The organism is Rhodococcus sp. B50, from assembly GCF_013602415.1.
Lineage (GTDB): Bacteria > Actinomycetota > Actinomycetes > Mycobacteriales > Mycobacteriaceae > Rhodococcus.
Window position 1 is genome coordinate 516,252 of sequence record NZ_WPAG02000002.1, and the last position, 57,268, is coordinate 573,519.

Below are 57,268 nucleotides of genomic sequence, written 5' to 3' on the forward strand. Positions count from 1 at the left end.
CGTCGCCGAGCCACAAGATCTGGGCGGCCGAGCAGGGCTACACCTTCCCGCTGCTGTCCGATTTCTGGCCGCACGGCGAGGTCGCGCAGGCCTACGGTGTGTTCAACGACAAGTTCGGGTTCGCCAACCGTGGCACGTTCGTCATCGACAAGGACGGCATCGTGCAGTTCGCGGAGGAGAACCAGCCCGGAGAGCCCCGTGACCAGGGAGCTTGGGCCAGAGCGCTCGCCGCGCTAAAGTCCTGATGCGAAGTCGGCGGCATCTACCGCCGTCTTTCGGGCGTGTAGCTCAGTGGTAGAGCTCTGGTTTTACACACCAGCGGTCGGGGGTTCGAAACCCTCCGCGCCCACAATCCTGTTTTCGCGATTCTGGTGGATCGAGCCCCGCCCAGCGGGGTCGGCTCCACACAACTCCAGGTTCCGGCGTTTTCGTGCGGAAGGGAGTCGTGGGGCGTCAGTCGCGCGGTTCCGCCGCGGTGCGGTAGGCGACGTCCAGCAACTCCACGAAGTGGTCGTCGAGCTCGTCGACGGACGAGACGCTCAGCCGGTGCGTCGTCACCGGCCCCTTCTTCGGGAACGCCTCGCGCAGGGTCGCGTGGTGGATCCGCCGGGGGAGATCCAGGGCCACCTCGAGACGCGAGGCGTAGACGAACGCCGCCGCGAAGGGCAGAAGACCCCGCGACCAGGAGATCTCCGACGCGTGCACACGCTCGGAGACGTCGTCGCCGAGGCCGAGGATCAGGGCCCGCACGTGCCGGAACACGTCGACGGCGACCGGATCCTTGTCGGCCAGGTAGTCGTCGACGGTCGTGTACATCGGGAGCTCCTCGAATCGGGGCAGGGTGGTCGGCTCGGTCACCGCGGCCGGCCGTATCGATCGGCGAGCTTCTCGCTCGCGGTGCGTGGCACCGCTTCCACGGGAGCCCCGGCAGCGTCACCACCGGCCTCCGGGTTCTTTGCCTTCTTGCGCTCCCGCATCTCGGCCCACACGAAGTAGCCCAGACCGAGCGGAGCCATGATCCCGAACGCCAGCCACTGCAGGCCGTACGACAGGTACGGACCGGAGTCGAGCTGGGGGAGGGGGATCATCCCGAGACCACCGGCCTGGTCGGCGTCGAGCTGCAGGTAGACGTCCTCGAGGTCGAGACCCGTCACGGCAGCGACCTGCGGGGCGTCGATGTAGTAGACCTGCTGGTAGCCGGCGTCGAAGAAGGGGTCCTTGCCGTCGACTGTTCCCTCGGACATCCGGATTCGGGCGTCGAGCGTGACGGGGCCCGACGGCGCGGCCGGGATCTCGGGGATCTCGGTGCCGCGGACCGGCCGCACGTAACCGCGGTTGACGAGGATCGTTCCGCCGGAATCAAGTGCGAACGGGGTCAGCACCTCGTAGGCAGGCTGCGACTCGACGCTGCGCAACCGTACGAGCACATCCGACTCGGGCAGGTAGGAGCCCTGCGCGAGCACACGGCGCCATTCGTCCTCGATCGTCGGGCCGTCGCCGTCCAGCAGTTCGGCGACGGGAACCGGATCCTGCGCCATCGACGCAGCGATACGACCGTTGCGGTCCTCGGTGCTCGTGTTCTTGCCGAGCTGCCACGGCGCGAGGACCGTGAAGCACGCATAGGCGAAACCGACGACCACCAGCGCCAGGACCAACCAGCTGGGGCGTAGGAGAAATGTCAATCGGCGCACAGATCCACGGTAGCCGGTGAGGTGCGTCTCACCACTGTCGCACCCGCTCGAGCAGACCGGGAACCGCGGCTTCGATCTGCTCACGGACCTGCTCGAACTCGTTCAGGGAACCGTAGTACGGATCGGGCACCGAATCGTCGTCGGCGTCGGGATCGAACGATCGCAGCAGTACACGGCGATCGGAGGGGACACCCAGCCGCGCCAGCGCCCGCTCGTGTGTGGTGGTCATGGCCACGACGAGGTCGGCGGACAGGTGTTCGGCCCCGAGCTTCGCGGCTCGGTGACCGGTGGGATAGCCGTGCCGCTGCAAGACCGCGTCGGTCCGCGGATCCGCCTCGGACCCGACATGCCAGCCGTGGGTGCCGGCGCTGCTGACGCGGACCCGGTCGTCGAGTCCTTCCCGGCGCAGATGTTCGGCGAAGATCTTCTCGGCCATGGGCGACCGGCAGATGTTGCCGGTGCACACGAAGGTGACGTGGAAACGGCCGTCAGCGCTCACCGGTGAGCACCTCGCGTAACTCCTCGACCGAGGCGGTCGTCCGCGCCGCCGCGCGACCTTCGGTCGGGGTTCCGTAACCCCACTCGACGAAGACCGTGGGGATACCGAAGCGTCCCGCACCGTGGATGTCGTGCTCGCGGTCGCCCACCATCACCACTCCCGTCGTGCCGCCGGCCGCGGTCTCCCGCGGATCGATTCCGAGGGCGGCGAGGCTGTGCGCGACGACCTCCCACTTGTGTCGCCGGGAGCCGTCGTCGCTGGCACCGCCGATGAACTCGAAGTATCCGGTCAGACCGAAGTGGTCGAGGATCCGCTCGGCGAACGCCTGGGACTTCGACGTCGCGACGGCCAGTCGGCTACCGGCCCCACGTACTGCCTCGAGCGCCGATTCGATGCCGTCGAAGACCGCGTTCTCCGCCCATCCGGTGGCGGAGTAGTAATCCTTGTACGCGGCGAGCCCCGCAGCGACCTGCTCGTCGTCGAGTCCGAGCTCGTGCAGCGTGTCGCGCATGGGAGGTCCGAGCAGCCACTGCAGGTCGCCGTCGGGTGCCTCGAAACCGGTCGTCTCGGCGGCGTGGAGGAATCCGTTGATCACCCCGGTCGCGGAATCGGTGAGCGTCCCGTCCAGATCGAACAGGACGACGGGAGCGGGGAGCACGAGCGGCTGGGTGGTGGCGAGAGCGGTCACCGGCCCATTCTCCCCGTTCGTCCGGTGTCCCGCCGCGTAGGGTCGTGCGCGTAGGAGAGAGCGGATCAGCTGGAGGTGGACGTGACGGCGGCGACGCTGCGTGAGGTGATCGACGTTCTGGAGACGGCCTACCCGCCGTCCCTCGCGGAGAGCTGGGACTCGGTGGGACTGGTCGCCGGCGACCCCGACGAGCCGGTGCGCAAGGTGCTGCTGGCGGTGGACGCCACCGCGGCGGTCGTCGACGAGGCACTCGAGTGGGGTGCGCAGCTGCTGCTCGTGCACCATCCGTTGTTGCTCCGCGGCGTGGACACCGTGGGCGCACACACCCCCAAGGGCGCGTTGATCCACCGCCTCATCCGCGGCGGTTGCGCTCTGTTCACCGCGCACACCAACGCCGACCGGGCGAACCCCGGTGTCTCGGACGCGCTTGCCGGGGCGCTGGGCCTGACCGGGTTGCGACCGCTCGAGGCAAAGCCCGAACCCGCGACCGACAAGTGGGTCGTCATGGTGCCGGCCGACGCCGCCGACACGGTGCGCGCAGGCCTGTTCGCGGTGGGTGCGGGTGCCTTGGGCAACTACCGCGAATGCTGCTGGACCACCTCGGGGACCGGCCAGTTCCGTCCCGTCGACGGCGCCGACCCCGCGATCGGTTCGGTCGGCGACCTCGAACGCGTCCCCGAGGACCGGATCGAGGTGATCGCGCCGCGCCGGTCGCGGGCGGCGGTGCTCGCGGCGCTGCGCGAGGCGCACCCCTACGAGGAGCCGGCCTTCGACATTCTCGAACTCGCCGACCTGCCGAGCGATCGTGGTCTGGGGCGGGTGGGGGAGCTGCCGCAGAGCCGTACGCTCCGCGAGTTCACCGAGGATGTCGCCGCCGCGCTGCCGGCCACCGAATGGGGTGTGCGCGGAGCGGGCGATCCCGACCGGCCTGTGCGGACCGTGGCCGTGTGCGGCGGATCCGGCGACTCGTTCCTCGGTCTCGCCGCCGCACAGGGCGTCGACGTCTACGTCACTGCCGACCTGCGGCACCATCCCGCGGACGAGCATCTGCGCGCGGGAGGTCCTGCGCTGGTGGACGTCGCCCACTGGGCGAGCGAGTACCCGTGGTGCGCGCAGGCTCGCGACGTCCTGGACGGGGCGTTCGCCGGCCGGGACGGCTGGCATGCGCGGGTCAGCGAGTTGCGCACCGATCCCTGGACCACCGCGGCGGGCGCGGTACGGTAATCAGCTACGACACGTCCCGCGTGGCAGCCGACTCCCGGCCCGCCGACACACCATCGAAAGCAGGAACCACCCGAGTGAACGTCGAACCCACCGTGCAGGCCAAGCTGTTGTCTCTCGCCGCCGTGGACGCAGAGCTGAACCGCCTCGCGCATCGCCGTCGGACACTGCCCGAACAGCAGGAGGTGGACCGCCTGCAGGCCGAGCGCAACGCCCGCAAGGATGCCGCGGTGGCCGTCGAGATCATCCTCGACGACCTCGACCGGGACATCCGGAAGCTCGAGGGCGAGATCGAGGCCGTGCGCCTGCGTGCAGACCGCGACCGGTCGCTGCTCGAGAGCGGCTCGGTGGGATCGAAGCAGCTCACCGAACTGCAGCACGAACTCACCAGCCTCGAACGTCGCCAGGCGGCACTCGAGGACGATCTGCTCGACGTCATGGAGCGGCGGGAGGCGTCGAAGGCCGACCACGACCATGCCGGCGCGCAGGTGTCGCAGGTCGACGACCAGCTCGGCGACGCCGTCCGGGCCCGCGACGAGGCCATTGCCGACATCGAGGTGGCCGAGCAGCGGTGCCGCAGCGATCGTGAGGCGCTGCTCGCGGTGTTCCCCGCCGAATTGGTGACGGTCTACGAGAAGCAGCGCGAGAAGTCCGGCATCGGCGCCGCGCTGCTGCAGGGCCGCCGCTGCGGCGCGTGCCGCCTCGAGATCGACCGCGGTGAGATCGCCCGGATCGCGGCCGCTCCCGCGGATCTGCTGGTCCGGTGCCCCGAGTGCGACGCGATCATGGTCCGCACCAAGGAATCCGGCCTGTGACGACGGTCGTCGTCGAAGCGGACGGCGGTTCGCGCGGGAATCCCGGTCCTGCCGGTTACGGTGCCGTGGTCTTCGATGCCGATCACCGGACCGTCCTCGCCGAACGGCAGGCGAGCATCGGGCGCGCGACGAACAACGTCGCCGAGTACAAGGGTCTGATCGCCGGTCTCACCGCCGCCGTCGAACTCGGCGCCGACGAGGTGCACGTCCGCATGGATTCCAAGCTCGTCGTCGAGCAGATGAGCGGCCGGTGGCAGGTCAAGCATGCCGACATGATCCCGCTGGCCGCACAGGCGCGTGAGCTGGCCGGCCGCTTCCGCAGCGTCGACTTCACGTGGATCCCGCGTGCGGAGAACGCCTACGCCGACCGGTTGGCCAATGCTGCGATGGACGCGGCGGCCGAAGCGCTGCTGGATGTCGCATCCGACACCGTGGCGCGGGCGGTGCCGCCGTCGAGTGCGAAGACCGAGAACGTCACGACCCCCCCGGTCGTGCCCGTGCCCGATCCGGCTGTTCCGGCCTCACCCGGCTGGACCGGTGCGGTCGGGTCGCCGAGCCGTCTGCTGCTGTTGCGCCATGGGCAGACCTCGTTGTCGGTCGAGCGTCGCTATTCGGGGCGGGGCAACCCGGAGTTGACCGAACTCGGTCGTGGCCAGGCGGTCGCCGCGGCCCGGCGCCTCGGTGCCCGCGGGGGCATCACTGCCGTCCTGTCGTCACCGCTGGGGCGCGCGCGGGAGACGGCCGCCGCGGCCGCCGACGCCCTCGACCTCCCGGTGACGGTGCACGACGGGCTCATCGAGACGGATTTCGGCGACTGGGAGGGTCTCACCTTCGCAGAGGCTGCGCGTCGCGATCCCGAACTGCACCGGCGCTGGCTCGGCGACACCTCCGTGCGACCTCCGAACGGCGAGAGTTTCGACGAGGTGGCCAAGCGGATCGCCTCGGTGCGCGACGACCTGCTGACCGACTACGCCGGCTCGACCGTGCTGATCGTCTCGCACGTCACGCCCATCAAGACGTTCCTGCAGATGGCGCTCGAGTCGGGCCCGTCGCTGCTGTACCGCCTGCACCTGGATCTCGCGTCGCTCAGCATCGCCGAGTTCTACGCGGACGGCGGGTCGTCGGTGCGGCTCGTCAACGACACCTCGCACCTGTGAACCGGTAGCGGTCGCGAAACGAAAAGTGGCCGCGCAGACATGTCGGGGGGTTGTCTGCGCGGCCACTCACCAGGTCTATCTGTCGGCGGACCGACGGCGTTACACAGTTGTCGGGGAATCTTTCGGCGGGATGTCAGGCGGTGCAGCCGGACTGGGATTCCCGGCCGGAGAATCGCTGATCGAGCCAGTCGAGGCCTTCGACGACGGCCGGGAACATGCCGATCAGGTGGCCCGTCCCGGTCTTCGTCAGGACGGGTCCGACGTCGTAGCGGCGGTAGGTGACGTCGGCGCCGTCCGCGCACCACTTGTCGACCATCGTGTCGACACCCTGGACGAGCACGAAGTCGTCGCCCGTGCTCTGCGCGACGAAGACAGGCATCGACGGGGTGCGGTTGCCGAGTTGCTGCTCGGCGACCAGCGACGCCCACGGCTCGTCGCCGAGGTGCTCGGCGATGGGTCGTCCGTCGATCGTGTACGACGAGGTCTGCCCGAACGGATTCAGTGCGACCGCGTCGAAGACACAGGCCGTCTCGGCGCGACGCAGGACGTCGAGTCCGGCGGGATTGAACGCCGCCAGCAGTGACGGGGTGTGCTCGGGATAGGCCGCGATGAAACCGTCGACGACCCAGCCGATCCCGCTGGAGAGCAGGGAGCCGTCGCCGGCCACGGCGAGATCGCCCAGGTCGGCGGGCGGTGAGCCGGCCACGGCGCCGACCACCGACAATTCGGGTGCGTACGTCGCGGCGAGTTCGGCGGCCGATGCCGACGCCATCCCGCCTTGCGAATATCCCCAGAACGCGATCGGGCCGTCGGCGTCGAGACCGAGATCGGCGAGCGAGCGGGTGGCGCGCGCGAGGTCGAGCATCGCCCGTCCCTGCGACTCGCGGTTGAGATAGGGATGCACGCCGGGTGTGCCGAGCCCTTCGTAGTCGGTGACTGCGACGGCGTAGCCGGCCGCGAGCATCGGACCGATGTGGATGTACTCGTACTCCTGGCCGAAGGTCATGAGCTTCGACGGTGCGCACTGGTCGCCCATGCCCTGCGTACCCGGGCCCAGCACGACAGTGGGCCGGGGCCCGGGGCCGCTCCACGGTTGCGATGGGACGAGCACGGTGCCGACGGTGGCGACCGGCCCTCCGGTGGCGTTCGTGCTGCGGTACATCACGCGGGTGACGGTCGCGTCGAGGACTGCCGGGGTGTTCGGGACGACCGCCGCGACCGACGGCGCGGTGCGCAGGACGTCGCCGAGAGGAGCCGCCTCGAACGCAGGCGGGGGCGCGTAGAAGTCGGTGTCCGAGTCGGCGTTCGCCACCGTCGGTGTGGTCGCGAGGAGCGCGGCCGCGGCAATCGAGGCGAATACTCCCGTGCGTCTGCGCATCCTGGACCTTCCGAACGGAACGAACGTCGAGGAGGGACGCTACCTGCAGGCTGTACGCAGGCGCAATGGATCCGCCCGCCGAATCGGCGGGCCGGCGACCTGCCCCGTCAGATCAGTCGCCGCAGCGTGTTGAGGTTCCGGACGGTCGTCGTCGCCTTGTTGCGGGCCGAACCCGACTGCTTCCCGACGGCACTGTCGAGTGTCGAGCCCTTCACGACCTGCCAGTAGAGGACGCCTTCGCCCACCTCGATGCATTCGAGGTCCGGATCGAGATCGTCCGACAGGGCGGCGAGCGGTTCGAGTACGGCGGGATCGGAGACGAACACGGCGTACGAATGCCGGTCGGTACGTGTGTGGTCGAAGGGATACGCCTCGACGACCCGTGTGAGAGCGGACTGCTCGAGGACGAACGTGTAGGCCTCGTAACCGAACCGCTCGGTCAGCGCGGCCTCGATCCGGGCCTTCGCGGTGGCGGGGTCGTCATCGGCGTCGAAGAGAACGTTGCCGGAGGCGAGCACGGTGCGTACGTTCTCGAAGCCGAGAGCGTCGAAGACCTCCTTCAGATCGGCCATCCGGATCCGGACGCCGCCGACGTTGATTCCGCGCAGCAGGGCCACGAGTCGCGTCATAGGGGCACCGTAGTTGGCGGCGCCGACACCGCGCGGGATAGTCTGGTCGAGCGAACGAGTCGGTCGGGCGGCCGCGGCGCAGGGAACCGGTACCGGATGGTGCCAGGCCCTGGATCGAGGAAAGTCCGGACTCCACAGAGCAGGGCGGTTGTTAACGGCAACCCGAGGTGACTCGCGGGACAGTGCCACAGAAAGCAAACCGCCTGCCGGTACGGCAGGTAAGGGTGAAAGGGTGCGGTAAGAGCGCACCAGCGCCCCGGGTGACCGGGGCGGCTAGGTAAACCCCGCCCGGAGCAAGGTTGAAGGTCGCACCGCGTGCGGTGCGGCTGCGCAGGTGTTCGAGGGCTGCTCGCCCGAGCCTGCGGGTGAACCGCTCGAGGTACCCGGCGACGGTGTGCCCAGATGGATGGTCGCCACCCCGTTTCGGCGGGGGACAGGATCCGGCTTACAGGCCGGCTCGTTCGCCCGGCGGCTCCCGATCCCTCCGCGTGGCTACCGGTCGGATCAGATCGGATCGATGACCAGCAGGTGCGCCCAGTACGAGGCCGCTTCCGGACCAAGCCAGGGCAGCAACGCGTCGTAGAGGATGTAGGACATTGCGTGCTCCTTCGTTCGGACATCGAGCACATGTGCGTTCGGACATCGAGCACATGCGTGCGGCCCGACAGTACCGCGCCACGCCCGCCGACGGGTTGCCCGTACACGAGGACGTCGTTCGGGCACACTGAGACCATGAGCGACGACGGCTGGTACTACGACGTGCGCACGGGGAAGGTCTCCCAGGGCAAGGATCCGCACGCCCTCAATCGCATGGGTCCCTACCCGGATCGGGAGACCGCTCAGCGGGCGCTGGAGATCGCAGCAGAACGGAACAAGGCGGCCGACGCCGCCGACGACGACTGGAAGAACGGCTGAGTTCGACGACGAGCACCCGGAACCGCAGGAGCTCACGAGCATCGTGGTGACCACTCCCATCGTCGTCGCGCCGGCGATCGACTTCGCCGACGTGCGCGCCGAATTCGACCTCGTCGACGCTTTTTCCTCGGATGCGCTCGACGAGGCGCGCCGGGCCGAGGACCGCTTCGCGGACGTGCGCGAGGACCGCACCGACCTGCCGCTCGTGACCATCGACCCACCCGGATCGATGGATCTCGACCAGGCGCTGCACCTCCAGCGCACCGACGACGGTTTCGTGCTCCACTACGCGATCGCCGACGTGTACGCACTCGTCGAACCGGGTGGCGCGCTCGACGCCGAGACACATCGTCGTGGCCAGACCTTCTACCTGCCCGACGGCTCGGTTCCGCTGCATCCGCGCGAATTGTCCGAGGGCACCGCGAGCCTGCTGCCGGGCGCCGTCCGCCCGGCGGCGTTGTGGCGGATCGACACCGACCACCGCGGCGAGCCCGTCGCCGTGAGTGCGCGGCGCGCGCTCGTCCGGTCGGTCGCGCGCATGGACTATGCCGGAGTGCAACGCGACGCCGATGCGGGCAGGCTGCATCCGTCCGTCGAAGCGTTGCCCGACTTCGGCCGGTTGCGCGCGGCCGCGGCGCTCGCGCGCGGCGCGATCGAACTGCGCCTGCCCACGCAGGACGTCGTGCCGCACGGCGACGGTTGGAAGCTGCAGATCGAACCGCGCACCGAGGCAGACGAGTGGAACTCCGAGATCTCGCTGCTCACCGGAATGTGCGCCGCGCAGATGATGATCGACGCCCGGGTCGGTCTGCTGCGCACCCTGCCCACCGCCGATCCCGCCGCGGTCGACGGATTGCGTCGCACCGCGCGGTCGTTGAACGTGCCGTGGCCGCCGCAGATCGGTGTCGGAGCCTTCCTCGCCGGACTCGACGCCAACGATCCGCGAACGCTCGTGTTGATGAGCGAAGCGCCGACCCTGCTGCGCGGGGCGTCCTACGCCGCCTTCGACGGTGAACTGCCCGAGACGATCCTGCACGGAGCGATCGGTGCACCCTACGCGCATGTCACCGCGCCGTTGCGCCGGTTGTCCGACCGGTACGCCACCGAGGTGTGCCTCGCGGTGTCGTCGGGCCTGCCCGTCCCGGAAGCGGTGCGCGCGGAACTGTCCGCGATGCCGAAGATCATGTCGTCGACGGATTCGCTCGCCGGCAAGGTGAATCGGGCGTGTATCGACCTGACCGAGGCCGTCGTCCTCGCGCCGCGGGTGGGGGAGACCTTCGAGGCGACGGTGCTGAAGGAGGCTACCGACCGGCGCGACGCCGAGGTGTTCGTCGCCTCCGAGACCGTCATCGGCCCGTGCGGCGGGGAACCCGAGGAGGGCAGCACCGTGCGGGTGCGGCTCACCCTCGCCGACCCGCAGGCCCGCAAGATCCGCTTCGATCATGACCGGTGAGGTGGCGCGGCGGCGACGCCCGGTCGCTGCCGTCCTCGCCGTCGCGGTCGCGTTGTGTGCGGCGCTCGCGGTGCTCGTGTGGTGGATCCTGCCGAACCGGCTGTTCCCCTGGGACAGTGCGTCGTTCCCCGAGATCGACACCTCGACGTTGTCGCCGACGCAGGTGCGGATCGTCGAACTGCTCGAGGAGCAGCACGAGGCGCAACCGCCCGGCACGTTCTACTCGGAGGGCGTCCGCGAACCGTGGTGCGCCGACTTCGTCAGCTGGATCATGCGGGAAGCCGGTGTGCCGCTGTCCAATCCGCACTCGGGTCATTGGCGGATCCCGGGCGTGTACACACTCCAGGAGTACTACGAGCAGACCGACCGCTACGAACCGGCAGGAACGGAGTACCGGCCGGAGGTCGGCGATGTGGTGCTGTACCACAACAGGATCGGCGTCGGCCAGCGCGAACACACGAACATCGTTGTCGCCGTCGACGGTGATTCCGCGATCACCGTCGGCGGCAACGAGATGGGCAAGATCAGGGTCCACGAACTCGACCCGACCGGTGACGACGCCGTGATCGGCTTCGGACGGTTGCCGGCCTGAGCAGGGTCAGCGGAACCCGTCGGTGGCCTCGACGAGCCGGTGCACGATCCCCGGTTCGGTCGCCGCATGTCCCGCATCCTCGACGACGTGCAAGCGGGAGGCCGGCCACGCGTCGTGCAGATCATGGGCACTGCGCGCCGGGCACACCACGTCGTAGCGGCCCTGCACGATCACACCCGGGATGTCGCGCAGCAGATGCGCGTCGCGAAGGAGCGCCCCCTCGTCGAAGAATCCGCGGTGGTGGAAGTAGTGGTTCTCGATGCGCGCGAAGGCCAGGGCGAACCGGGGTTCGGCGGTCTCCGCGACTCGATCCGGGTTCGGCAACAGCGAGCTCGTCGCGCCCTCCCAGGTGGACCATGCGATCGCCGCGTTCAGGGCGACGTCCCGATCGGTCGAGTGCAGCAGGCGGTGGTAGACGTCCACGGGATGCTCACCCGGCTCGGCGTCGAGCGGAGCGCAGAATCCCTCCCACGCCTCGGGGAACAGTTGCCCGGCGCCGCCGTTGTAGTACCAGTCGATCTCGCTGCGGCGCAGCAGGAAGATCCCGCGCAGGACGAGTTCGGTGACGCGCTCGGGGTGCCGCTGGGCGTAGGCGAGGGCGAGCGTCGAGCCCCACGACCCGCCGAAGACCATCCACCGGTCCACACCGAGGAAGGTGCGCAGCCGCTCGATGTCGGCGATCAGATGGTCGGTGGTGTTGACCGACAGGTCGGCGCCGTCGGCCACGTGGGGCTGCGACCGGCCGCAGCCACGCTGATCGAACAACACGATCCGGTATGCGGCCGGATCGAAGAAGCGCCGGTGCAGGGGCGCGGTGCCCCCGCCCGGACCGCCGTGGAGGAAGACCACGGGCTTGCCCTGCGGATTACCGCTGACCTCCCAGTACAGCTGCTGGCCGTCGCCGACGTCGAGCATGCCCGTCGCGTGCGGCTCGATCGGCGGATACAGTTCGCGTCGCACCACAGGTCAGAATCCGACGAGGCCCGACGCGAAATCGGGAATGTCGAGGCCGCGCAGGGCCTCCTCGCGCACCTCCGGGCACTGCGCGGAGGTCGCCGCGTCGATGCGGCCCCGGTCGCCCGCGAGCACGACGAGATCGACACCGTTCGCCGCACCCCATTCACCGACGAGGATGTTGAGGCCTCCGCGGCCCACCGAGGGGGTGTAGGTGCGCCAGTTCGACAACTGGCCTTCGAGACGAGCACACAGGTCGGCGGTCTGCGCTTCGGTGAAGCCACCGGCTCCGGCCTCCGCGGGCGATCCTGCAACGGACGTCGAACCCGTAGACTCCGCCGACCGCGACGTCTCGACCGTGGCGTCGGTCGACGTTCCACTGGGTGCCGGATCCTGAGCCGGTGCGCAGCCGACGAGAACACCCGCCAGTGCGGCGGTGACGGCGGGGACGAGACTGAAGCGGAGCTGCATGGACACCTCGTGGGTCGTTGGGTCGGGTCGTCGTCGAGTCTGCCACCGATCCGGAAGGTGCCCGAAAAATGCGACGGGCACCACCGAACTCGTCGATGGTGCCCGTCGTCGCAGATTCTCAGAAGGAGTGCTCGGGCCCCGGGAAGGTGCCCTGCGCCACTTCTGCTGCGTACTGCGTTGCTGCTCGGCGTAATTCGTCGCCCACCTGCCCGAACTTCTTGACGAACTTCGCGGTCTTCCCGCTCGTGTAGCCGGCCATGTCCTGCCAGACGAGGACCTGGGCGTCGCATTCGTTGCCGGCGCCGATGCCGACGGTCGGGATGCTCAGCTTGCGGGTGACCTGCCCGGCCAGATCTGCCGGCACCATCTCCATCACGACGGAGAAGGCGCCCGCCTCCTGGACGGCGATCGCATCGGCGACGAGCTGCTCGGCGCCGTCGCCGCGCCCCTGCACCCGGAACCCGCCGAGTGTGTTCACGGACTGCGGAGTGAAGCCGATGTGGGCCTGCACGGGGATACCGGCGGCGGTGATCGCGGCGATCTGCGGAGCCATCCGCTCGCCGCCCTCGAGCTTCACCGCGTGGGCGCCGCCCTCCTTCATGAACCGCACGGCCGTCGTAAGGGCCTGCTCGGGCGAGGCCTCGTACGAGCCGAACGGCAGATCGGCGACGACGAGCGCGTGCGGAGCGCCGCGCACGACGCCGCGGACGAGCGGGAGGAGCTCATCGATCGTCACGGGCACCGTGGTGTCGTAGCCGTACACGACGTTGGCTGCGGAATCGCCCACGAGCAGGACGGGGATACCGGCCTCCTCGAAGATGCGGGCGGAGGAGTAGTCGTAGGCCGTCAACTCGGCCCAGCGGCGGCCTTCGGCCTTCATCGCCTGCAGGTGATGGACTCGTGTCTTGCGCTTGGGGGTGTCGGCAGGGGCTGCAGCGGAAGCCGCGCCACCGTATACGGACGTCACGTTGTCGGACATCACTGTCCCTTTCTTCCTCGAGGCCCTCGGGGTCCCCGGGTCGGGTGATGACCGTCTCAGTCTGCCACTCGGGCCGGAACCCGCGAAGGTCTCGACGCGGTGCGATTGGTCACATCGCAGCGCTGCCGGTCATGGGGCAGTGCCGGTCGCGAGGCAGTGCGCAGCCCTCTCCGTGGCACGATCGGATCGTGCCCCACCCCGCTCGCGTGCGCATCCGTCGTCTGTTCGTCCTGGCGCTCGTTGCCGTTGCCGTTGCGACCGCATGCGGTGACACTGCCGAGGAGGAACGGCAGCCGTCGGCAGTCGGAGTGGTTCCGGGGCTCGAACGGTTCTACGAGCAGGACCCGGAGTGGGAGTCGTGCGGGCCGTACAGCGCCGACGGGCCGATGTTGGAGCGGCAGGGCGTGGAATGCGCTCGGCTCGAGGTTCCGCTCGACTACGCGGATCCGAGCGGTGAGGTGATCACCCTTGCGGTGTCGCGACTGGCCGCCGCGGGCGACCGGATCGGTTCCCTGCTGGTCAATCCCGGCGGGCCGGGCGCCTCGGGACTGTCGACGGCGCTCGCCGCCGACGGCACCGTTCTCGCCGACCGTTTCGATGTGATCGGTTTCGACCCTCGCGGGGTCGGGTCGTCCGAACCGGCGGTCCGCTGCCTCACCGACGCCGAGTTCGACGCCGACCGCGCCCTCGACGACGGGGACACGAGCCCCGAGGGTATCGCCGAGGCGGAGAAGCGCAATCGCGAGTACGCCCAGCTGTGCGCCGAACGCAACGGCACGGACCTGCTCGCCCACGTCGGCACCCGTGAGGTCGTGCAGGACATGGACGTCCTCCGCGCCGTCCTCGGCGACGACGCGCTGACCTATCTCGGTTTCTCGTACGGAACCCGGCTCGGCACCCTCTACGCCGAGGCCTTCCCCGGTCGGGTGCGGGCCATGGTGCTCGACGGTGCGATCGACCCGGAGCAGGACCCGGTCGAGGAGATCGTGCTGCAGGCCGAGGGCTTCCAGAAGGCCTTCGACGAGTTCGCGGCGTACTGCGCGCAGTACGCCGGGTGCCCCCTCGGGGCCGAGCCGTCCCGGGCCGCCGAGCGGTTCCGTGCGCTCGTCGACCCGCTGCTCGACGCTCCCGCACCCACGACCGACCCGCGCGGGCTGAGCCACCGCGACGCGATCACCGGTGTGCAGCAGGGGTTGTACTCGCCGACCCTGTGGGGGTCGTTGCGCGGCGGGTTGGAGTCGCTCGCGAGCACCGGCACCGGCGACACCCTGTTGAGGCTCGCCGATCTCTACGAAGGGCGCGGCGAGGACGGCACCTACAGCAACATCACCGACGCCTTCAACGCCATCCGGTGCGTGGACGACCCGCCGGTGACCGACCGGGCGCTCGCCGGCGAACTCGACACGCGGTTCCGCGCGGCCGCACCCTTCCTCGACGACGGCCGCGGCACCGGATCGGCGGCCCTCGACGTCTGTGCCTTCTGGCCGGTTCCGGCCACCGGAGAACCGCACACGCCCGACGTTCGCGATCTGCCGCCCGTGCTCGTGGTCTCGACGACCGGGGATCCGGCGACTCCCTACGGCGCGGGGGTCGAACTCGCCGCCCGGCTCGATGGTGTCCTGGTGACCTTCGAGGGAACGCAGCACACCGTGGTGCTCGACGGCAACGAGTGCGTGGACACCGCTGTGACCAGCTATCTTGTGGATCTCGAGGTGCCCGCCGGCGAGCCTCACTGCTGACCGGCGGGACGTGTGAGCGACACGCCATCCGGATGCGCCTGCCGATGTAACACGGAATTAACGGATTGTGCCTAGTCTCGCGGGTATGGATCGCCAGAAGGAGTTCGTGCTCCGCACCCTCGAAGAGCGCGACATTCGGTTCGTGCGTCTGTGGTTCACCGACGTCGTCGGCACCCTCAAGTCGGTGGCGATCGCGCCGGCCGAACTCGAAGGGGCCTTCGAGGAGGGCATCGGTTTCGACGGCTCGGCCATCGAGGGCTTCTCTCGCATCTCCGAAGCCGACATGGTCGCGCGTCCCGATGCCACCACCTTCCAGGTGCTGCCCTGGACCGACGACCGGGGCCATCAGTACTCGGCCAGGATGTTCTGCGACATCACCATGCCCGGTGGCACCCCGAGCTGGGCCGATCCCCGCCATGTGCTGCGGCGTCAGCTCAACAAGGCCTCCGACCTCGGCTTCAGTTGCTACGTGCACCCCGAGATCGAGTTCTTCCTCGTCGAGGACGGCCCCGAAGGCAACGCACCCGTGCCGGCCGACATCGGCGGCTACTTCGACCAGTCGGTGCACCGTTCCGCCCCGCACTTCCGGCGCCACGCCATCGACGCGCTCGAATCCATGGGTATCTCGGTGGAGTTCAGCCACCACGAGACCGCACCCGGCCAGCAGGAGATCGACCTGCGCTACGCCGACGCGTTGTCCATGGCCGACAACGTCATGACCTTCCGCTATGTGGTCAAGGAGATCGCGATGCAGGAAGGCGTGCGGGCCACCTTCATGCCCAAGCCTTTCCGCGACCACGCAGGGTCGGCGATGCACACCCACATGTCGCTGTTCGAAGGCGAGACCAACGCCTTCCACGACCCCGACGACCCGTTGCAACTCTCGGCGACCGGTAAGGCGTTCATCGCCGGTGTCCTCGAGCACTCCAACGAGATCAGCGCCGTCACCAACCAGTGGGTCAACTCGTACAAGCGTCTCGTGCACGGGGGAGAGGCACCGACGGCCGCATGCTGGGGTCCGTCGAACCGCTCCGCGCTCGTGCGCGTCCCGATGTACACGCCGAACAAGGCGTCGTCGCGTCGTGTCGAGATCCGCACCCCCGATTCGGCATGCAACCCCTATCTGACCTTCGCGGTGTTGCTCGCGGCCGGCCTGCGCGGCATCGAGAAGGGTTACGAGCTCGCACCCGAGGCCGAGGACGACGTGTGGTCGCTGACCTCCGCCGAGCGTCGCGCCATGGGCTACCGCGAACTGCCCACCGATCTCGACATCGCGCTGCGCGAAATGGAGAAGTCCGAACTCGTCGCCGAGACCCTCGGTGAGCACGTCTTCGACTACTTCCTGCGCAACAAGTGGCGGGAGTGGGAGAACTACCGCAGCCAGGTCACTCCGTTCGAACTCGAGCAGTACCTGGGGCTGTAAGCGACGATGGAAGCGTGGTGAGACCGCCCAGCGCGCGTTCGGTAGTTCCCGGCCCCGGTCGGCTCGGCCTCGTCGAGCCGACCGCCTCCGCCGAACTCGCTCGACTCGGATGGAACGACGACGCCGGCGTCGAACTGCTGTGGTCGCTGTCCCGTGCCCCGAACGCGGATCTGGCGTTGCGCACTCTCGCGCGACTGGCCGACGCGCTCGGCGACGACTGGGCGGAACTCGACTCGGCGCTCCGCTCGGACACGCGCCTGCGCGGCCGGTTGTTCGGGCTGTTCGGTGCGTCGTCTGCGCTCGGCGACCACGTCGTCGCCAATCCCGATCGCTGGAAGATGCTCGCGGGCAGCGCGGCGCTGCCCGACAAGCACACCTTCACGGCGCGGATGCTCGACAGCGTCGACGCCGAACCCGAGCCCGACGGGCGGCCCGGTCGGTTGATCCACCGGGCCGGACTCGTCGGCCCGCAGGCGGTCGCCGCACTGCGGACGACCTACCGCGACCAGCTCATGTTGATCGCCGCCGCCGATCTTGCCGCGGTGGTCGAGAACGAACCGGTGGTGCCCTATCTCGAGGTCGGGGCGCTGCTCGCCGACCTCGCCGACGCGGCGCTGACCGCGGCGCTCGCGGTGGCCGTGTCCACGGTGATCCCGGAGGGCCCGTGCCCGATCGACCTCGCCGTCATCGCGATGGGCAAGTGCGGTGCGCGCGAACTGAACTACGTCAGCGACGTCGATGTCGTGTTCGTCGCCGAACCCGCTGATGCCCGGGCGAGCCGGATCGCCGGCGAGATGATGCGCATCGGCACGTCGGCGTTCTTCGAGGTCGATGCAGCGCTGCGCCCGGAGGGCAAGCGCGGCGAACTCGTCCGCACCCTCGAATCCCATGTCGCCTACTACAACCGGTGGGCCAAGACCTGGGAGTTCCAGGCGCTGCTCAAGGCACGGCCCATGACCGGCGATCTCGATCTCGGCCGCCGGTACATCGACGCCCTGAGCCCGATGGTGTGGACCGCCTCCGAACGCGAGGACTTCGTGCCCGACGTGCAGGCGATGCGGCGTCGGGTCGAGGAGATGGTGCCGCCCGAGCTGCGCGAGCGCGAACTCAAGCTCGGACGCGGGAGCCTCCGCGATGTCGAATTCGCCGTGCAGTTACTGCAACTCGTGCACGGTCGCGTCGACGAGTCGCTCCGTGTGCCCAACACCGTCGAAGCGCTGTGTGCGCTCGCCGACGGCGGCTATGTGGGCCGCGACGATGCGGCGAACATGCGGGCGTCCTACGAATTCCTCCGCCTGCTCGAACACCGTTTGCAGTTGCAGCGGCTCAAGCGGACCCACACGCTGCCTCCGCCGGAGGACCGCGAGGCGTTGCGCTGGCTCGCCCGTGCCGCCCACATGCGACCCGATGGACGCAAGGATGCGCTCGGCGTCCTCGAATCGGAGATCAAGCGCAACTCGTCGCGGATCCGCAAACTGCACGCGCGCCTGTTCTACCGGCCGCTGCTCGACTCGGTGAGCAAGCTCGACAAGGAAGCGCTGCGGTTGTCACCCGATGCGGCGGTCCGTCAGCTCGCGGCACTGGGATACAACGCCCCGCAGCACGCGATGGAACACCTCGCGGCGTTGTCCGGCGGGGCCTCGCGCAAGGCGCGCATTCAGGCGTTGCTGCTCCCGCAGCTGCTCGAATATCTCGGTGAGACAACCGATCCGGACGCCGGTCTGCTCGCCTATCGGCGGTTGTCCGATGCGCTCTACGACACCGTCTGGTTCCTGCGGGTGCTGCGCGACGAACCAGCAGTGGCCGAACGCCTCATGACGGTTCTCGGCTCCTCGGCCTACGTCGCCGACCTGCTGGTGAAATCTCCCGACGTCATCCGCCTGTACGCCGACGCGTCTACCGGACCGAGGTTGCTCGAGGCGAACCCGCCCGAGGTGGCGCGCGCCCTCGTCGCCTCGTCGTCGCGCTATTCCGATCCCGTACGCGCGATCGCCGCTGCCCGTTCGCTCCGGCGTGCCGAACTCGCGCGGGTCGCGAGCGCCGACATCCTCGGGATGCTCGACGTGCCGCAGGTGTGCAAGGCGTTGTCCGCAGTGTGGGCGGGCGTGCTCGAAGCCGCGCTCGACGCGGTGATCCGTGCTTCGGAACAGTCTCGCGGACCGGCCCCGGCCCGCATCGCGGTGATCGGGATGGGACGGCTCGGGGGCGGCGAACTCGGCTACGGATCCGATGCGGACGTGTTGTTCGTGTGTGATCCGCTACCGGACGCCGACGAGACGGATGCGGTCAAGTGGGCCACGAGCACCGCCGAACAGGTGCGGCGACTGCTGGGTGCGCCGAGCACCGATCCGCCTCTCGAGGTGGATCTGGATCTGCGTCCGGAAGGTCGCAGCGGTCCGATCGTGAGGACGTTCGCGTCCTACCGGGCGTACTACACGCAGTGGGCCGAAGTGTGGGAGGTGCAGGCGCTGCTGCGCGCGCATGCCGTCGCAGGGGATCGCGAACTCGGCACACGCTTCCTGCACATGATCGACGACGTGCGCTATCCCGAGGGCGGGGTGTCCCACGAGGCCGTCCGCGAGATCCGGCGGATCAAGGCCCGCGTCGACTCCGAGCGGCTGCCGCGCGGCGCCGATCCGGCGACCCACACCAAACTCGGGAGGGGTGGACTCGCCGACATCGAGTGGACCGTGCAGTTGCTGCAGCTCCAGCACGCATACGACATCCCGGCATTGCACACGACCTCGACGCTCGACGCGCTCGACGCCATCGGAGCCGCCGAACTGCTCAGCGCGACCGACGTCGAGCTCCTCCGGACGGCGTGGATCACCGCGACGGATGCGCGGAACTGTCTCGTGCTCGTGCGCGGCAAACCGACCGACCAGCTCCCCGGCCCCGGTCGATTGCTGGAAGCGGTTGCCCGCGTGACGGGTTGGCGTGGCGAGGACGCGTCGGAGTTCCTCGACTACTACCTGCGCGTGACGCGACGTGCGCGGGCGGTCGTCGAGCGGGTCTTCTGGGACTAGCGGACCTCAGTCGCAGACGATGACGAGTGCGAGTCCTCGCCAGACGTCGACCTCGGTCTTGTCCCATGTGCCGTCTTCGTGATTCCAGTCGTATTCGACCTCGACGTCGTAGCCGCGGTCGCGTTGCTCGGTCACCCGGCAGTTCTGCATGGTGCTGCCGGAACGGTTGAGGATGATGTAGGGGACTCCGGCGTCGGAGAGCACTGTCTGGGCCTGCTCCTGTGACATCCCGACGACGGAGACGTCGGTCTGTGCCACTGCGGTGCCGGCGAGTGCGACGGACAGAGGAACGGGGGACAGGAGTGCGGCGGCACAAGCCGCCGAGATGAGGGATCTACGCATGGTGGGGCCTCCCAGGGAGACGAGTCGTTCGAATACGGACCTCGTCGCATCTGCTCCCCCCGAGAGCGGAATGTGACACATATCACCAAAGTCGCACTCCAACGGTACACCTGTGTGTAGTAAGTCTGTCCAGTCCGTTTTCGCTATCCCTTGTCCGCACACGGCGGAGCCACCCGCCGAGTACGGCGGGTGGCTCCGGAGTGGTGCGTCAGGTGCGGTCGTGGACCGCCCCAGCGGTCACTTCTTCAGGTCGAAGCGATCCAGATCCATCACCTTCGTCCAGGCCGCCACGAAGTCGCGGGCGAACTTCGGGCCGGCGTCGTCGGTCGCGTAGACCTCGGCCAGTGCCCGCAGCTGGGAGTTGGCGCCGAAGACGAGGTCCACTGCGGTTGCGGTGTACTTGACCTGGTCCGATCCGCGAGCGCGACCTTCGTAGATGCCCTCGTTGTTCTGAGAGACCTTCCACTCGGTTCCCATGTCGAGCAGATTGACGAAGAAGTCGTTCGTCAGGGTCTGCGGGCGGTCGGTGAAGACCCCGTGCTTGCTACCCCCGTGGTTCGCACCGAGAGCACGCAGGCCCCCGACGAGCACCGTCATCTCGGGAGCTGTCAGCGTCAGCAGGTTCGCCCGTTCCAGGAACAACTTCTCGGGCGGGAGCTTCTCGCCGCCGCGCAGGTAGTTGCGGAAACCGTCGTGCTTCGGTTCGAGCACCGCGATCGATTCGACGTCCGTCCACTCCTGTGTGGCGTCCGTCCGACCGGGGGAAAACGGCACGGTGATGTCGTGGCCGGCATCCTCGGCGGCCTTCTCCACCGCGGCGCAACCGGCAAGCACGATCAGGTCGGCCAGAGAGACCTTCTTGTTCCCACCCGAACTGTTGAACTGTTCCTGAATGCCCTCGAGGATCTGCAGCACCTGGGAAAGCTGTTCGGGTTCGTTGGCCTCCCAGTTCTTCTGCGGTTCGAGGCGGATCCGCGCACCGTTCGCGCCACCACGCTTGTCGGTGCCGCGGAAACTCGACGCCGATGCCCACGCGGCCGCGACGAGCTGCGGGACGGTTGCTCCCGACTCGAGGATCGTGCTCTTGAGCGACGCGATGTCGCTCTCGTCGATCAGCTCGTGGTCGACGTCCGGAACCGGGTCCTGCCAGATCTGGGGTTCCGGGATCCACGGGCCGCGGTACCGCGAGACCGGACCCATGTCGCGGTGCAGCAGCTTGAACCACGCCTTGGCGAACTCGCGCTCGAGCTCCTCGGGGTGATCGAGCCAGCGGCGGGTGATCTCGCCGTAAACGGGGTCGTAGCGCAGCGCGAGATCGCTGGTAAGCATGCCGGGCGCGTGCTTCTTCGAGGGGTCGTGGGCATCCGGCACGGTATCGGCCCCCCCGCCGCCCTTCGGGGTCCACTGCCACGCTCCGGCGGGGCTCTTCGTCTTCTCCCACTCGTACGCGTAGAGCGTCTCGAGGAAGGTGTTGTCCCACTTGGTCGGGGTGGGCGTCCAGGTGACTTCGAGACCGCTGGTGATCGTGTCGCCGCCGGCACCGGTGCCGTACGAGTTCTTCCAGCCGAGGCCCTGCTGTTCGAGCGGGGCACCCTCGGGTTCGGGGCCGAGATTGTCGGCAGGTGCGGCACCGTGCGTCTTGCCGACGGTGTGGCCGCCCACGATCAACGCCGCGGTCTCGACGTCGTTCATCGCCATCCGGGCGAACGTCTCGCGGATGTCGCGTCCGGACGCGAGGATCTCCGGATTACCGTTCGGGCCTTCGGGATTGACGTAGATCAGACCCATCTGGACTGCACCCAGCGGGCCCTGGAGTTCGCGTTCGCCGGCATACCGCTCGTCGCCCAGCCAGGTGTCCTCAGGGCCCCAGAAGACCTCGTCGGGCTCCCAGATGTCCTCGCGGCCGAACGCGAAGCCGAACGTCTTGAAACCCATCGACTCGTAGGCACAGTTGCCGGCGAAGACCAGCAGGTCGGACCACGAGAGTGTGCGGCCGTACTTCTGCTTGATCGGCCACAGGAGACGACGTGCCTTGTCGAGGCTGACATTGTCGGGCCAGCTGTTGAGCGGCGCGAAGCGTTGCGCGCCCTTGCCACCGCCACCGCGGCCGTCGGCGATGCGGTAGGTGCCGGCCGAGTGCCAACTCATGCGGATGAACAGGCCGCCGTAGTGGCCGAAGTCGGCCGGCCACCAGTCCTGCGAATCCGTCATCAGGTCGATGAGATCCTGACGGAGTGCTTCGACGTCGAGTGACTCGACTTCCTTCGAATAATCGAAGTCGGGTTCCATCGGATTGGACAGGGACGAATGCTGATGCAGGACCGTCAAATCCAGCTGTTCCGGCCACCAGTCCTGATTGGTCCTGGGCCGGTGCGGTGACGGCTCGGGGGAGGGGACTGCGGGGTTTTCGCTTTCGGACACTGCGGTTTCCTTCCGGATCAGGGTGGATCGGACCGATTCAGGGCTGTGGTCGTAGGTTGTCTTTCGAGCAATCGCGGCACAGGCCCCAGAAGACGACGTCCGCCTCGTCGACGTCGAAACCTGCGTCGTCCACCGGCGCCAGGCAGCGCGAGTCGCCGAGGGTGTGGTCGACATCCGAGATCGCTGCGCAGGACCGGCAGACGAGGTGGTGATGGCGGTCGCCGACACGCACTTCGTACCGCGCGTGGAAACCTGCGGGCTGGATTCGGCGGAGCAGTCCACGTGCAGAGAGCGCGTGGAGGATGTCGTACACGGTGTGCCGGCCGATGCCGGGAACGACGGCGCCGACCGCGTCGAAGATGCGATCGGCATCGGCGTGCGGGTGCTCGTGCGCCGCATCGAGCACCGCCAGACGCTGCCGGGTCACGCGAAGACCGGCTGCGCGTAACCGCTCGGAGAAATCCCGCGTCGAGGGCACGTGCCCACTATGGACCACTTTTCTGGAATCGGTCGCGATTTCGCCGGATCTGTCCATGAACGAACAGTTCTCGCGCGCCGAACCGAGGTTTGCTACCGCTGCAGCAGGGGCGAACCTCGATTCGGCGCGCGGGGATGCCGGTGCGGAAATGGCGAGAGGCCGCCCGTCCCGAACAGGGAAGAGCGGCCTCTCGAGGAGTGCTTACCGGACTCGACTCAGCAGTCGAAGTACAGCTGGAACTCGTAGGGGTGCGGACGCAGGTTGACCGGAGCGATCTCCTGCTCGCGCTTGAGCGAGATCCAGGTCTCGATGAGGTCGGTGGTGAAGACACCACCCTCGGTGAGGTACTCGTGGTCGCGCTCGAGATTGTCGATGACAGCCGACAGGCTCGTCGGAGCCTGCGGGATGTTCTTGGCCTCCTCCGGCGGGAGCTCGTAGAGGTCCTTGTCGACCGGGGCGAGCGGCTCGATCTTGTTCTTGATGCCGTCGAGGCCGGCCATCATCTGCGCCGCGAAGTTCAGGTAGGGGTTACCCGAGGAGTCGGGAGCGCGGAACTCGAGGCGCTTGGCCTTCGGGTTGTTGCCCGTGATCGGGATACGCACGGCAGCCGAACGGTTGCGCTGGCTGTACACGAGGTTGATCGGAGCCTCGTAGCCCGGAACCAGGCGGTGGTACGAGTTGATCGTCGGGTTCGTGAAGGCGAGCAGCGACGGGGCGTGGTGCAGGATGCCACCGATGTACCAGCGGGCCACATCCGACAGGCCCGCATATCCGGCCTCGTCGTGGAACAGCGGCTTGCCGTCCTTCCACAGCGACTGGTGCACGTGCATGCCCGAACCGTTGTCGCCGAACAGCGGCTTCGGCATGAAGGTGACGGTCTTGCCGGCCTGCCACGCGGTGTTCTTGACGATGTACTTGAACAGCTGCAGGTCGTCGGCCGCGGCGAGCAGCGTGTTGAACTTGTAGTTGATCTCGGCCTGACCACCGGTGCCCACCTCGTGGTGGCCGCGCTCGAGTTCGAAGCCGGCGTTGGACAGGTTGGTGGCGATCTGATCGCGCAGGTCGACGTAGTGGTCGTACGGTGCGACGGGGAAGTAGCCGCCCTTCGCCCGGACCTTGTAGCCGCGGTTGGGGGTGCCGTCGGCGTTGTACTCGGCGCCGGTGTTCCAGGAACCGGAGATCGCGTCGATCTCGTAGAAGGCACCGTTCATCTTCGAGTCGTAGGCGATCGAGTCGAAGATGTAGAACTCGGCCTCGGCACCGAAGAAGGCGGTGTCGGCGATGCCGGTGCTGATCAGGTATTCCTCGGCCTTACGCGCGACGTTGCGAGGGTCGCGGCTGTAGGACTCGCGGGTGAAGGGGTCGTGGACGAAGAAGCTGATGTTGAGTGTCTTGGCGGCGCGGAACGGATCCAGACGCGCGGTCGTCACGTCGGGGAGCAGCAGCATGTCGGACTCGTGAATCGACTGGAACCCACGGACCGAGGAACCGTCGAATGCCAGGCCGTCCTCGAGCACGTCCTCGTTGAAGGCCTTGGCCGGGATGGAGAAGTGCTGCTCGATGCCGGGCAGGTCGGTGAAGCGGACGTCGACGTATTCGACGTTCTCTTCCGCGATGAACTTGAAGACCTCTTCGGCCGTGGTGAACGCCACGCTTGTGCTCCTTCAGTCGGTGCGCGCCATGGGTGCTGGGCGCCTGCGTCGGATCAGACGTTATGGATCTGGTGTTGCCCGTCCATCAAGCCTATGTTTCGCGGGTGTTACACATGTCTTCGTCCTGCTGTGAGGTCGAAAAGGTGGTATAAGTCACCACGGCCAACACGGGTCGACGCTGGTCCGCCCAGGAGAGCTTATCCTGGTGCCATGGCACGCATGACGGGCAGTTGGCTTTCCGGGCCTGCTGCGGCGCTCCCCAAAGGTCTCGAGCAAGAGCAGGACTATCCCGGGCAGCTGCTCGGACTCCCCGAGCACGGCCCCGGTTCCATGGTGCCCACGATCCGCAGGGTGCTCGCCCTCGTGATCGACTGGTTCATGGCCATGGCGATCGCTGCGGGTCTCGTCGGGGGCAACCCACTCGAGAGTCCGCTGTTGTCGTCGTACACCCTGATCATCTGGTTCGTGGTGGGCGTGGGATGCGTGAGCCTGTTCTCGTTCACGCCGGGGCAGTTCGTCGCCGGTCTGCAGGTGGCGCGGGTGGACGCTCCCGTGCGAGTCGGTATCGTGCGAGCGCTCGCCCGCCAGGTCCTGCTGGTGTTCATCGCTCCGGCGCTCGTCACGGACATCGACGGTCGCGGCCTCCAGGACCGCGCCACCGGCACCGCAGTCGTTCGTTCGCGCTGACCGCGGTGGTTCGCCGGCGCTGACCGCGCAACCACTTTTCCGTAGACACCGAAGGCCGCCTTCGTCCCCGGGACGAAGGCGGCCTTCGATGTAGTTCGGAAGGTCAGCGGCGACGCATGGTGCGCTGCACGCTGCGCATCTTCGCGCCGGCGGGAAGCGGGCCCTTGGGCATGGCCGGACCGGACTTCTTCGAGCTCAGCGCCGACAGGCGACCTTCGATGGTGTCCATCCGCTTGGTGTCGATGTTGCGGGGCAGCTTGTTCAGACGCTTCTGCAGCTCGGAGAGCGGGACCTGGCCCTCGTCGTTGCCGACGACGAACTCGTAGATGGGGGTGTCGCCCACCAAGCGCGCGACCCGCTTCTTCTCCTGGGCCAGCAGACCCTTCACCCGACCGGCGTTGCCCTCACCGACGAGGATCACGCCCGGGCGTCCGATCACGCGGTGCACGGCGTCGAGCTGGGTGGTGCCCGCAACCGCCTGGGTCACGCGCCACGCCCCCTGCAGGTTGTCGAGCGCCCACGCGGCCGCACCGGCCTGACCGTCGGCCTTCGCGTACACGCTCTTCTGCACCCGGCGCCCGAAGATGATGAAGGCGAGGAGGACTCCGACGAGGATGCCGACCGGCAGCAGGAACCACTGGATGCCGAAGATCAGACCGACGACGAAGAACACCACGATCGAACCGACGAGGGCACCGATCATCCACGGCAGGAGTGCCTTGTCCTCCTTGCGCTGGATCTGGAACGCCTGCCACAGCTGGGTTCGACGCTCCTTCGACGCCTGCTTGCGTGCGGCCTTCGCCGCGGCCTTCGCTTCCTTGTCGGTCTTGCTGCCCTTCGCCATGTATTCAAGGATACGGCCCCGGTGGTGGCACCTTTACCACCACCGGGGCCGTGACGAACTTGCGCGACGTCAGTTGCCGAAGCGCGCGAGAACCGCGCCGGCTTCTTGGGAAGCTGTGCCCTCCTCGGCGAGATGCGCCTGGTCGGCGGGCAGTTCGCGTCCGTGGTGAGCCATCGCCTGCGCGTACAGGCGGCCTGCGCGGTACGACGAACGCACCAGCGGCCCGGCCATCACACCGGCGAACCCGATCTCGCGGGCGGTCTCGGAGTGGTCGACGAACTCCTGCGGCTTGACCCAGCGCTCGACCGGATGGTGGAGCGGGGAGGGCCGGAGGTACTGGGTGATCGTGATGATGTCGCACCCGGCGTCGTGCAGGTCGTGCAGCGCTTCGGTGACCTCCTCGGGGGTCTCGCCCATGCCGAGGATGAGGTTGGACTTGGTGACCAGACCGAAGTCGCGGGCCTGCCGGATCACGTCGAGCGACCGCTCGTAGCGGAAGGCCGGACGGATGCGCTTGAAGATCCGCGGCACGGTCTCGACGTTGTGCGCGAGCACCTCGGGACGCGACTCGAAGACCTCGGCCAGCAGGTCGGGCTTGCCGTTGAAGTCGGGGATCAGGTTCTCGACGCCGGTGCCCGGATTGAGCGCGTGGATCTGCTTCACCGTCTCGGCGTACAGCCACGCACCGCCGTCGGGCAGATCGTCGCGGGCGACGCCGGTGATCGTGGAGTAGCGCAGACCCATGGACCGGACCGACTCGGCGACGCGGCGCGGCTCGTCGCGGTCGAGGGCGGTCGGCTTGCCGGTGTCGATCTGGCAGAAGTCGCAGCGCCGGGTGCACTGCTCGCCACCGATGAGGAAGGTCGCCTCGCGGTCTTCCCAGCACTCGTAGATGTTGGGACAACCGGCTTCCTCGCACACCGTGTGCAGACCTTCGCGTCGCACCAGGCCTTTGAGGTCGGTGTACTCCGGGCCCATCTTCGCCCGGGTCTTGATCCAGTTGGGTTTGCGTTCGATCGGCGTCTGCGCGTTTCGGGTCTCGATCCGCAGCAGCTTGCGTCCTTCTGGGGCCACAGTCACGCCCTCGATCGTACGCCGCCGGTCCTGCCCCGATCGGGCGGGTGCGACAGCCCTCAGAACCGGTGCGTCGTGAATTCCGGGGTGGTGGTGGGAATTCCGGACGCGCCGACGGCCTGCTCGAAGGTGACCCGGTCGATGTCGCAGTCGGTCACGGGGATTCGGCCGTCGAGCGCAGAGATGACGGCCTCCGTGACGGCGGGGATCACCTCGTCGACGGTGACCTCCCGGCCGAGTTCGCCGGTGAGCGACGCAACTCCGGCATCGCGGATACCGCACGGGACGATCGAGTCGAACGCGTCGAGCGCCGAATTGCAGTTGAGCGAGAAGCCGTGCATCGCGACCCCGCGTTGCACCCGGATGCCGATCGCGGCGATCTTGCGTTCGGGAAGCCAGTGCCCGTCGCGCAGTTCGGCGGGAAGCCACACGCCGGACCGTCCCTCCACGCGACCGCACGTCAGGCCCATGTCGGTGCACACTCGGATCAGGCCCTGCTCGATGCGGCGCACGTAACCCACCACGTCGATCGGTTCGGCGAGCTTGACGATGGGGTAGCCGACGAGCTGGCCCGGACCGTGCCAGGTGATCTTGCCGCCGCGGTCGACGTCGATGACGGGGGTGCCGTCGGTGGGTCGGTCACCGTCCTCGGTGCGGCGCCCGGCGGTGTAGACGGGCGGGTGTTCGAGCAGCAGCAGGGTGTCGGCGCCGATGCCGTCGGCGCGCTCGTTCGCGAGTTCGCGCTGCTTCTCCCAGGCCTCGAGATAGCCGATGGTTCCGAGACGCGCGACGGCGACGGGAGCCGAGTCGGAGCGGGCGGAAGACGAGGGATTGCTCATGTTCCTGAACTCTACGCCGCGCGGTACGGCGTGAGCACCCGCAGTGCGGGGACGCCGCGGGGGCACCACCTGATCGGTGATGCCCCCGCGGACGTTGCCCGGATCGTCGTCCGGTTCTTCGGACCTACAGTCCCAGTTCGGACTCGAACGCGCCCTCCTCGAGACGATGCTTGATCGTCTTGAGGAATCGGCCCGCGTCGGCACCGTCGATCAGGCGGTGATCGTAGGTGAGCGGCAGGTAGCACATCGACCGCACACCGATCGACTCGTTGCCGGTCTCGTCGTTCACGACGACGGGACGCTTGACGATCGCACCGGTTCCGAGCATCGCGGCCTGCGGCGGCACAAGGATCGGGGTGTCGAACAACGCGCCCTGGCTACCGATGTTGGTGATGGTGAAGGTGCCACCGGCGAGCTCGTCGGGCTTGAGACCACCCTTGCGGGCACGCTCGGCGATGTCGGCGATCGCGCGGGCGAGCTCGGCCAGCGACAGGTCGCCGGCATTGTGGATCACCGGCGAGAGCAGGCCCTGCTCGGTGTCCACGGCGATACCGAGATGCTCGGCGGCGTGGTAGGTGATCTCCTTCTTGTCCTCGTCGAAGGAGGCGTTGACGTTCGGATGCGCCCGCAGCGCCTCGACGACGGCCTTCGCGAAGAACGGCAGGAAGGTGAGGTTGACGCCCTCACGCTCGGAGAACGCCTTCTTCGCCTGCGCCCGCATCTGGGTGATCTTGGTGACGTCGACCTCGAAGGTCTGGGTGAGCTGCGCAGTGCTCTGCAGCGACTCGCGGGTCTTCTTCGCCGTGATCTGACGGATCCGGTTGACCTTCTGCGTCGTGCCGCGCAGCTTGGCGAGCTCGGGACGGACGCCCGGCGCCGGCCCGGCGGGAGCCGCGGCCTTCTGCTCGGCACCGGCCGCGGGCTTGCCGCCCTCGGCGGCGGCGAGGACGTCCTGCTTGCGGATTCGGCCACCGACACCGGTGCCCTGGACCGTGGACAGGTCGACGCCGTGCTGCGACGCGAGCTTGCGGACCAGCGGGGTGACGTACGGCGTCGCACCGCTCGGGGTGGACTCCTCCTGCGGCGCGGGCTTCGGAGTCGAGGTCGCGGTACCGACGGGCTTCGGTGCGGGTGCCGGGGTGGCCTGTTCGACCTTCGGCGCCTGCGGCTGGGCGGCGGGCTTCGGGGCCTCCTGCTTCGGGGCCTCCTGCTTCGGCGCAGGCTTTTCCTCGGCGGGAGCGGACTGCTGGGCCGGAGCCTCGCTGCCGATGACGGCGAGCTGTCCGCCGACCTCGACGGTCTCGTCCTCCTGCGCGGAGATCTCGGTGAGGATGCCGGCGACGGGGGACGGGATCTCGGTGTCGACCTTGTCGGTGGAGACCTCGAGGAGCGGCTCGTCGACGGCGACCTCGTCGCCGACTGCCTTGAGCCAGCGGGTGACGGTGCCTTCGGTGACGGACTCGCCGAGCGCCGGCATGGTGACCGGGGTGCCTTCGCCGCTACCGCCCGAGGATGCGGGCTGCGCGGGCTCGGACGGAGCCGGAGCGGCCTCCTCCGAGGGTTCGGTGGTGGGCTCGACCGCCGGAGCGGAGTCGGCGGCGGGCGCGGACTGCTCGGCGGGGGCGTCACCGCCGATGACGGCGAGCTGTCCGCCGACCTCGACGGTCTCGTCCTCCTGCGCGGAGATCTCGGTGAGGATGCCGGCGACGGGGGACGGGATCTCGGTGTCGACCTTGTCGGTGGAGACCTCGAGGAGCGGCTCGTCGACGGCGACCTCGTCGCCGACTGCCTTGAGCCAGCGGGTGACGGTGCCTTCGGTGACGGACTCGCCGAGCGCCGGCATGGTGACCGGGGTGCCTTCGCCGCTGCCGCCCGAGGATGCGGGCTGCGCGGGAGCGGATTCGGCGGCGGGTTCCTCCGCGGGGGCCTGCTCGGCCGGTGCCTCTTCGGCGGCGGGTGCTGAACCGTCGCCGGCCTCCTCACCGGCGTCACCGATCACGGCCAGTTCGCCACCGATCTCGACCGTGTCGTCCTCCTGGGCGACGATCTTGACCAGCACGCCGGCGGCAGGCGACGGGATCTCGGTGTCGACCTTGTCCGTGGAGACTTCGAGCAGGGGCTCGTCGACTTCGACCGTGTCTCCTTCCTGCTTGAGCCATCGCGTGACAGTTCCCTCGGTGACGCTCTCACCAAGCGCTGGCATCTGGACGGAGAAGGCCATGTCTGTTGACTCCTCGACGGTTGTGTTCGTGTGTGTTGAGTTGTACCGACTCGTGGTCGCCGACCATTGTGTGGTCGTTGACCATTGTGCGCGGGGCAGGGACCCCGTGCCTGCTGGTTCACGTGTTCGGTCGGGCCGATACCGGCGGGGCATGGCCACACCCATCCTTGCACCTATCTTTCGGTGACGTTCGGGGAGGGGCGGATCACTTCACACCGGGGGTTCGGCTGTTGCCGATCACACCGGTCCTCTCCCTCGCCTCCGCTGAGGTCTCCGGAAGAGGACCGGTGCGGGCGATCATCCGTTGGCGGCGACGTCCTCGATCACAGCGAGCATCGTGCGCACGGGCACTCCGGTGCCGCCCTTGCCGACGTAACCGAACGGTCCGCCGGTGTTGAACGCCGGGCCGGCGACGTCGATGTGGGCCCACTGCACACCCTCGGCGACGAACTCCTTCAGGAAGATGCCGGCCGTGAGCATGCCGCCCCACCGGTGGGGGGAGACGTTCGCGAGGTCGGCCACGCGGGACTCGAGGTCGCCGCGCAGTTCCTTCGGGAACGGCATCGGCCAGCCGTTCTCGCCGACCTCCTGGGACAGCGCGGCCACGCGGTCGCGGAACTCGTCGTGCCCCATGACGCCCGGGGTCCGGGTGCCGAGGGCGACCATCTGGGCGCCGGTGAGCGTCGCGGTGTCGATGAGGTAGTCGGGATCGTCCTCGCACGCGCGCACGATGGCGTCGGCGAGGATCAGGCGACCCTCGGCATCGGTGTTGATGACCTCGACGGTGGTTCCGCCGTACTGGGTCAGCACGTCGCCCGGCCGTTGCGCCGTGGACGACGGCATGTTCTCGGCCATCGGCACAGTGGCGGTGACGTCGGCCGCGACACCGAGCTTCGCGGCGAGCACGACCGTCGCGACCACTGCGGCGGCACCGGCCATGTCGGAGGTCATCGCCTCCATGCCGGCGGCGGGCTTGATGGAGATGCCGCCGGTGTCGAAGGTGATGCCCTTGCCCACGAGAGCGACCTTCGGAGCCTTGCGCTTCTTCGACGAGTAGGACAGGCGCACGAGACGCGGGGGACGCGACGATCCCTTGCCGACGCCGACGATGCCGCCGAAGCCCTTCTTCTCGAGTGCCTTCTCGTCGAGGATCTCGACCTTCAGCCCGGCGGCCTCACCGAGTGCCTTCGCCCGCTCGGCGAACTCGGCCGGGAACAGGTGGCTGGGCGGGGTGTTCACGAAATTCCGGGCCGTCGCGACGGCCTCGGCGATCACGGTGGCGCGAGTGAGGGCGGCCTTGGCGGCGCGGTCGCGGGTCGACGGCACCAGCAGTTCCACCCGCGCGACCGGCCGGGCGTCCTCTTTCGGCGCGGACTTCTCCGACCGGAACTCGGTGTAGGTGTAGGCGCCGAGCGCGAACCCTTCCGCCGCGGCACCGAGGTCGACGGCGGACAGCGTGGTCGCGACCGTCTCCACACCCGTCAGCGCGCGTGCCGCGGTGCCGGCAGAACGACGGACCTGCTCGGCGTCGATCTTGTCGGCATCACCGAGACCGACGGCGAGCACGCTCGCCACGGGCAGCGACGCAGGTGCCGGGACGCGCGTGAGTTCTTCGCTGCGGCCCTTCGCGCCCACGGCGACGAGGGTGTCGAGCAGTTCACCGAGAACCGCTTCGTCGACCGGTGCGTCACCCGCGAGGATCTCGGGGCTGCCGTCGGCGGAGGTCAGTCCGATCACGAGTACATCGGCTCGCTTGGATACCGAACCGGCGAGAACGAGTTCGGGAAGATCGGGAGTGGGTGCACTCACAGGGCATCTCCTTGGAGGTGATCGGGAACGAGCGAGTCGTTCGGGTGCGGCGTCGTTCGGTGCGAGGGGAATCGCCTCGATGTCATCGACCCTAATGACACCGACGCCGGACGTCGCTGTCGGACACGGTGGCGGTGGGATAGCGTCGTACGCCATGAGTGACGAGGAACTGAAGCAGGGGCCCATCCACGCCGTGCACGTCGAACTCGGCGCGACCTTCGCTCCGTTCGGCGGCTGGGAGATGCCGGTCTCCTACGCGGGGACGGTCGCCGAGCACACGGCCGTGCGCGAGTCGGTGGGACTGTTCGACGTCAGCCACCTGGGCAAGGCTCTCGTCGCCGGGCCGGGCGCCGCCGAGTTCCTGAACACGACCCTCACCAACGACCTCACTCGGATCGCTCCCGGTAAGGCGCAGTACACGCTGTGTTGCACCGAGAGTGGCGGTGTGGTCGACGACCTGATCGTCTACTACGTCTCCGACAGCGAACTTTTCCTCGTTCCCAACGCGGCCAACACGGCCGCGGTCGTCGAGGCGTTGTCTGCGGCGGCGCCGGCAGGCGTCACTGTGACGAACCAGCATCGAGACCATGCGGTCTTCGCCGTCCAGGGACCGAAGTCCGTCGACGTCCTCGAGGCGCTGGGACTGCCCACCGACATCGCCTATATGGGATTCGCCGACGCCGAATACGAAGGTGCTCCGGTGCGGGTGTGCCGCAGCGGGTACACCGGTGAGCGCGGTTTCGAGGTGCTGCCTCGCTGGGACGACGCGGAGCGCGTCTTTCGTGCCCTGCTCGAGGCCGTCCGCGCCCAGGGCGGGCAGGCCGCCGGTCTCGGTGCCCGCGACACCCTGCGCACCGAGATGGGCTACGCGCTGCACGGGCACGAGCTGTCCGTGGACATCTCGCCGCTCCAGGCGCGGGTCGGTTGGGCCGTGGGCTGGAAGAAGCCTCAGTTCTGGGGCCGCGACGCGCTGATCGGGGAGAAGGAGGCGGGCCCGGCACGGAAGCTGTGGGGTCTGCGGGCACTCGATCGCGGGGTCCTGCGGCAGGATCTGACGGTGCTGCGCGACGGCGCCGAGGTCGGCCGGACCACCTCGGGAACCTTCTCTCCGACCCTCAAGATCGGCATCGCCCTCGCACTCCTCGACACCGCCGCCGGACTCGAACCCGGCGACGAAGTGAGCGTGGACGTGCGCGGACGGTCGCTGCGTGCCGAAGTGGTGGCTCCGCCGTTCGTCGAGGACCACACCAGATAGGGCTTCTGCAGGCGGTTGTACCATTGTCCTCCATGACAGGTGTCCTCGAATTCGCCCGCGTCCAGCATCCTTCACCGAGCTCTGCGGAGCGGCGCCAGGAGGTTCTGTCGAATCCCGGTTTCGGGCAGCACTTCACCGATCACATGGTGTCGATCACCTACACCGACGGGATCGGCTGGCACGACGCGAAGGTCGAGCCGTACGCCCCGATCTCCCTCGATCCGGCCGCGATGGTCCTGCACTACGGTCAGGCGATCTTCGAGGGCCTCAAGGCCTATCGTCAGGCCGACGGCAGCATCGCCTCGTTCCGGGTGGAGGCCAACGCGGCGCGCATGAACCGCTCCGCCGAACGCATCGCAATGCCGTATCTGCCGCCGGAGCTGTTCGTGCAGTCGATCACCGAGCTGGTCGAGGTCGACAACGAGTGGGTTCCGGCCGCGGGCGGCGAGGATTCTCTCTACCTGCGTCCCTTCGCCTTCGCGACCGAGCCGGCTCTCGGCGTGCGGCCCGCGAAGGAGTACAAGTTCCTCGTCATCGCGTCGCCGGCAGGCGCCTACTTCCCGCGCGGCGTGAAGCCCGTCAACGTGTGGCTCTCCCGTGAGTACGTGCGCGCCTCACCGGGCGGCACCGGCGCCGCGAAGTTCGCCGGCAACTACGCTGCGTCGCTCGTCGCGCAGGCGCACGCCGCGGAACAGGGATGTGACCAGGTGGTCTGGCTCGACGCGATCGAGCGCAAGTACGTCGAGGAGATGGGCGGCATGAACCTGTACTTCGTGTACGGGTCCGGTGCCGACGCGCGCCTCGTCACCCCGGAGCTGTCCGGCTCGCTGCTCCCCGGCATCACCCGCGACTCGCTGCTCACCCTCGCCAAGGACTCCGGTCTCGCAGTGGAGGAGCGGCGCATCAGCACCGACGAGTGGCGCGAGAAGGCCAACAGCGGCGAGATCACAGAGGTGTTCGCGTGCGGCACCGCCGCGGTCATCACGCCGGTCGGAAGCGTCAAGGACAAGGACGGAGAGTTCACCATCGCCGACGGTGAGCCCGGCCCGATCACGATGGCCCTGCGCGACACCCTGACGGGCATCCAGCGCGGCACCTTCGCCGACACCCACGGATGGATGACGACACTGCGCAAGTGACGTAGCCACGAACGAACGTAGGGGTGCTGCCGGAATCCGGCAGCACCCCTACGGCGTTTTCCGGAGGGATCGCGATCAGAGCAGGCTCGCCGCCGCCACCGCGACGGCGGCGACCGTGCCCTCGGAAACCGCGCCGAGCACGTCCCCGTTCAGGCCACCGAAGCGCGCGACGCAGTGCCGTGCGAAGAACGCCGCCGCGACCAGCACCACCACCACGACGAGCGGCCCGGCCCAGACCGGGCCGGGCAGGCACACGACCGACAGCACCACGGCCGACAGCGACCACAGCGCGATGGGCACGACGTCCTGGGTGCCCGACACGAGCGAGCCGAAGCTGCTGCCGGGCGCGGCGGGCACCCCGCGCCGGCACGCCACGACCACCGCGACGCGTCCGGTGAAGACCGCGAAGGCGACGGCCCACCACGCGTGAGTGTCGGCGAGCGCACCGAACGAAGCGGCCTGCAGCCCGAGGACGATGATGAGCGCCACGACGCCGAACGGACCTGCGCCGCCGCTGTGCATCACCTCACGCGCCCGCTCGGGAGGTCCGTAGCAACCGAGGCCGTCGGCGGTGTCGCTCAGTCCGTCGACGTGCATCCCCCGGGTGCCCACCGCCAGCGCACCGACGCCCAGCAGGCCTGTCACCAGCGGTGGGGCACCGACGGTGGAGGCGATCAGACAGACAGCCGTGGCTGCGGCGGCGAGTACGGCCCCGGCGATCGGCGCTGCGGAGATTGCGCGTCCGGCGACCGTCCGATCGATTTCGGCGGGACCCCGTGCGGGCAGGACCGTCAACCACGACAGGGCCAGCGCGACCCCGGCCGGCCAGGCGCGGACCATCAGTCGGTGGTCGCCGGGGTGGTCTCGTCGCGGGTGCTGACGCCCGCTTCGGAGAATGTCGCCATCTGCGAGAGGATCGCGACCGCACCCTGCAGAACCGGAAGTGCCGTGACGGCACCCGACCCTTCACCGAGGCGCATACCGAGGTCGACGATCGGTTCGAGGCGGAGGTGGCGCAGCGCGATGCCGTGCGCGGGTTCGGCCGAGCGGTGGCCGGCCACCCACCAGCGTGCCGCGCCGGGCGCGAGTTCCTCGGCGACCATCGCGGCGGCCGTGACAACGACCCCGTCGAGGATCACCGGCGTCCGGCGCACCGAGGCCTGCGCGAGGAAACCTGCCATCGCCGCGAAATCGGCTCCACCTGCGGTGCGCAGCAGGGCGACGGGCGTGCGCACGTGGGGCCGCGCCCGCCACATGGCATCGCGGATGGCCGTGACCTTGCGCATCCATCCCGCGTCGTCCACGCCGGTGCCGCGACCGACCGCGGCGACGGGCTCGGTGGACGTAAGAGTGGCGATGAGAACGGTTGCGGGAGTGGTGTTCCCGATCCCCATGTCGCCCGCGACGAGCAGATCGGCGCCCTCGTCGACCTCCCGGTCGGCGAGTGTGCGGCCGGCTTCGATCGCGCGGACGGTCTCGTCGTGGGTCAGCGCGTCCTCGCGGTCGATGCTGCCGCTCGAGCGCCGGATCTTGAATGCGGACACCTCGGGGGAGGTATCGCTCTCGACCGCCATGTCGACTACCCGCACGCCTGCCCCGGCGGCTGCGGCGAGCACGTTCACGGCGGCACCGCCCCCGGACAGGTTCGCGACCATCTGCGCGGTGACCTCTGGTGGATAGGCCGAGACCCCATGGCGAGCGACACCGTGGTCGCCGGCGAAGACCACGACCCGCGGTCGACGGAAGGGATGAGGCGGGACCTCGCCCTGGCAGGCCGCGACCCAGCAACCGAGGTCCTCGAGTCGTCCGAGTGACCCGGCGGGTTTCGTCAGATCCCGCTGACGTTCCTCGGCGGCGACACGTGCTTCGAGATCGGGCAGGTCGACGCGCGGAAAGTCGACGTCGGCGGGGGAATCGGAACCGCTGGTCACAGGTCACCTCTCGGACGGATCTTCACGCTAGGACGCTATCAATCGACGAGCCCTGGCAGGAATTCGACGTTATGCGTCCTTGCTGCCACTTCCAGGTGGCCTTCGTCGGCCGGAGGATCGATGCATGATCGAACTCGCAGTCACTCTCGTGGTCCTGTCCACCCTGGCCGTCGGTTTCGAAGTGCTGCGCCGCAGGAACGCACCCGCGCCTGCATGGGTCCGGCGAGCGCCCTGGCGATTCCACTGGGAGCGCCCCGCGGAGACGACTCGGCCGCGGCACCACATGTCGCAGGACATGCAGGCCGCGGCCGAGATCCGGCGGCTACCGCCGGTCGCGTGCGGAGCGCCTCACCACTGAAGGGTGCGCTGGTGTCAGACGGCGTCGCCCGGGCCGACCCGGGGGAGCGGCGCACGCAGCTTCTTGATCTGGGAGGCACGCACGAAGGCGTACCAGCCGAGCCCGAAGCCGCCGTCCGTCGAATCCGGGAAGCGCTCGCGCGCCTTCTTGTTGACCATGCGCCCGAGGTAGACGCCCTCGATGACCATCAGCAGCATCATCACGAACATCGCGAGCGTGATGTACTGCTGCACCACCGGGCCGAGGAACATCGACATGATGAGCACGAGCGCGAGCGGCATGAACAGTCCGACGAGATTGCGCCGGCTGTCGACGAGATCGCGCACGTAGGCGCGCACGGGGCCGCGGTCGCGGGGAAGCAGGAACTTCTCCTCACCCGCGAGCATCCGGTTGCGGCGCTCGGCGGCGTCGGCGCGGCGCTGTGCGGCAGCTGCCTTACGCTCGTCCTTGCTCTGCGACTTGCGCGCGGCCTTGCGCCGCTCGCGTGCTTCCTTCGCAGTCAGCGGAGCAGGGGCGACGGGACCGCGACGGCGGCTCTCGGCGTCGCGCCGTTTGGGCGTCGGTCGCCCCTTGCCGGCGGTCGCTTTCGCGGACGCGGAGTCGTCGGGAGTCGCGGCCGGGGAGTCCTCGGTCGCAGGAACCTGGTGATCGGCGGAGTCGTCGGAACCACCGCGGCGTAGCAACTTCACACCACCAGGCTATGGGATAGTGGAGAGAAGCGGAAAATCCGCGTGTCATACCACGCTCGGCGCAACTCGTCCACGAGGAATAGATTCCGGCGCGGTACCGTTGAACCATCGGGTTTCGACACGAACGACAGGGAGCGCCCATGACTGTGCAGCAAGAGACCGATACTCACGGCGTCATCCTGACCGAGGCCGCCGCTGCGAAGGCGAAGGCACTGCTCGATCAGGAGGGCCGCGACGACCTCGCACTGCGTATCGCCGTGCAGCCCGGAGGCTGTGCCGGTCTGCGGTACCAGCTGTTCTTCGACGATCGCACGCTGGACGGAGACCTCACCAAGGAATTCGCCGGTGTGACGCTCGCCGTCGACCGGATGAGCGCGCCGTACGTCGAGGGTGCGTCGATCGACTTCGTCGACACCATCGAGAAGCAGGGCTTCACCATCGACAACCCGAACGCCACGGGGTCGTGCGCCTGCGGCGACTCGTTCAACTGAGGACGCACTTCGGAACCCCGGCGCTTCACGGCGCCGGGGTTCCGTCGTTTCCGCGGTAGTACCGTGGGACCGCTACGGCTCTCCGTGTGAGCAGCCACACCACCCGACATCCGCGGAAAGGCTCAGCCACGTGACCATCGCCGTGACCGGCTCCATCGCCACCGACCACCTCATGCGTTTCCCCGGCCGGTTCGCCGAGCAGCTGCTCGCCGACCAGCTCGCGCACATCTCCCTGAGCTTCCTCGTCGACGACCTCGTCGTCCGCCGCGGCGGAGTGGGAGGCAACATCGCGTTCGCGATGGGCGTCCTCGGCGGAACGCCGGTGCTCGTCGGTGCCGTCGGTGCCGACTTCGCCGAATACCGCACGTGGCTCGAGAACCACGGGGTCGACTGCTCGTCCGTGCGGATCTCGCACACCGCCCACACCGCGCGCTTCGTGTGCACCACCGACCTGGACATGGCGCAGATCGCCTCGTTCTATCCCGGTGCGATGTCCGAGGCCCGCGAGATCTCGATCGCGGACGTGGTCGACAAGCACGGAGTCGATCTCGTGCTCGTCGGCGCCAACGATCCCGACGCGATGATCCGGCACACCGAGGAGTGCCGCCGGCTCGGGGTTCCGTTCGTCGCCGACCCGTCCCAGCAGCTCGCCCGCCTGAACGGCCAGGAGAGCGCGCAGCTCATCGACGGCGCCGAGTACCTGTTCACCAACGAGTACGAGTGGGGACTGCTGCTGCAGAAGACCGGGCTCACCGAGGACGAGGTGCAGGCGAAGGTCGGGATGCGCATCACCACCCTCGGCGGCGACGGCGCGAAGATCGTCGACCGTGACGGCAACTCGGTGAAGGTCGGTGTGGTGCCCGAACGCGCCAAGGTCGACCCCACCGGTGTGGGCGACGCCTTCCGTGCCGGCTTCCTGCTCGGCCACCGCTCCGGCCTGAGCATCGAACGCGCCGCGCAGCTCGGCTCGCTGGTCGCGGTGCACGTCCTCGAGACCACCGGCACCCAGGAATGGACCTTCGACCGCGCCGATGCCCTCAAGCGTCTCGCCGACGCCTACGGCACCGCCGCCGCCGACGAGATCGGCGCGGTTCTCGGCGCCTGACGCCGGACCGGAACGACGAACGGCCGCGAGTCCCGGTGAGGGAGCTCGCGGCCGTTTCCCGTCGCGCCCGTCAGATCTCCACCGGGTAGGCCGGTTCCTGGATCTGCGGCACGATGCGCTTCTCCACGAAGATCCCGTGCCAGACCATGAAGCACAGCACCGTCCACAGGCGGCGGCTGTGATCGATCGGGCCGGTCCGGTGCTCGTCGAGCATCTTCGCGACCGCGGCCTTGTCGAGCAGGTGGTCGGTCTGCGACTCGGCGATCACCTCGTGCGCCCAGTCGAACAGCTCCGTGCCGGCGAGCCAGTGCCGCAGCGGCACCGGGAAGCCCAGCTTCGCGCGGTGCAGCACGTGCGGCGGGACGATGCCCTCCAGCGCCTGCCTCAACGCGTACTTCGTCGTCTGTTTCGTGATCTTCTGCTCGAGGGGCACCTGCGAGGCCACCCGGAACACCTCGGAGTCCAGGAACGGCACGCGCAGCTCCAGTGAGTTGGCCATCGTCATCTTGTCGGCCTTGACGAGGATGTCGCCGCGCAACCAGGTGAACAGATCGAGATGCTGCATCCGGGCGACCGGATCCCAGCCGGCCGACTGCGCGTAGATCGGCGCCGTGACGTCCTGATGGGTCCACTCGGGGCGGAACTCGCGCAACACCGAGCGCAGCTGCGCGTCGTTGAAACTGCGGGCGTTGCCGTAGTAACGCTCCTCGAGCGTCATCGAGCCGCGGTGCAGCAGACTCTTGCCGCGGGTGCCCTCCGGAATCCGCTCCGACAGCTTTCCGGCAGCCCGGCGCAGAGCCGGCGGGAGGAACTCGAACGGCCGCAGCGACAGCGGCTCGCGGTAGATGGTGTAGCCGCCGAACAGCTCGTCCGCGCCCTCACCGGACAACACGACTTTGACGTGCTTGCGGGCTTCCCGGGCGATGAACCACAGCGGGACGAGCGCCGGGTCGGCCACCGGGTCGTCGAGGTACCAGATGATCTCCGGAATCGCCGCGGCGAACTCGCTGGGGGAGACCACCCGCACCACGTGCCGGGCGCCGATCGCGGCGGCCGATTCGGCCGCGACGTCGACCTCGGAGTAGCCCTCCCGCTCGAAACCCGCGGTGAAGGTGATGAGCTTCGGGTTGTGACGCATCGCCAGCGCGGCGATAGCCGTGGAGTCGATGCCGCCCGAGAGGAACGATCCGACGGTCACGTCGGCGCGCATGTGCTTGGCGACCGAGTCCTCGAGGGCCTCGGCGATCTCGCGGTAGCGATCCTGCTCCCGACCGGCGGCGAACGGCCGGACCGGGAAGGTCGGGTGGAAGTACCGCGTGATCTCGGGTTCGGCGCCGGGTGTGAGGCGCGCGTAGCAGCCCGACTCGAGGCGGCGGATCCGCCGGTGCAACGTCTCGGGCTCGGGAACATACTGCAGCACCGTGTAATGCTCGATCGCCCGGGGATCGAGCTCGGTGTCGATGCCGATCACGTCGGCGAGCTCGAGCAGGCTCTTCTTCTCGCTGCCGAAAGCGGTGCCGCCGGTACCCGTCGCGAGGAACAGCGGCTTGATGCCGAAGGGGTCGCGGGCGACGAACAGCTCGCGGGTGTGCGTGTCCCAGATCGCGAAGGCGAACATGCCCCGCAGGCGCTGGACCGCGCGAACACCCCAGTGGTGATAGGCCGCGACGATCGCCTCGCTGTCGCCCTCGGTCGCGAAAGAGGTACCGAACGTCTCGGTGAGCTCTTTGCGCAGTTCGAGATAGTTGTAGATCTCACCGTTGAAGGTCAGCGCGTAGCGGTCCGGCTGCTCCGGCGGGCCCCAGCGCAGCGGCTGGTGCGAATGCGCGATGTCGATGATCGACAGGCGGTTGAATCCGAAGACGAGGTCGGCGTCGTGCCAGGTGCCGTGCTCGTCGGGGCCGCGATGGCGCAGACAGTGCATCGCGGCGTCCACCTTCGCGACGGCGTCGTCGCTGGTGCCGTCAGTGGTCAGAAACCCGAGCAATCCGCACACGCGTGGGTTACCTCATTCCGGTCGGGGGTGTCGCGAAGAACCCCGGTGGGTGCCCAGCGCGAGACACCGCACCGCGCATGACACCGGGAACTACCACTCGGGGTCCGGCGTTGGTTCTATCGAAGTATGCCGCAGACGGTCGAGACCGGGCAGTCGTGCCCGGGTGCCACCGACGACCGGCCGGCAGACAAGAGAAAACCGACGTCACGAGCCGGGTCTTCCAGTCGAAACGCCCACTCCGACACTTTCTTCGTGCCCCGGCGATGGATAGCGCCCGGGTTTGGTCTACGCTGCGTAGTAATTGGGCCGGCCCTCCGGGTGTGCCCTAGTGGAATTGCGGCGATCAGGAAGGCGTGAACGTGGCGCAAGGTCGGATCCTTCGGCGGTTCGGGCTCGCAGCATCACTCGGCATTGCAGCCTTGGTGCTGACCGGGTGCTCGAGCGAAGAAATCCTTCGTTTCGGCTGGCCGGAGGGCATCACTCCTCAGGCCGAGCGTATGCGTGAACTGTGGACGTGGTCGGTTGTCGCCGCCCTCGTCATGGGAATTCTCGTGTGGGCACTCACCTTCTGGGTGATCATCGCCTATCGGCGTCGTAAGGACGACCCGGAGTTCCCACGTCAGACGGCATACAACGTGCCTCTCGAACTGGCCTACACTGCGGCGCCGTTCGTCGCCGTGTGTGTGCTCTTCTACTTCACGGTCGTGGTCCAGAACTACGTCCTGGAGAAGGAGGACAACCCGAACGTCGTCGTCGACGTGACGGCGTTCCAGTGGAACTGGAAGTTCGGCTACCGGACGATCGATCTGCAGGACGGCACGGCCCCCTACAACGGCATCGACGAGGTCGCCGAGGAGGCAGTCGCACAGGAGCCCTACGACCCGTCCACCGCGCACGGTGAATCGGGTGAGGAGCACGAGGCTCCGGGAGCGATCCACGGCAAGCCCGCCGAGGATCTGTCCTACCTGCACTACGACAAGATCGAGACGATCGGCACCAGCGAAGAGATTCCGGTGCTTGTTCTTCCCACCGGCAAGCGCATCGAGTTCCAGCTGGCGTCCTCCGACGTCATCCACGCCTTCTGGGTGCCGGAGTTCCTGTTCAAGCGCGATGTGAACCCGAACCCGATCGAGAACAACTCCGATCCGGTCTTCCAGATCTCCGAGATCGATCGTGAGGGCTCGTTCGTCGGCCGTTGCGCCGAGATGTGCGGCACCTACCACGCGATGATGAACTTCGAGGTCCGCGCGGTCAGCCCGGAGGACTTCGCCCGGTACATCGAGCTCCGTAAGCCGGTCGAGGACGGCGGCGAAGGCCTGTCGAACGCTCGCGCGCTCGAAGCCATCGGCCAGAGCCCGATCGCTACCTCGACGACTCCGTTCAAGACCGACCGCACGGACCGGTCGGCGACCGTCGCCGCAGGCGAGTGACGGCCACCTCACCCGACAAGGACAAGTGCTGATATGAAGATCGAAGCCAAGCTCTTCGAGGTCGTGACGGTGTTCTTCGTGCTCGTCGCCATCGTGTACGGCGTGTTCACCGGGCTGTCGGACAAGGGCATCGAATGGGCCGGCCTGACGGCCATCGTCCTCTCCGCAGGACTGACCCTCATCGTCGGAACCTACTTCCGCTTCGTCGCGCGTCGTCTCGACACCCGTCCCGAGGACTACGAGGACGCCGAGATCAGCGACGGTGCGGGCGACCTCGGTTTCTTCAGTGCGGGTAGCTACTGGCCGATCCTGCTCGCCGGTGCAGCAGCTTTCGCTGCGATCGCGCTGGCCTTCTACCAGCCGTGGATGATCGTCCTCGCGGTTGTGCTCATCATCGCCGCAGCCGCCGGACTGGTGTTCGAGTACCACATCGGACCCGAGAAGCACTGAGCCGACTCTCGACGCACACGGGCGCCGCACCTTCGGGTGCGGCGCCCGTGGCGTTTCCGGGGCCGTAGCGTGTCCGAGCCCTCACTGGGCAGGGGGTCCTGGCGGAGGTCCGGCTAGCGGGCGGCGAGGATGACGCTCGCGGTCGCCGCGACAGTCCGATCCGGGTCGGCGGTCAGGACCACGAGAGCGTCGTGGGCAGCCGAGCCCGGGATCTCCGCGAGTGCCTGTGTGAGGCGCAGGCGTACCCGGGTGTCGTCCGACCCGCCGAGCCCGTGCTGCACGGCACGCACGATCTCCGTGGAGAGGGCCGGCCGATCCGCGAGCCGGCCCAGCACCTCGGCGGCCTCGACGTCCGACCGGCCCTCCACGATCATCTCCACGAGGACGGGGACGACCGCGTCCACGCCCCGCGCCCCGAGCGTCAGAGCCACCATGGCGCGGGCCTTCGAATCGCCGTCGCCGAGAGCCTCCTCGAGCAGCGCCGTGGACTCGGGCACACGCAGCTCCGCCAGAGCCGCGATCGCCCGTCGCCGCACCGGGGCCTCGGCCGACCGCAACCCCCTCTCCAGTGCGGGCAGTGCGGCCTCCGCTGCGTCCGCGGCTCGGGCGAGCGACCAACGCAACGCACCCGCGACGAACGGGTCCTCCTCCGACAGGGCTGCCTCGACCAGCGAGGCGACCGGCAATGTCGTGTCTTCGCGCTGGGACAGGATCGCCTGCTGTCGGCGGGATCCCGAGTCGGATTCGAACGCGCGGAGCAACGCGACGAGACGCAGGACGTCGTCCCACCCGGTGGGGGAGGCCGCGTCGACGTCCTCGAGACGGGCGAGCAATTCGGTCTCGGCGGCGATCCGCTCCCGCGTGTGCCGCATCAGCTCCCGCACCAACTCGGCGGGAGCGAAATCCGGTTCCCGCAACGCGCGCCCGACCTCGTTCAGCGACAGACCCAGGCTACGGAGGCTCTCCACGTGGAAGAGCCTCCGAAGGTCGTCCTCGGTGTACTCGCGGTAGCCGCCCGACGTGCGGCCCGTCGGTGTGACGAGACCCAGGCGGTCGTAGTGGCGCAGCATGCGGCTGCTGACGCCGGACCTCCGCGAGACCTCACCGATCAGCATCGTGTCACTCCCGGATCCCGCCCGCGCCGAGGGCGGCGACCCGCTTGGCGGTCTCCAGCGAGAGGACGAACGCGCTGTCGGGATCGACACGGATCCGCTCGGTGGCTTCGGCGTGGGCGCGGACGCGGGGATCGGGGCTGCTCATCGCCGCGTCGAGCACCGGCACGGCCGCCTCGTCGAGCACCGCGAGGGCGCGCCCGAGGCTGAGCTGCAGGTCTGGGTCGCCTCGGCCCAGTTCGGCGCCGAGAGCGGCAGCGAGGCCGCTTTCCGCCCCCGTCGGGACGAGTGCGACCGCCGCCCGCCAGGCGCTACGTGCCACCTCGTCGTGCTCGTCGTGAAGCATGCCCGCCACCGCCGGCCACGCAACCGGGTCGCCGATCTTCGACAGTGTGTGCAGGGCCTGGTCGCGCGCCTGCGTGGTGTCCGACCGGAGTTCGGCGAGCAGTCGCGGCACGGTCACCTCGGTGGGCAGGCGGCACAGTGCCCAGGTCAGCATGTCGCGGACGAAGAAGTCCGGCTCCACGGCGCACCGCTCGACGAGTGCCGTCGCAGTACGGGGGTCGGCCGCGGTGCCCAGCTCGAGTGCTGCGCGCAATCGTATGGTGGCGTCCTCGGCGGTCAGGGCGTCGCTCGGGGCGCGGACGAACGGGTCGTGATGTGTGCTCATGGATGGCACCTCCTTCACCGACCATTCGAGCGCTTGTCACAGTGTCAAGGTCAAGACATACGGTCGAGCTCGAGACATACGCCCCGATGATGCCCCGGACGATATCCGGTGGGGGAGGGGAGAACCGGTCTCCCCTCCGATCGTCTCGGAACGACGAACGGGGCCCCGGACCGTGAAGGTCCGGGGCCCCGTTACGTTACGAACCGCTGGTGCGGATCAGTGCGACTTGTCGGGCAGCTGAGCTGCGCCGTCGCCGTTTCCGTGCACGCGCTCCTGATACTCGCGGAGCGTGTTCCGGAGCTCGAGCTCGGCCTCGTGGTGGGCGGCCTCGAGCGCGGCCGCTTCGTCGGCCGGGTCGGGGCTCCACCAGCTGCCGGCACCGGGCTTGCCGGCACTGCCGAGGCGGTTCATACGCTTCGGGATCGCGGCACCCTGGTACTCGAGCGGGACCGGGTGGCCGTGCTCGTCCACCGGACCGAGCGGCTGATGGATCTCGATGTACTCGCCGGTCGGCAGGCGACGGACGATGCCCGTCTCGATGCCGTGCTCGAGCACCTGGCGGTCGCTGCGCTGCAGACCCAGGCAGAACCGGTACGCGATGTAGTAGGCGAGCGGCGGGAGCAGGACGAGACCGATACGGCCCATCCAGGTCGTCGCGTTGATCGAGATGTCGAACTTGTACGCGATGATGTCGTTGACGCACATGATCGTGGCGACGGCGTAGAACGCCAGGGCCATGAACCCGAGTCCGGTACGGACCGGCACGTCGCGCGGACGCTGCAGCAGGTTGTGGTGAGCGTCGTCCTTCGTGAACTTCTTCTCGATCCACGGGTAGACCGTGAGAACGACGAACACGAGACCCATGATCAACGCGATCCAGAACGGCTGCGGGATCGTGTACCGGTTGAACAGGTACAGCTCCCAGGCCGGCCAGATACGTGCCATGCCGTCCGTCCACATCATGTAGATGTCCGGCTGCGAGCCGGCGGAGACCTGCGACGGGTTGTACGGGCCGATGTTCCAGACCGGGTTGATCTGCAGCAGGCCGGACATCAGGGCGAGGACCGCGAAGGTCATCGCGAAGAACGCACCCGACTTCACGGCGAAGACGGGGAGGATACGAACACCCACGACGTTCTGCTCGGTGCGGCCGGGGCCGGGGAACTGCGTGTGCTTCTGGTACCAGACCAGCGCGAGGTGCGCGGCGATCAGGGCCAGAATGATGCCCGGAACGAGCAGCACGTGCAGCACGTAGAAGCGCGGGATGATCAGCTCACCCGGGAAGTCGCCACCGAAGATCGCCCAGTGCATCCACGAGCCGATGATCGGGATCGACAGCGTGATGCCGGAGAACGCGGCGCGGAGGCCGGTGCCGGAGAGCAGGTCGTCGGGAAGCGAGTAGCCGAAGAAGCCCTCGAACATCGCCAGGATGAGCAGCAGTGAGCCGATCACCCAGTTGGCTTCGCGCGGACGCCGGAACGCGCCGGTGAAGAACACACGCAGCAGGTGGACGACGATCGACGCGGCGAACATCAGCGCAGCCCAGTGGTGGATCTGGCGGACGAACAGTCCTCCGCGGACCTCGAACGAGATCTGCAGTGTCGTCTCGTACGCACGGGACATGCCGACACCGCGGAGCGGCTGGTACACACCGTCGTAGGTGACATGCGCCATCGACGGATCGAAGAACAGGGTGAGGAAGACACCCGAGATCAACAGGATGATGAAGCTGTAGAGCGCGATCTCACCCAGGAGGAAGGACCAGTGGGTGGGGAACACCTTGTTGATCTGGCGGCGGATGCCCGCGGACAGATGGTAACGAGAATCGAGGTTCTCGCCGATCTGTGCGGCGCGGGACGGGGTTGCAGTACTCACGGGCGACGCTCCCAGAATGCCGGGCCGAGTGCCTCGATGAAGTCACCGTTGGCGACCAGGAAGCCCTCTTCGTTCACTGTAATAGGAAGCTGCGGCAGTGCGCGAGCAGCGGGACCGAAAATCGGCTTGCCGTACTCCAGTGCATCGAACTGCGACTGGTGGCACGGGCACAGGATGCGGTGCGTCTGCTGCTCGTAGAGCGAGGTCGGGCAGCCGAGGTGCGTGCAGATCTTCGAGTACGCGAAGTAGTCGCCGTAGTTGAAGCTCTCCTGGCCCTTGCGCTTGACGACACGCTCGGTGTCCTCGGTGCGCAGACGGATGAGCATGACCGAGTTGCGGATGCCGCGCAGACCCTGCAGCAGTGCGTGGTCGTCGCCACGATCGGACTCGCGGAACGGGAAGACCGTCTCCATGCCGCCGGCGTCGAGGTCCTCCGGACGCACGAGGACGATGTCCTGGGGACGGCCGGTGTCGCGACGCAGGTAGATCGTCTCGCCGGGGTAGCGCGGGGTCCAGCCCGAGACCCACAGCGACGACTCGTCGCCCTCGGCCCACGGGTTCTTGATCAGGCCACCGAGCGGCATGATCAGGCCCAGGCCGAGCGCGCCACCACCGAAGATGGCGGTGCGCTTGATGAGCTTGCGACGCGGCAGGGTCGACGTGTCGAGCGAATCGGAGAGCTCGGCGACGATCGTCTTGCGATCGACCTCGGAGGATCCACCGTCGTGCCGATCCTGGATCGACACCTCTTCGGGGATGAACTTCTTGGTGAACTGCACCGCGCCCACACCGATGCCGAGGATCGACAGACCGAGGGTCAGGCCGAGCATCGGGGTGTAGAGGCTGTACCAGCCGTAGTTCTCGTCGCCGATGCCCTGGTATTCCCACGGCCAGAACAGGTAGGTCGCGATGAACGCGATACCCGAGATGCCTGCGAGGGCGAACCAGAAGGCGACGTTGCGCTCGGCGCGCTTCTCGGCGCGGGTGCCCTCGACGGGCCACCGGTCCTTGCGGAACGCGACGTCGACGCCGTCGAGGTTCGTGCCGAGCGTGACGAGGTCGTCCCGGCTCATCCGGTCGAGATCTTCGACCGTGTGCTTGTTCGGCGTTTCGCCGCCACTCATGACCTTGCTCCGATCCACAGCGCAGCGCCGACGACGGCGACGATGCCGACGACCCACATGGTCGGCCCTTCGGCACCGGGGCCGAAGCCGCCGAGCCCGTAGCCACCCGGGTCCCTCGTCTCACTGGCGGACTTGATGTACGCGATGATGTCCTGCTTCTCCTCGATCGTCAGCTGACGATCGGAGAACTTCGGCATGTTCTGGGGGCCGGTGAGCATCGCGGTGTAGATCTGCTGCTCGTTGGCCGGATCCAGGTTCGGTGCGAACTTGCCGGACGACAGCGCGCCGCCGCGTCCGGTGAAGTTGTGGCACGACGCGCAGTTCTGGCGGAAGAGCTCCGAACCACGTCCGATGTCGTTGCCGCGCAGCGACGACTGAGCGATCTCGCCGTTCTCGTCGCGGATGACCGTCGGGCCTCCACCGTTGGCCTGGATGTACGCGCCGAGCGCGTCGGTCTGCGCGGCGTCGAACTTCGGGTCCTTGCGGAGGGCCTGGGCCTCGTTGCGCATCATCGGCATGCGGCCCGAGGAGACCTGGAAGTAGACGGCGGCCTCGCCGACACCGATGAGGCTGGGACCGCGATCCTGGACGCCCTGGAGATTGACGCCGTGGCAGGTCACGCAGGAGGTCTCGTAGAGCTGCTGACCCTCGCGGATCAGAGCGCTCTGGTCGTCCTGCGCCGTGGCCACCTGCGGGGCAGGTGTCAGCGCGGAGGCGATGAAGCCTGCGCTGAGGAGACCGAGCGCGAGGACCAACGCTCCGGTGACGCGCCGGCGCATCTTGCGCTGGCGGCGGGACTTCGCAGCATCGGCTGCAGAGGATCGACCGGGCATGTCACCCTCGGAGGCGAGAGGTGGGGATGAACTCATCTGTATCCCTTTTTTTATGTCGGGACGGACTGGACGTCAGGGGGCTGCCTGGGCGTTCAGCTGGCTAACGGATGAAATAAATCGTGGCAAACAGCGCGATCCAAACGATGTCGACGAAGTGCCAGTAATACGAAACGACGATGGCTGCAGTGGCCTGCGCAGGCGTGAACTTGCTGACCTTCGTGCGGAACAACAGGAACACGAAGGCGATCAGGCCGCCGATGACGTGCAGGCCGTGGAAGCCGGTGGTCATGTAGAACACCGAGCCGTACACGCTGCCCGGGATGGTCGTGCCGTCCTTCACGAGGGTGATGTACTCGTATCCCTGGCCGAGCACGAAGAAGGTGCCCATGCCGAGGGTGATGATGTACCACCGCCGCAGACCGAAGACGTCGCCGCGCTCGGCGGCGAACACGCCCAGCTGGCAGGTGAAGGAGGAAGCGATCAGCACCGCGGTGATCGGTACCGCCAACCACAGGTTCAAGTGGGTGGGCGGGGGCGGCCACATGCCCTCCGGGGCCTGTGCCCGTGCCACGAAGTACATGGCGAAGAGCCCTGCGAAAAACATGAGCTCACTGGACAACCACACGATGGTGCCGACGCTGACCAGGTTGGGCCGGTTCAACGAGTGCACGCGCTGTGTGATTGCAGATCCTGAAGTCCCTACTGCGCTCGTCACGCTGGCTAGTATGACCCGTCGTAGTACGTCTTGGGCAATCGGGGCCGAAATCGGCGCGTCCGTGCAGGTCTCGGACCTGGATTTCACCAGGTGGGCGCTCGGTGAGGGGTGCTCCGGAGGGCCCCACACGGCGCATTTCGGAGGGTCGCGAAGGTCACGTGGGATCGTGGATGCATGAGTACCGGAAAGGGTCTTCGGGGATGGCTGCGCTCGCTGGCCGGGCGGCGCGGTGAGCCGCTCGACGCGGACCGCGCCGATCTGGTCGTGGTCGTGTCGTCCTTCGAGGACGCCGAAGCCTGCTCCACGGCGCTGGAGCGCGCGGCCGAGGTGGCCCCGTCGTGGCGGTCCGAGGACGAGGCCGTTCTCCGGCACCATCTGGCGTTGCCCGCGGACGCGGTGGAGCGGGCCGCGGAGCTGGCCGGCCAGGACGGCTACGTCGTGGCCGGAACCGGCGACCGGAACGTCCCGCCCATGGCCGTGGACGGCGCTTCCGTGATCCTGCAGCGTGTCCAGATCCTCGATGCTCTGCACTGTGCGCAGGAGAAGTCGCGCATGGCCTCGCTCGCGCAGCGACTCGGCGGAACGGCTCTGGGATGGGACGCCCTGCAACCGCAGGATTCCGCTGGCTAAGCTGACCGGTCGGAAGGGCACGCCTGTGCCCGGTGAGGAGCGAGATGCGGCGAGGGCAGGTGCGATGAACGCGACGCGAGACGCGGACGAGGTGACCCGGAACTGGCCCTCCGTCCTGGGAGCGCTCACCGCCGGACAGAACCTGTCGGCCGCCGAGGCGCGATGGGCGATGAGCGAGATCTTCTCCGACAACGCCACACCCGCCCAGATCGCAGCCTTCGGTGTCGCGCTGAAGATGAAGGGCGAGACACCCGAAGAGGTGCGGGCGCTCGCCGACACGATGCTCGACTATGCCCGGCTGGTCCCGGTCGACAGCGACGTCGTCGACATCGTGGGAACCGGTGGCGACCGCGCGAACACCGTCAACATCTCGACGATGGCCTCGCTCGTCGTGGCCGCGGCGGGCATCCGCGTCGTCAAGCACGGCAACCGTGCCGCCTCCTCCAAGAGTGGAGGCGCCGACGTGCTCGAGGCCCTCGGTGTGCACATCGATCTGGGGCCCGACGAGGTGGCCCACTCGGTCGCCGAGGTCGGGATCGGATTCTGCTTCGCGCCTGTCTACCACCCGGCACTGCGCTTCGCGGCCGCGCCGCGCAAGCAGATCGGGATCCCGACGGTCTTCAACGTCCTCGGTCCGCTCACCAATCCGGCCCGTCCCAGCGCCGGTCTGATCGGGTGTGCGTTCGAACCGCTCGTCCCTACGGTCGCGGGCGTGCTCGCGCAACGCGGCAATTCCGCCCTCGTGGTGCGCGGCGACGACGGACTCGACGAACTGACCACCTCCACGACGTCGACGGTGCACATCGTGCGCAACGGCGAAGTACGGGTCGTGAGTCTCGATCCGCGCGATCTCGGGATCGAACGCGTTCCGCTCGAAGCGCTGCGCGGCGGCGACGCCGATGAGAACGCGGTGATCGCGCGTGCCGTCCTCGCAGGGGAGAAGGGCCCCGTGCGCGATGCCGTGCTCCTCAACGCAGCCGGGGCGATCGCCGCCTTCCGCGGCGTCGACGGTGCTCTCGAGGACGCCCTCGCGGCCGGCCTCGAGACGGCGGCGCACGCGATCGACGACGGGGGCGCCGCGTCGGTGCTGGAGCGGTGGGCCCAGGTCACCACGCGGCTGGGCGCCGCGTCGGAGAAGTGACCGCAGAACAGTAAGGACAGACGGACGGGCCCGCACTGCGCAGTGCGGGCCCGTCGTCCGTCGTGAGTGTGCAGGCGACGCCGGGTCAGTTCCCGATCGAGAAGCCCGCTTCGACATCGGCGCTCGAGTACGACTGGAACGCGATGTGGGTGACGGTCTTCGTCACGCCGTCGATCTTGTTGATGCCCCGGGTGACGACGTCGGCGATCTTCTCGTGGTCGCGCACTCGGACCACCGCCACGAGGTCGACGTCGCCCGCGCAGGAGTACACCGTGTCGACGCCATCGAGGTCGGCGACCGCTTGCGCGGTCTCGGGGATACGGTTCGCCTCGGCATCGATCAGGACGATCGCGTTGATCATGGGGTCTCCTTCAGCCTTCCTCGGGGATTGCATCAGCCTAAGCGGTGGGACGAGTCGGCGGACAGGAGCCCGCGGACCGCGCGGGCGTCGTGCGCGAGCTCGGCCCACGCACTCCATCGGCCCGCACCTCGGCTCGGCTCGCACCAACCCCGGCTCGCACGGACGATGCGGGTTCCCTCGCCGTCGAGCCATCGCGCGACCAGGCCGATCTCTTCCGGGGACGCGCCGCGCAGTGGTCCCGGTGACGGCCGTACCGTCTCGGCACCGGCGACGATCGCGTCCACGACGGGCATCGGCCGCACCCCGCGCGGTGCCACGCCGGCGGACGCGAGCCGGCCTGCGCGGATCACGGCGAACTCCCATCCGCCCTCGGCCCGCGGACGCGCCGCGACGAGTTCGTCGACGGCCGCCAGCGAGGCCAGGCGCTGCGTGCGCCGCAACGCGACGAGGGCCGCGGCGAGCCTGTCGCGCAGCCGGGCGGCATTCTCGAACAGCTGGTCGCGTACAAGGATGTCGAGGCGCTGGTGTACCGCCTCGACGGCGTCGTCGGCGAGGCCGCGGACGACCGCGCGCACGCCCTCGACCTGGGCCTCGTAGGCAGAGGCGTCCTGGACCCCGAAGCGGGCTGCGGCGCAACCCCCGACGGCGACGGGCGGACAGCGGTCGCCGTGCCGCGCCGTACGGCCGATCCTGCGCGTGCACGTACGCAGACCGCACATCTCCGCGAGCAGCGCCGCGACGTCCGCGGCGTCGGCACGTACCGAGAACGGGCCGATCGCATCGGGCCCGGGAGTGCGGCTCACGGCGAGGCGCGGAAACGCCTCGTCGGTGAGGATGATCCACCAGCCACGCATCGGATACTTCGACCGACGGTTGTACGGAGGGGTGTGCGCCGCGATCAGCCGGAGTTCGCGGACACCGGCTTCGAGCCCGTGGGCGCATTCGACATGATCGATGCGCGTGGTGAGTGCGACCATCTCGCGTAGTCGCGGCCGCGTCTCGGAACCCGTGAAGTAGGTACGGACGCGCCGGTGCAGGTCGACCGCCGTGCCGACGTACAACACCTCGTCGGACGGGCCCCGGAACATGTAGACGCCGGGCCTGCGCGGAAGGTGCGCGGCGAGAGCGCGTTTGGCCCGTTGCTCGGCAGTGACCACGGGCATGTAGTCGCGCAACTCGGTCAGGCTGTGGACCCCCTGGTTGCCGACCCGTTCGATGAGGGCGTGCAGCACGTCCACGGTGGCCCGTGCGTCGTCGAGCGCGCGGTGGGTGGGCAGGGTGGAAACCCGGAACAGTTCGGCCAGCGCGGAGAGCTTCACCGAGGGTGCCTCGTCGCGTCCGAGGACGCGGCGGGCCAGTTTGACGGTGCACAGCACTTGGAATCGGGGCCACGCCAGTTCGCACTTCGTGGCGGCCGCCTTGAGGAATCCGACGTCGAATCCGGCGTTGTGCGCGACGAGCACCGCTCCGGACGCGAACTCGAGAAAGGCGGGCAGCACCTCCTCGATCCTGGGGGCCGCATAGACCATCGCGGTGGTGATGCCGGTGAGTTGCACGATGTACGGCGGAATGGGACGCCCCGGATCGACGAGGGTCGCGAACTCGCCGAGCACCTCCCCGGCGCGGATCTTCACCGCACCGATCTCGGTGATGGCGTCCTCGGCCGACTTCCCTCCGGTCGTCTCGAGGTCGACGACGACGAAGGTGGTGTCGCGCAAGGGCGTGTCGAGCTCGTCGAAACCCAGTTGCACGCCGAGGGCGGATGGTTGCGGCGAGGTCATGCGGCGAGCCTAGGAAGCGGCACCGACAACCCGCCGGGCGGGCTCCCGAACACTGAAGAGACGAGGATCACACCGATTTTTCTGCCCTGGCGAGAAGTGGGCGAAGCCGACAAAAACAGACCGATCGGCCTCCGAGGGGCGCAGTCCGGCGAATCGGGCGAGCCGTTCCGGCCGGTCTTTTCGGGTAGGGATGCTCTGACCTGCCGCTTCCGGAGCGGACTCGGGCAAATGGGCAGCAGCCATCCTCGCGGCGGAGAGTGGCGGAGCAGCGCTTGTTACCGCGTCGTTATCGGACCGTGCTCCCGCGGCAGCATTCATCCGGGAATCGGCCGAAACGGTCGGGCGATGCGGCGGAGCGGTCGACTTCACCGATGCCGTTTCGTAATCTTTTCGAGACCGAGCGGAGAGTTTTCCGCCCCACCCCCGGGTCGGAGCCGCACGGTTACCGCCTAATCGCCCCTCCCGGCTTCGGGAGCGGTGAGCCGGGGACCCACGTAGTTCTTGGGGTGAATCCCCTCCGCCCGTCGCGGCGAGGGGTAGGGCTGATCTTCCGGCCCGAACCCGTCAGCTAACTCGGTCGGCGGGTGAACGGAAGAAACGGAGAACGTCCCCTCGTGGTTTCGAACAACAGCAAGCGCACCGTCCGGCGCGCCCTTGTCGCCGGTGCCATTGCTCTCGGAGCAGTCACCGTCTCGGCCGGCCCGGCGATGGCCGAGCCGATCAACATTCCCGGTGTCGGAACGTTCGACCTCCCGGCCGGTGTGACCGTGCCGCCGGAGATCGCCAACCTCGTTCCGCCGGCCGCCGAGGGTGCCCCCGCGCCTCAGGCCGAGGCCTTCACCGCACCCTTCAGCTCCGTCGGACAGCGTGCTGCCGACGCCGCACAGTCGAAGATCGGCGCGCCCTACGTCTACGGTGCGGCCGGTCCGAGCTCCTTCGACTGCTCGGGCCTCGTCCAGTGGGCTTTCAAGCAGGCCGGCCTCAGCGTGCCGCGCACGAGCTACGAGCAGGCCTCCGCCGGTACCCCCGTCGATGTCGCGGCTCTCCAGCCCGGCGACGTCGTGTCGTTCTACGACGGCAGCCACACCGGCATCTACATCGGCGGCGGCAACATCGTGCATGCCTCCACCTCGAGCCAGCCGGTCAAGATCGCGCCGCTGAACTCGATGCCGGTCGACGGAGCGCGACGCTTCTGACGGCACGTCGCCTCTGATCGGACGGCACTTCTCGCCTCCGCTCCGACGCACCATCTCCGAGAAGGGTGGGTCCGGTACGAACCGGGCCCACCCTTCTCGTATGTCTGCACGCGCGGTCCGTACGCGTGTCCGTCTCTTGCACAGAAAGCCGTCGCGTGTGATGGCTACTCGCAGGTAGACACAAACCTATGCGATTCCGTAACCTGATCGAGATCTTTGATCCGGTAGTTGCGGATGATCAAGGACGCCGGGAAAGGATGCGAGCCCTCGTGGTTTCCGACAGGACGAAGCACCTCGTGCGAATGCAGCGCAGGCCGAGAGTGCACAGCAGGCCGAGAGTACGCGCCGGGCGCCGGCCCGCGCTCGTCGTGGCCCTCGTGATGATGGTCCTCGGTTTCACTCTCGCGCCGGCGACGGCGCAACCTGCGGGGGAGAGCCCCGCCGCACGACTCGACCATCTCGCCGATCTGTCACGTCGCAGCGAGCAGGCCACCGAGGCGCTGCACGCCGCCGGCGCGGATCTCGAAGCGAAGGTCGCGGCGCAGCAGTCGGCCGACGCTCGCGCCGCCCAGGCCGACGAGGCTCTGGGTATCGCTCGCGCCGACATCGCCCGCTTCAAGCCCACCGTCGACAAGCTCGCTCGGGCCAACTACCGCGGCGCGCGCACCAACCGCCTCTTCGCCGTGATGGTGAGTGATTCGCCTCAGCAGATGCTCGACCAGATGGTGCTGCTCGACGTCCTCGGTGAGCAGACCTCGCGCGAGGTCGACGGCTTCCGGGCCGCCACTGCCGCCGCGGCCGAGGCGGCCGTGGCGGCGCAGCACGCCGCCGACGAGGCACATGCAGCCGCCGCGCAGGCCCAGACTCTCCGCGACGAACTCCAGCGGCGTCAGGCCGAACTCGAACAGCAGATCGAGGAGGTCCTTGACGCCTTCGAAGCGCTCAGCGACGCGGAGAAGGCCGAACTCGCCGGCACCCCTTTCCCGCCGGGTCTCGACGCCGAGAAGATCCTGCAGCACCTCGTCCCCGGCAGCAACGGCGCCGCACTCCGGGCGGCCCTGTCCCGCATCGGCTCCCCGTACGTCTGGGGCGCGACCGGTCCCGACCAGTTCGACTGTTCGGGACTCATGGTCTGGGCGTACAAGCAGGTCGGTAAGGCGCTTCCCCGCTCCAGTCAGGCGCAGGCGCAGGGCGGTGTCCCCGTCTCCCGCGAGAATCTGCAGCCCGGTGATCTCGTCATCTTCTACGAAGACGCCTCCCATGTCGGCATGTACGTCGGCGACGGCAACATGGTGCACGCCTCGACCTTCGGTGTACCGGTGAAGGTCCAGTCGATCGATCGCTTCCCGTTCCACAGCGCCCGCCGGTACTGATCCGCCTCCACGGCGCCACCGCCGGCCGAGGTCGCTCAGGGTGGCGCCCGGGGGTCGACCTAGACTGACGCGGTGCCCGCGCGATCGTCCTTTCCCGCCGGTACCCGCAAGTGGGAACGCCTCGGCTTGGCCGGGCTCGTGGTCGCATTGGTCACGGCGGGCCTGCTGCTGGCCGTCGACCCGGTGGACACCGACGACGTCGACAGCCGGGTACGGGCCGAACTGCAGGTCGTACTCGACGACTGGAGCCTGGCCGTCCGGACCGGCGACGACGCGTCCCTCGCGCGGCTGATCGACGCCGCATCCCCGGCGCTCCTCGCTTCCGAGCGGGAGCGCATCACGGCGATCGCGTCCGTTCCTCTCGCCGACTTCGGCTACGAACTCGCCGCCGAGCCCGCATTGCCCCTGCCGCCCGAGGACGTGGCCCGGTTCGGCGCCGACGACGTCCGGGCACATCGCGTCCACCTCCGGTTCGCCGTGGACGGCATCGACGACGTGCCCACCCGGCGACCGGTGACCGTGCTGTTCGTCCACCGGCCGCAGGGCTGGCGGATCGCCGACGATGCACCCGCCCTCGCCGGGGCGGAGACCGTCACGTGGCGGGGACCGTGGGACCACGGCCCGCTCCATGTCGCGATCGCACAGACCGCGGGCGGGCGCTCGGTCGTGGTCGGTCACCCGGACAACGCGTCGTTCGTGGACGACCTCGCCGATGACCTGCCGTCCGTGGTGGAGGCCGTCGACGACCTGTGGGGCGACACCTGGCCGCGGCGCGCGCTGATCGTCGTGACCTCGTCGCGCGAGGAGTTCTCGCACCTCGTCGGGCCGCGGCACGACGGCGACGACATCGCTGCCGTCGCGGTCTCCGACGATGTGGATCACGAGCGCGGGATCGCCACAGGTCAGCGCATCGTCTTCAATCCGGCGGCGAGTAGGCGGCTCGACGACACCTCGCGGAGAGCCGTCCTCACCCACGAGATGGTGCACGTCGCCGCGCGCGCCGGCACGGTCGACGGCTCCCCGATGTGGGTCCTCGAGGGCTTCGCCGACTACGTCGGCCACCGCACGACAGCCGACGAGGTCGACGTGCGGCGGATCGCACCGACGCTGACCCGGCAGGTTCGATCGTCGGGTGTACCGGTGTCACTGCCGGCCGACGGTGATTTCACCGGTGAACGCTCGGCGCTTGCCTACGAGACCGCCTGGTCGATCGCCGAATACATCGCCGACGAATTCGGACACGACAGTCTGATCGCCCTGTACCGTGCCCTCGCTGCGGGTCCCGTCACCGACGAGAAGCTCGACGACGTGCTCACCGGACTGCTCGGCGTCGACACCACAGAGTTCGTGGACGTCTGGGGACGCTGGCTCGGAGGTCACATCCGCGACACCCGCTGACCGGCCCGGGACCCGTCTACGCTTCCGCATCCCCCTGCTTCTACGGTGGACCCATGTCGCGGACCCTGCTGGTGACGAACGATTTCCCGCCCCGCCCCGGGGGCATCCAGTCCTATCTGCACGCCTTCGCGAACCAGTTGCCGTCCGACGACCTCGTCGTCTACGCACCGCGCTGGCGCGGCGACAGTCACGTGAAGTTCGATGCGCGGGCTCCGTTC

54 protein-coding genes, 1 tRNA gene, 1 other RNA gene and 1 riboswitch (2 of these 57 only partly in view) are annotated in these 57,268 nt (G+C 68.5%); of the genes, 26 read left to right on the forward strand and 30 right to left on the reverse strand.

Going from position 1 to position 57,268, the window contains the following annotated elements:
* Both GON09_RS02745 and GON09_RS02750 read left to right on the forward strand, forming a co-directional pair.
* Window positions 1-245, forward strand: the 3' portion of a protein-coding gene (locus tag GON09_RS02745) for a peroxiredoxin (protein ID WP_213930493.1). 220 nt of this gene lie to the left of the window's left edge; the window shows 245 of its 465 coding nt (coding positions 221-465); the start codon falls outside the window, past its left edge; it ends in the stop codon at window positions 243-245.
* A 32-nt stretch (window positions 246-277) separates the two neighbouring features.
* Window positions 278-349, forward strand: a tRNA-Val gene (locus tag GON09_RS02750).
* Window positions 350-453: 104 nt separating this feature from the next.
* Here the strand turns inward: GON09_RS02750 and GON09_RS02755 are convergent.
* From GON09_RS02755 to GON09_RS02770, 4 genes are read right to left on the reverse strand one after another with little or no spacing between them, the layout of a single operon-like run.
* Window positions 454-858 carry a DUF5655 domain-containing protein gene (locus tag GON09_RS02755; RefSeq protein WP_213930494.1) on the reverse strand — a complete coding sequence of 135 codons (405 nt, stop codon included), beginning with the start codon at window positions 856-858 and terminating at the stop codon, window positions 454-456.
* On the reverse strand, window positions 855-1,691 hold the full coding sequence (locus tag GON09_RS02760) for an SURF1 family cytochrome oxidase biogenesis protein (RefSeq protein WP_213930495.1): 837 nt from the start codon (window positions 1,689-1,691) through the stop codon (window positions 855-857). The genes GON09_RS02755 and GON09_RS02760 overlap by 4 nt, the downstream gene beginning before the upstream one ends.
* A 28-nt stretch (window positions 1,692-1,719) precedes the next feature.
* Window positions 1,720-2,190 (reverse strand): low molecular weight protein-tyrosine-phosphatase, encoded by a 471-nt coding sequence (locus tag GON09_RS02765; RefSeq protein ID WP_213930496.1) that lies wholly within the window; start codon window positions 2,188-2,190, stop codon window positions 1,720-1,722.
* Window positions 2,180-2,878 (reverse strand): HAD hydrolase-like protein, encoded by a 699-nt coding sequence (locus tag GON09_RS02770; RefSeq protein WP_213930497.1) that lies wholly within the window; start codon window positions 2,876-2,878, stop codon window positions 2,180-2,182. Before GON09_RS02770 ends, GON09_RS02765 begins: the two co-directional genes overlap by 11 nt.
* A 75-nt stretch (window positions 2,879-2,953) precedes the next feature.
* On the opposite strand from GON09_RS02770, the gene GON09_RS02775 reads away from it, so the two are divergent.
* The 3 genes from GON09_RS02775 (at window position 2,954) to GON09_RS02785 (ending at window position 6,071) form a co-directional block, all read left to right on the forward strand.
* Complete coding sequence (locus GON09_RS02775) at window positions 2,954-4,102, forward strand: Nif3-like dinuclear metal center hexameric protein (RefSeq protein WP_374195269.1); 1,149 nt, start codon at window positions 2,954-2,956, stop codon at window positions 4,100-4,102.
* 74 nt (window positions 4,103-4,176) lie between these two features.
* The gene (locus tag GON09_RS02780) at window positions 4,177-4,914 is read left to right on the forward strand and encodes a zinc ribbon domain-containing protein (protein WP_213930499.1); all 738 of its coding nucleotides are present in this window, start codon (window positions 4,177-4,179) and stop codon (window positions 4,912-4,914) included.
* Window positions 4,911-6,071: a bifunctional RNase H/acid phosphatase gene (locus GON09_RS02785; protein WP_213930500.1), complete on the forward strand. Its 1,161-nt coding sequence runs from the start codon at window positions 4,911-4,913 to the stop codon at window positions 6,069-6,071. The genes GON09_RS02780 and GON09_RS02785 overlap by 4 nt, the downstream gene beginning before the upstream one ends.
* Window positions 6,072-6,204: 133 nt before the next feature.
* On the opposite strand, the gene GON09_RS02790 is transcribed toward GON09_RS02785, so the two are convergent.
* Both GON09_RS02790 and GON09_RS02795 read right to left on the reverse strand, forming a co-directional pair.
* On the reverse strand, window positions 6,205-7,449 hold the full coding sequence (locus tag GON09_RS02790; protein ID WP_213930501.1) for a lipase family protein: 1,245 nt from the start codon (window positions 7,447-7,449) through the stop codon (window positions 6,205-6,207).
* Window positions 7,450-7,556: 107 nt separating this feature from the next.
* The gene (locus GON09_RS02795; RefSeq protein ID WP_213930502.1) at window positions 7,557-8,078 is read right to left on the reverse strand and encodes a DUF1697 domain-containing protein; all 522 of its coding nucleotides are present in this window, start codon (window positions 8,076-8,078) and stop codon (window positions 7,557-7,559) included.
* A 55-nt stretch (window positions 8,079-8,133) separates the two neighbouring features.
* Here GON09_RS02795 and rnpB point away from each other — a divergent pair.
* From rnpB to GON09_RS02815, 4 genes are all read left to right on the forward strand, one after another.
* Window positions 8,134-8,542: RNase P RNA component class A (gene rnpB / locus GON09_RS02800), an RNA gene on the forward strand.
* A 268-nt stretch (window positions 8,543-8,810) separates the two neighbouring features.
* Window positions 8,811-8,993, forward strand: coding sequence for a hypothetical protein (locus GON09_RS02805; RefSeq protein ID WP_006554424.1), 183 nt, complete (start codon window positions 8,811-8,813; stop codon window positions 8,991-8,993).
* Between the two features lie 43 nt (window positions 8,994-9,036).
* Window positions 9,037-10,446 carry an RNB domain-containing ribonuclease gene (locus GON09_RS02810; RefSeq protein ID WP_213930503.1) on the forward strand — a complete coding sequence of 470 codons (1,410 nt, stop codon included), beginning with the start codon at window positions 9,037-9,039 and terminating at the stop codon, window positions 10,444-10,446.
* Window positions 10,436-11,038: a CHAP domain-containing protein gene (locus tag GON09_RS02815; RefSeq protein WP_213930504.1), complete on the forward strand. Its 603-nt coding sequence runs from the start codon at window positions 10,436-10,438 to the stop codon at window positions 11,036-11,038. Before GON09_RS02810 ends, GON09_RS02815 begins: the two co-directional genes overlap by 11 nt.
* Window positions 11,039-11,044: 6 nt before the next feature.
* Here the strand turns inward: GON09_RS02815 and pip are convergent, their stop codons facing one another.
* From pip to panB, 3 genes are all read right to left on the reverse strand, one after another.
* A complete protein-coding gene (pip, locus tag GON09_RS02820; RefSeq protein WP_244865751.1) occupies window positions 11,045-11,953 on the reverse strand; it encodes a prolyl aminopeptidase in 909 nt (302 codons plus the stop codon).
* A gap of 51 nt (window positions 11,954-12,004) precedes the next feature.
* Entirely contained in the window at window positions 12,005-12,463 is a 459-nt protein-coding gene (locus tag GON09_RS02825) for a hypothetical protein (RefSeq protein WP_244865360.1), read from the reverse strand.
* A gap of 118 nt (window positions 12,464-12,581) precedes the next feature.
* Window positions 12,582-13,442, reverse strand: coding sequence for a 3-methyl-2-oxobutanoate hydroxymethyltransferase (gene panB / locus GON09_RS02830; protein ID WP_213930507.1), 861 nt, complete (start codon window positions 13,440-13,442; stop codon window positions 12,582-12,584).
* A gap of 188 nt (window positions 13,443-13,630) precedes the next feature.
* Here panB and GON09_RS02835 point away from each other — a divergent pair, with 188 nt between their 5' ends.
* The 3 genes from GON09_RS02835 to GON09_RS02845 all read left to right on the forward strand — a co-directional run bounded on the left by GON09_RS02835 (window position 13,631) and on the right by GON09_RS02845 (window position 19,630).
* The gene (locus GON09_RS02835; protein ID WP_213930508.1) at window positions 13,631-15,181 is read left to right on the forward strand and encodes an alpha/beta hydrolase; all 1,551 of its coding nucleotides are present in this window, start codon (window positions 13,631-13,633) and stop codon (window positions 15,179-15,181) included.
* An 85-nt stretch (window positions 15,182-15,266) separates the two neighbouring features.
* Window positions 15,267-16,604, forward strand: a complete 1,338-nt coding sequence (locus tag GON09_RS02840) for a glutamine synthetase family protein (RefSeq protein WP_213930509.1) — start codon at window positions 15,267-15,269, stop codon at window positions 16,602-16,604.
* Between the two features lie 14 nt (window positions 16,605-16,618).
* Window positions 16,619-19,630: a bifunctional [glutamine synthetase] adenylyltransferase/[glutamine synthetase]-adenylyl-L-tyrosine phosphorylase gene (locus tag GON09_RS02845; RefSeq protein WP_213930510.1), complete on the forward strand. Its 3,012-nt coding sequence runs from the start codon at window positions 16,619-16,621 to the stop codon at window positions 19,628-19,630.
* A gap of 6 nt (window positions 19,631-19,636) precedes the next feature.
* On the opposite strand, the gene GON09_RS02850 is transcribed toward GON09_RS02845, so the two are convergent.
* The 4 genes from GON09_RS02850 to glnA all read right to left on the reverse strand — a co-directional run bounded on the left by GON09_RS02850 (window position 19,637) and on the right by glnA (window position 24,523).
* A complete protein-coding gene (locus tag GON09_RS02850) occupies window positions 19,637-19,972 on the reverse strand; it encodes a hypothetical protein (protein ID WP_213930511.1) in 336 nt (111 codons plus the stop codon).
* Window positions 19,973-20,209: 237 nt separating this feature from the next.
* A complete protein-coding gene (katG, locus tag GON09_RS02855; protein ID WP_213930512.1) occupies window positions 20,210-22,393 on the reverse strand; it encodes a catalase/peroxidase HPI in 2,184 nt (727 codons plus the stop codon).
* Window positions 22,394-22,430: 37 nt separating this feature from the next.
* Entirely contained in the window at window positions 22,431-22,820 is a 390-nt protein-coding gene (locus GON09_RS02860) for a Fur family transcriptional regulator (protein WP_374195380.1), read from the reverse strand.
* A 266-nt stretch (window positions 22,821-23,086) separates the two neighbouring features.
* Window positions 23,087-24,523, reverse strand: coding sequence for a type I glutamate--ammonia ligase (glnA, locus tag GON09_RS02865; RefSeq protein WP_060652766.1), 1,437 nt, complete (start codon window positions 24,521-24,523; stop codon window positions 23,087-23,089).
* Window positions 24,524-24,733: 210 nt separating this feature from the next.
* On the opposite strand from glnA, the gene GON09_RS02870 reads away from it, so the two are divergent.
* Window positions 24,734-25,210, forward strand: coding sequence for an RDD family protein (locus GON09_RS02870; protein WP_213930514.1), 477 nt, complete (start codon window positions 24,734-24,736; stop codon window positions 25,208-25,210).
* 103 nt (window positions 25,211-25,313) lie between these two features.
* Here GON09_RS02870 and GON09_RS02875 read toward each other — a convergent pair whose 3' ends face one another.
* The 5 genes from GON09_RS02875 to GON09_RS02895 all read right to left on the reverse strand — a co-directional run bounded on the left by GON09_RS02875 (window position 25,314) and on the right by GON09_RS02895 (window position 31,997).
* Window positions 25,314-26,054 carry a DUF4191 domain-containing protein gene (locus GON09_RS02875; RefSeq protein WP_213930515.1) on the reverse strand — a complete coding sequence of 247 codons (741 nt, stop codon included), beginning with the start codon at window positions 26,052-26,054 and terminating at the stop codon, window positions 25,314-25,316.
* A gap of 69 nt (window positions 26,055-26,123) precedes the next feature.
* A complete protein-coding gene (gene lipA / locus GON09_RS02880) occupies window positions 26,124-27,134 on the reverse strand; it encodes a lipoyl synthase (protein ID WP_213930516.1) in 1,011 nt (336 codons plus the stop codon).
* A 53-nt stretch (window positions 27,135-27,187) separates the two neighbouring features.
* Window positions 27,188-27,967, reverse strand: coding sequence for a lipoyl(octanoyl) transferase LipB (gene lipB / locus GON09_RS02885; protein WP_213930517.1), 780 nt, complete (start codon window positions 27,965-27,967; stop codon window positions 27,188-27,190).
* A gap of 124 nt (window positions 27,968-28,091) precedes the next feature.
* Entirely contained in the window at window positions 28,092-30,188 is a 2,097-nt protein-coding gene (gene sucB / locus GON09_RS02890; protein ID WP_213930518.1) for a 2-oxoglutarate dehydrogenase, E2 component, dihydrolipoamide succinyltransferase, read from the reverse strand.
* Between the two features lie 297 nt (window positions 30,189-30,485).
* Complete coding sequence (locus GON09_RS02895) at window positions 30,486-31,997, reverse strand: leucyl aminopeptidase (RefSeq protein ID WP_213930519.1); 1,512 nt, start codon at window positions 31,995-31,997, stop codon at window positions 30,486-30,488.
* Between the two features lie 154 nt (window positions 31,998-32,151).
* Here GON09_RS02895 and gcvT point away from each other — a divergent pair, with 154 nt between their 5' ends.
* Together gcvT and GON09_RS02905 are read left to right on the forward strand one after the other, a co-directional pair.
* Window positions 32,152-33,252 carry a glycine cleavage system aminomethyltransferase GcvT gene (gene gcvT / locus GON09_RS02900; protein ID WP_213930520.1) on the forward strand — a complete coding sequence of 367 codons (1,101 nt, stop codon included), beginning with the start codon at window positions 32,152-32,154 and terminating at the stop codon, window positions 33,250-33,252.
* Window positions 33,253-33,284: 32 nt separating this feature from the next.
* The gene (locus GON09_RS02905) at window positions 33,285-34,391 is read left to right on the forward strand and encodes a branched-chain amino acid aminotransferase (RefSeq protein ID WP_213930521.1); all 1,107 of its coding nucleotides are present in this window, start codon (window positions 33,285-33,287) and stop codon (window positions 34,389-34,391) included.
* A gap of 75 nt (window positions 34,392-34,466) precedes the next feature.
* On the opposite strand, the gene GON09_RS02910 is transcribed toward GON09_RS02905, so the two are convergent.
* Both GON09_RS02910 and cobT read right to left on the reverse strand, forming a co-directional pair.
* On the reverse strand, window positions 34,467-35,231 hold the full coding sequence (locus GON09_RS02910) for an adenosylcobinamide-GDP ribazoletransferase (RefSeq protein WP_213930522.1): 765 nt from the start codon (window positions 35,229-35,231) through the stop codon (window positions 34,467-34,469).
* Entirely contained in the window at window positions 35,231-36,322 is a 1,092-nt protein-coding gene (gene cobT, locus GON09_RS02915; protein ID WP_213930523.1) for a nicotinate-nucleotide--dimethylbenzimidazole phosphoribosyltransferase, read from the reverse strand. Before cobT ends, GON09_RS02910 begins: the two co-directional genes overlap by 1 nt.
* Before the next feature lie 124 nt (window positions 36,323-36,446).
* Here cobT and GON09_RS02920 point away from each other — a divergent pair, with 124 nt between their 5' ends.
* On the forward strand, window positions 36,447-36,680 hold the full coding sequence (locus tag GON09_RS02920; protein WP_213930524.1) for a hypothetical protein: 234 nt from the start codon (window positions 36,447-36,449) through the stop codon (window positions 36,678-36,680).
* Window positions 36,681-36,694: 14 nt separating this feature from the next.
* On the opposite strand, the gene GON09_RS02925 is transcribed toward GON09_RS02920, so the two are convergent.
* Window positions 36,695-37,369 (reverse strand): DUF3043 domain-containing protein, encoded by a 675-nt coding sequence (locus GON09_RS02925; protein WP_213930525.1) that lies wholly within the window; start codon window positions 37,367-37,369, stop codon window positions 36,695-36,697.
* Window positions 37,370-37,509: 140 nt separating this feature from the next.
* Here GON09_RS02925 and GON09_RS02930 point away from each other — a divergent pair, with 140 nt between their 5' ends.
* Complete coding sequence (locus GON09_RS02930; RefSeq protein ID WP_006554400.1) at window positions 37,510-37,860, forward strand: HesB/IscA family protein; 351 nt, start codon at window positions 37,510-37,512, stop codon at window positions 37,858-37,860.
* 130 nt (window positions 37,861-37,990) lie between these two features.
* Window positions 37,991-38,965, forward strand: a complete 975-nt coding sequence (locus tag GON09_RS02935) for a carbohydrate kinase family protein (RefSeq protein WP_213930526.1) — start codon at window positions 37,991-37,993, stop codon at window positions 38,963-38,965.
* Between the two features lie 70 nt (window positions 38,966-39,035).
* Here GON09_RS02935 and asnB read toward each other — a convergent pair whose 3' ends face one another.
* Complete coding sequence (gene asnB / locus GON09_RS02940) at window positions 39,036-40,961, reverse strand: asparagine synthase (glutamine-hydrolyzing) (RefSeq protein WP_213930527.1); 1,926 nt, start codon at window positions 40,959-40,961, stop codon at window positions 39,036-39,038.
* 353 nt (window positions 40,962-41,314) lie between these two features.
* Between asnB and ctaC the strand changes: the two genes are divergently transcribed.
* A complete protein-coding gene (gene ctaC / locus GON09_RS02945; RefSeq protein WP_213930528.1) occupies window positions 41,315-42,391 on the forward strand; it encodes an aa3-type cytochrome oxidase subunit II in 1,077 nt (358 codons plus the stop codon).
* Window positions 42,392-42,424: 33 nt separating this feature from the next.
* A complete protein-coding gene (locus GON09_RS02950) occupies window positions 42,425-42,841 on the forward strand; it encodes a cytochrome c oxidase subunit 4 (protein ID WP_213930529.1) in 417 nt (138 codons plus the stop codon).
* Window positions 42,842-42,954: 113 nt separating this feature from the next.
* Here the strand turns inward: GON09_RS02950 and GON09_RS02955 are convergent, their stop codons facing one another.
* The 6 genes from GON09_RS02955 to ctaE all read right to left on the reverse strand — a co-directional run bounded on the left by GON09_RS02955 (window position 42,955) and on the right by ctaE (window position 49,170).
* Entirely contained in the window at window positions 42,955-43,956 is a 1,002-nt protein-coding gene (locus tag GON09_RS02955) for a MerR family transcriptional regulator (protein ID WP_213930530.1), read from the reverse strand.
* Between the two features lie 4 nt (window positions 43,957-43,960).
* A complete protein-coding gene (locus GON09_RS02960) occupies window positions 43,961-44,623 on the reverse strand; it encodes a HEAT repeat domain-containing protein (RefSeq protein ID WP_213930531.1) in 663 nt (220 codons plus the stop codon).
* 216 nt (window positions 44,624-44,839) lie between these two features.
* Window positions 44,840-46,498 carry a cytochrome bc1 complex cytochrome b subunit gene (qcrB, locus tag GON09_RS02965; protein WP_213930532.1) on the reverse strand — a complete coding sequence of 553 codons (1,659 nt, stop codon included), beginning with the start codon at window positions 46,496-46,498 and terminating at the stop codon, window positions 44,840-44,842.
* Entirely contained in the window at window positions 46,495-47,622 is a 1,128-nt protein-coding gene (gene qcrA / locus GON09_RS02970) for a cytochrome bc1 complex Rieske iron-sulfur subunit (RefSeq protein WP_213930533.1), read from the reverse strand. The genes qcrB and qcrA overlap by 4 nt, the downstream gene beginning before the upstream one ends.
* On the reverse strand, window positions 47,619-48,455 hold the full coding sequence (gene qcrC / locus GON09_RS02975) for a cytochrome bc1 complex diheme cytochrome c subunit (RefSeq protein ID WP_213934242.1): 837 nt from the start codon (window positions 48,453-48,455) through the stop codon (window positions 47,619-47,621). The genes qcrA and qcrC overlap by 4 nt, the downstream gene beginning before the upstream one ends.
* A 100-nt stretch (window positions 48,456-48,555) precedes the next feature.
* Window positions 48,556-49,170, reverse strand: coding sequence for an aa3-type cytochrome oxidase subunit III (ctaE, locus tag GON09_RS02980; RefSeq protein ID WP_213934243.1), 615 nt, complete (start codon window positions 49,168-49,170; stop codon window positions 48,556-48,558).
* Between the two features lie 174 nt (window positions 49,171-49,344).
* Here ctaE and GON09_RS02985 point away from each other — a divergent pair, with 174 nt between their 5' ends.
* A complete protein-coding gene (locus GON09_RS02985; protein WP_213930534.1) occupies window positions 49,345-49,800 on the forward strand; it encodes a hypothetical protein in 456 nt (151 codons plus the stop codon).
* A 64-nt stretch (window positions 49,801-49,864) separates the two neighbouring features.
* Window positions 49,865-50,941, forward strand: coding sequence for an anthranilate phosphoribosyltransferase (gene trpD / locus GON09_RS02990; protein WP_213930535.1), 1,077 nt, complete (start codon window positions 49,865-49,867; stop codon window positions 50,939-50,941).
* 85 nt (window positions 50,942-51,026) lie between these two features.
* Here trpD and GON09_RS02995 read toward each other — a convergent pair whose 3' ends face one another.
* Window positions 51,027-51,302: an Lrp/AsnC family transcriptional regulator gene (locus GON09_RS02995; RefSeq protein WP_016693842.1), complete on the reverse strand. Its 276-nt coding sequence runs from the start codon at window positions 51,300-51,302 to the stop codon at window positions 51,027-51,029.
* A gap of 32 nt (window positions 51,303-51,334) precedes the next feature.
* A complete protein-coding gene (locus GON09_RS03000; protein WP_213930536.1) occupies window positions 51,335-53,083 on the reverse strand; it encodes a DEDD exonuclease domain-containing protein in 1,749 nt (582 codons plus the stop codon).
* Between the two features lie 436 nt (window positions 53,084-53,519).
* A riboswitch (cyclic di-AMP (ydaO/yuaA leader) is annotated at window positions 53,520-53,682 on the forward strand.
* Window positions 53,683-53,697: 15 nt separating this feature from the next.
* Between GON09_RS03000 and GON09_RS03005 the strand changes: the two genes are divergently transcribed.
* The 4 genes from GON09_RS03005 to GON09_RS03020 form a co-directional block, all read left to right on the forward strand.
* Window positions 53,698-54,279, forward strand: coding sequence for a C40 family peptidase (locus GON09_RS03005; protein ID WP_213930537.1), 582 nt, complete (start codon window positions 53,698-53,700; stop codon window positions 54,277-54,279).
* A 380-nt stretch (window positions 54,280-54,659) separates the two neighbouring features.
* On the forward strand, window positions 54,660-55,652 hold the full coding sequence (locus GON09_RS03010) for a C40 family peptidase (protein WP_374195381.1): 993 nt from the start codon (window positions 54,660-54,662) through the stop codon (window positions 55,650-55,652).
* Between the two features lie 72 nt (window positions 55,653-55,724).
* Window positions 55,725-57,050, forward strand: coding sequence for a hypothetical protein (locus tag GON09_RS03015; RefSeq protein WP_213930538.1), 1,326 nt, complete (start codon window positions 55,725-55,727; stop codon window positions 57,048-57,050).
* Between the two features lie 53 nt (window positions 57,051-57,103).
* Window positions 57,104-57,268, forward strand: partial view of a glycosyltransferase family 4 protein gene (locus tag GON09_RS03020; protein WP_213930539.1) — the 5' portion only. It continues 1,005 nt past the right edge of the window; 165 of the gene's 1,170 nt are visible here — the first part of the coding sequence; the start codon lies at window positions 57,104-57,106; its stop codon lies beyond the right edge, outside the window.

Bases quoted from the DNA above. Each gene is read 5' to 3' on its own strand.
- trpD (WP_213930535.1), top strand. From the start codon at position 49,865: ATGAACGCGACGCGAGACGCGGACGAGGTGACCCGGAACTGGCCCTCC.
- lipB (WP_213930517.1), bottom strand. From the start codon at position 27,967: ATGAGCAATCCCTCGTCTTCCGCCCGCTCCGACTCGGCTCCCGTCGCC.
- GON09_RS02815 (WP_213930504.1), top strand. From the start codon at position 10,436: ATGACCGGTGAGGTGGCGCGGCGGCGACGCCCGGTCGCTGCCGTCCTC.
- GON09_RS02910 (WP_213930522.1), bottom strand. From the start codon at position 35,231: ATGGTCCGCGCCTGGCCGGCCGGGGTCGCGCTGGCCCTGTCGTGGTTG.
- GON09_RS02790 (WP_213930501.1), bottom strand. From the start codon at position 7,449: ATGCGCAGACGCACGGGAGTATTCGCCTCGATTGCCGCGGCCGCGCTC.
- GON09_RS02955 (WP_213930530.1), bottom strand. From the start codon at position 43,956: ATGCTGATCGGTGAGGTCTCGCGGAGGTCCGGCGTCAGCAGCCGCATG.
- qcrA (WP_213930533.1), bottom strand. From the start codon at position 47,622: ATGAGTGGCGGCGAAACGCCGAACAAGCACACGGTCGAAGATCTCGAC.
- sucB (WP_213930518.1), bottom strand. From the start codon at position 30,188: ATGGCCTTCTCCGTCCAGATGCCAGCGCTTGGTGAGAGCGTCACCGAG.
- GON09_RS02825 (WP_244865360.1), bottom strand. From the start codon at position 12,463: ATGCAGCTCCGCTTCAGTCTCGTCCCCGCCGTCACCGCCGCACTGGCG.
- GON09_RS02950 (WP_213930529.1), top strand. From the start codon at position 42,425: ATGAAGATCGAAGCCAAGCTCTTCGAGGTCGTGACGGTGTTCTTCGTG.
- GON09_RS02905 (WP_213930521.1), top strand. From the start codon at position 33,285: ATGACAGGTGTCCTCGAATTCGCCCGCGTCCAGCATCCTTCACCGAGC.
- GON09_RS02805 (WP_006554424.1), top strand. From the start codon at position 8,811: ATGAGCGACGACGGCTGGTACTACGACGTGCGCACGGGGAAGGTCTCC.
- GON09_RS02850 (WP_213930511.1), bottom strand. From the start codon at position 19,972: ATGCGTAGATCCCTCATCTCGGCGGCTTGTGCCGCCGCACTCCTGTCC.
- GON09_RS02920 (WP_213930524.1), top strand. From the start codon at position 36,447: ATGATCGAACTCGCAGTCACTCTCGTGGTCCTGTCCACCCTGGCCGTC.
- GON09_RS03010 (WP_374195381.1), top strand. From the start codon at position 54,660: ATGATGGTCCTCGGTTTCACTCTCGCGCCGGCGACGGCGCAACCTGCG.
- gcvT (WP_213930520.1), top strand. From the start codon at position 32,152: ATGAGTGACGAGGAACTGAAGCAGGGGCCCATCCACGCCGTGCACGTC.
- pip (WP_244865751.1), bottom strand. From the start codon at position 11,953: ATGCTCGACGTCGGCGACGGCCAGCAGCTGTACTGGGAGGTCAGCGGT.
- GON09_RS02995 (WP_016693842.1), bottom strand. From the start codon at position 51,302: ATGATCAACGCGATCGTCCTGATCGATGCCGAGGCGAACCGTATCCCC.
- GON09_RS02985 (WP_213930534.1), top strand. From the start codon at position 49,345: ATGAGTACCGGAAAGGGTCTTCGGGGATGGCTGCGCTCGCTGGCCGGG.
- GON09_RS03000 (WP_213930536.1), bottom strand. From the start codon at position 53,083: ATGACCTCGCCGCAACCATCCGCCCTCGGCGTGCAACTGGGTTTCGAC.
- GON09_RS02870 (WP_213930514.1), top strand. From the start codon at position 24,734: ATGGCACGCATGACGGGCAGTTGGCTTTCCGGGCCTGCTGCGGCGCTC.
- GON09_RS02795 (WP_213930502.1), bottom strand. From the start codon at position 8,078: ATGACGCGACTCGTGGCCCTGCTGCGCGGAATCAACGTCGGCGGCGTC.
- panB (WP_213930507.1), bottom strand. From the start codon at position 13,442: ATGTCCGACAACGTGACGTCCGTATACGGTGGCGCGGCTTCCGCTGCA.
- GON09_RS02930 (WP_006554400.1), top strand. From the start codon at position 37,510: ATGACTGTGCAGCAAGAGACCGATACTCACGGCGTCATCCTGACCGAG.
- GON09_RS02840 (WP_213930509.1), top strand. From the start codon at position 15,267: ATGGATCGCCAGAAGGAGTTCGTGCTCCGCACCCTCGAAGAGCGCGAC.
- GON09_RS02875 (WP_213930515.1), bottom strand. From the start codon at position 26,054: ATGGCGAAGGGCAGCAAGACCGACAAGGAAGCGAAGGCCGCGGCGAAG.
- qcrC (WP_213934242.1), bottom strand. From the start codon at position 48,455: ATGCCCGGTCGATCCTCTGCAGCCGATGCTGCGAAGTCCCGCCGCCAG.
- GON09_RS02960 (WP_213930531.1), bottom strand. From the start codon at position 44,623: ATGAGCACACATCACGACCCGTTCGTCCGCGCCCCGAGCGACGCCCTG.